Origin of the sequence: Emticicia sp. SJ17W-69 (assembly GCF_051209875.1) — a bacterium.
Lineage (GTDB): Bacteria > Bacteroidota > Bacteroidia > Cytophagales > Spirosomataceae > Emticicia.
Genome location: NZ_JBNTQY010000001.1, coordinates 4,613,715 through 4,671,385 on the forward strand (window position 1 = coordinate 4,613,715; position 57,671 = coordinate 4,671,385).

Below are 57,671 nucleotides of genomic sequence, written 5' to 3' on the forward strand. Positions count from 1 at the left end.
AGAATATGTCATTTTCGAAGGAAGTAAGTATTTTTCAAGCATCTATTTTAAGCCATTTCTGACCAATATGAATAAGCCATTTATTTCTTCCTTCTATACAAAGTTTGCAAAATTCGTATAGAAAGACAGTGGATTAAATACATTATCAATCAAAAATGAACGATTAAATACAGTTGTACCAAACATTTGACACACCAACTCATTTTATAATCGACCAAACATAACCTATATCTACCTATAAAGGGCAAAATAAGTTATTTGAAATATCTTTTATAAAGATTCATAGCAAGCCCAATAAACCATGTAGCATGTAGAATTAGTCCAATTACCATTACAAATCTACCAGTATCTTTAGAAATTCCTTTAGTGATGAAAATCGCAACACCAGTCATATCTTACAAAATAAGCAAGTATAAAAATGATTATTATTGTTTTTGTTTTCATATTATTAATTATTTTTAATAGAATGGATTACAAACAGTACTACTACCACTTGATGATTCAAAAGAAAGAACTTTTGGAGTCACTATTTTAAGCCATTTCTAACCAATATTGGCTATAAATATTCTCACTCAAAAGAAGTTGTTCGTGATTACCTGAATGAGTAATTTCTCCATTTTCTAAAATATAAATACTATCAGCCACATTCTTTAATGTATTCAAACGATGTGAAATAAATAAAATACCAATCTCAGACTTTAGTTTTTTTAACAAATTCATTAAAATTTTTTCGATATTTCTATCTAATGCTGAAGTAGCTTCATCAAGAATCAACAACTGTGGTTTCTTATAAAGCACTCTAAGTAAGGCAATTATCTGTTTTTGACCTCCCGAAAGATTAATACCCTCTTCGCCAACAATTGTCATGATTCCTTGTGGAAGATTATTTATAAAATCTTCAAAACCGTATTCTTTACAAAATGCCATAAACTCACTCAAATCCTTGGGAATTTCACCTATACAAATATTTTCAATAACAGTTCCATTAAATAAATGAATTTCTTGTGGAATAATTCCTAAAATTTTTCGCCATGAATTTGTTTGAATTTTAGACAGTTCACTTTTATTATTTATTAAAATTTGTCCATTTTCTGGCTCATAGAATTTCTCTAAAATTTGAGATAATGTACTTTTTCCACTACCACTTTCACCTATAATGGCAACACATTCACCTTTCCTGATTTCAAAAGAAATATTATTAAACAACTGTTTTCTTCCTGCAAAACGAAACGACAAATTATTGACTATCAATGATTTAAATTCTTTTATTTCAACACCCTCTTCTTTTTCTGATGGGATACTCACAAATTCAAACATTCGGTCAAAAGCAATTTTTGCTTCATTTATTGGAATAGCTAATAAAGCTAAATTTGATATAGAAGGCATTAAGGATGAAGCCATTCCTAATACTGCCATCATTTCACCTATTTTCATTTTTCCGTGTAACACTTCATAGCATAAATAAGCTAAGATACTTACTAAAAATATTACACTTGCTATGGAAGAAATAATACTGATACGTATATCTATTTTTCCAAGACTAAATACTTTATCTTGAAAATTACCGTAAAAAGCACGGTTTAGTTGGCTAAAAAATGGTTGTTTATTGAAGTTTTTAATCGTTCTAATTCCCTGCAAAGTACTGATATAATTACTTTCTCGTAAAGCATAAGCACTCATAAGGTTGCGTTGTGCTTCAATAACGGGTTTATTAAAACGATATATTAAGAGGAAGTAAAAGGGTAAAACGATTAAAGCAAAAAGTCCTATTTGCCATTGATAAGAAAACAAAAATCCCAACGACACAAATACAACTAATACATCAATCATAACATTTCCTACAATTTGACTAATAACACGCTGAATACGTGCTGTATCATTCATACGAGCAACCAAATCGCCAATTTTTCGAGTATCGAAGAATGATTTTGGCAAGAAAAGTAGTGAATCATAAAATGAACCAACAATTCTACTGTTAAAATCTTTGCCCTGTTTAAGCAATATATATTGATGTAAAGCTACAAATCCTACCCTTATTAAGAGTAAAAAGAAAACTAAAGCAACTCCTAAATATAACTTTTTAAAGTTTTTTGTAGGTAATATTTCATCTATCAGTTTTTGAGAGAAAACAGACATTACTAAACCCAAAACTGCAATGGATAAACCAATCGCAATGCTTGCAATTAAGATATTGGCATCATCACGTATTAAATTGAATAACCATTTTTTTTTCGCTCGCCAAATCGACTCATATTGTTGAAACTGCTCAGTAGGTTTGAGTGTAAGGCATTTCTTTGACATCCAAATTTTGTCCAATTCCTCTTGTGAATAATTTTGGATTTTGCCTGATGGGTCACCAATAACAAAACCTCCTTCTTTGAGATAAGAAAAGCAAATAATATAATGCTGCAAATTGTTTTCGAGTTGTACGTGTAATATTGTTGGTTCGTCATGCTCAATAAGAGCATTTATATCTGCTTCGCAACCCTCTGCTACAAAACCAATTTGATTAGCTGCTTGGTATAATCCTAAAAGTGTAGTGCCTTGTTTACTTGTACCACTTAATTCTCGGAGTTTTTCAAGGGAAATTTCACCTCTGTAATAACGAACAAGCCATTGTAAACAAGCTACGCCACAATCCGACTGGTCTTGCTGGCGGACTAATGTTTTTTCGAATACTTTTTGATTCATCTAACAAGGTATTAAAGAATTATTTCTGCTGATTTGCCAAATCTTTTAATAATACTTGGGGCTTGACTACTCCTTTATAGTTTTTTAATAAAACTTGCTCGGAAGAATATACGAAAGAAGTAGGGAAAGAAGATATACCAAAATTTTTAAGTAGTTCATTGTGAGTATCAATTAAAAATTGAATATTTTCTTGATCTGCCAAACCATATTTCAAGGCAAATTTTTTGATGCTATCTGCTTTTGCTGGTGAGACCATTAAAATTTGGAAAGGTTTTAATATAGATAAGTCATTCTTGATATGTTCAGCTTCTGCTTGACAAAAATCACAATCTGGATTAAAAGCTATGAGTAAAATATTTTTATCTTCTAAAACATCCTTCTTGCTAAATATCTTATTATCAAGTGTTTGAAAAGAAAAAATTGGCAAGTTTTTTATCTTTTCAAATACTTCTTTTTTCTTTTGGATGCTCTTCATAATACCAAAAGATAAAATACAGATACCACCTAATAAGATTATAGCTATCAATATTTTTAGGTATTTTCTCATGAATTATTCAGTGTTAAAAATACTATAAATGCGACCCATACAATTAAGCCACTTCCGTAGGATAAGGCAACTATTTTCAAAGATTCTCCAATGTTTTTCTGAATAATTTCCTTTAACCCCCAAGCTAAAACAAACCAATAAGTCATCTCAAAAAGATTAGTAACTTGTAAAGGATAAAGTAACCAAATATCTGATTTCGGAATAGAAATAATATTTTGAAGCGATAATGGTGAAAAATATTGTAAATCAAGAAGCGTATAATCTGTCCTTATATAAAGAAACCAAAGAATTTTAAATAAGCCTGCTACAATGAAAACTAACTCTGCTTTGATAGCTAACTCAAATAATTGTTTGAGCTTATGAGAGGTATTTAAAAAGAACAATCCTAAACTTAGACATAAGGTAACTAAAGAAAACTTAATACCATAGATGATTGGAATAAAGAGATAGCCAAACCATTCCCATTTTTTTCCTTGTTCTATTAATGCTTGAATTTTTTCGTAGCTCAAAATATCTGAGTAGAAATTAAATAATAGTGTATCACTAATAAGCAAACTTTTGGATAAGTAGCTTGTTAACAAACTAACAACTACTAAAATCGAGAATTTACTTAGAATATATTTTTTAATAAGTTTTGATGGATTTTTCATATTTTACATCGTTTATTTCTTGCGAAATTCATAAAACTTCCAACCTAAAGCAATAATCATTAAAACCCACACAATAAATGATATAATAATTGGGCTGTTTTCATCATCAAACCTTTCGGAATAAGTAATAAAATAAATACCCCAAAGAACTATTGCAAATATGTGCCAAATGTATTTTTTTAAGAAGAAAGCCATAGTTATTGCGTTTTAATTGCTCATTTTTCTTTTCAAATTTATTTGATAAATTAGCTGTGAAAAACCCAAAAATTCCATCTTCAACAATCCAAAACAAACTGCTTATACAAAATTGAATATCTTGCCAGAATAATGCCTATTAAATATTGAACTATTTCTTCTCTCTAAAAATATAGACAGTCAATAATCCTATAACAAAGCCACTGCCATTAGTAAGCATACTTTCAATATCCAAAAGGCTATCAACTGGCTTTTTCGGGCTGTTTAAAAAATATATTGATAGAACTACAAATAGAAATATTAATATTCTATATGGTATTTTTCCTATATTTTGCATATTTTTAATGTTGAGAAAAAAAACACATTTATTAAACATGATATTGAATGATTTTTCTGTAAAATAGCCAATGCAAAAGATGCTATTATTGAGACTCGATGTGTGATTCTATTTTTCATGTCTAAGGAAAACTTCTATTTTCTGTCTATTCTTTCATTTCATTAATGAAAAACAGTCTTTTAGTTTGATAACTTCTTATAGCGTAATTTTTCAAACAAAAAATACTTAAAAAAAGCATACGATAAGCAAACGCCAACAACAGAGGCAATTATGTCCATATAATCGAAAGTTTTGTTATTTGAGAGTATGGGATAATACTCTTCAAAAATTAGCCCTATCAGTAATACGACACACACTAAAGGAAAAAACAATTGAGCATTATTTTTTTTGATATTCTTTGGATTCACTAATATAGAATATGGGTATATAAGTCCAACAATAAAATTAGGAAGAACTCCTATTAATAAGTTGTAAGTCTGATGCCTCAAAATATACTTGACAACATAGAAAAATATAAACCCTGTCAGTAGAATGATTAAAGGAATAAAATTATAAAGTAATTTATTTCTCATATATTTTGAGTGTTCAGTTTAGCTATATATCAGAAAGACATTATTACTCCTAAATCAGTGTTTATTCTCTTTTCTTCAATACCATAGATGATAAATAAACTATAAGAAAACCCAAAACACTACATGCAAAACCCTATGATAGACTGACTAAATTATCAAAGTCGGAACATTTTTATATATAAAAATACACTAACAAACATGAAATTATTAAAATTCAATGGATAGTTTTAATTTTAATAATTCTATCAATACGATGGCTTTAATTTTCTCTCTGTTTTTTCTTTTTATATACAAAAAAATAGTATATAAGCAATATAACAATGCCATATATAAAAAAAAAGACCTCTTCATTAGTAGATAAAGCCTCATTATTTGCTTTTCTATATACACGAATAGCAACTGGAATAGCTACTAAAAATGAGAATAGTATATTTATTTTCTTCATCATTTAAGCTTTTTGCATCAAAAGATTTCTATATGCTACATTATTTGTGTAAAAAATAGAAACCTTTTGATAAGTTATTTTCAAAAAAACACTTGGGTTAAGAGAACCATTTTGTACCAAGTCCCCATGCAGAACAAGCTCTATCTGTTATGAGGCCAGCAACCCATTGTCCCGTTATTAACTCCCCAATTACTAACCCATCACAAAAACCATCTACAAAATCAGCCCATTTAATACCTCCATTTATAAGAAGCATTTCATTTTCTTCTATTTTTTTCATTTTCATTAAAGTTTAAAAAATTAAATAAATTTATTGTAAAAGGAAATGTAACTATAATTTAGTGGGATTTTACCTTGTAAAAATAATTTATAATGTTCCATTAAATTACTCATTCCAAGCTGCCCAAATTGATCCTGCACATAAGCTACCCGTGACACTCCCCATGGCTATTACGCCTGCTGGACCCGCTGCTATTGAAACAAATGTCCCAACAAGTGCTAAACCGCAAACAGCTCCAGCTCCATAAGACATTGATCCGCCACTATAATTTCCCATTTCTTTAATTTCTAATTTCTTCATCATTACAAATTTGAAATAACATTTTCCTTACTCTCTCACAGGCTTTTCAGAAACCGCCTTTCATTACCACTATTTGCCGGCGTTTAGTAGTTTTGATGGAACAAATCTATGAGGAAGAATAGAGAGAATCAAAAGTTTTTGGTTGTAAAATACAACTAAATCATTGTTTTTTACACTTTTATTAATAGGTTTGAGCATACGATTTGAATAAATACCGCTTAATTATATTTACTACATCCCAAAAAGTGAAATAAACAAAAATAACACCTATTTATTTTTCACTTCAACTATAAAAAAATGAGTAACCTAGCAAAAAACATTCGCACAATTCGTGAGATGAAAGGAATTAAACAAGCAGAAATCGCACGTTTATTAAACAAAACTCAACTATTTATTAGCAAAATGGAGAATGGCAAAGTAGATATTACTCCAAAAAATATTGAAACAATCGCCAAATATTTTGGTTTAGAAAAAGAAAGTTTAGAGAATTTTGATGACAGCATTTTTTTTAATGTTTCACAAAACCCTAACAGCAATGATAAGCATATATCAAATCAGACTTTAACAGAAAACGAACGAAAACTTTATCAAGAATATATCGATCTACTAAGAAAACAAAATAGCTCACTACAAACCGAAAATCAAAAACTTAAAGATTTAGTTTCATAAAACAAAAGTCTCTTTACAATGATTGTAAAGAGGCTTTTGTTTTTCATTGGTTTATATTTATCCAAGCCAATTACCCTCTCAAATCTTGAAACTTTTAGAAAAAACGCCTATCTTTCGTTCTCTAAAAACATTCAGCCTTAGTATGAAAAGTAATATTTTACGCTTGTTTATTTTTGTGACTTTTATATCATTGATTTCGGCAAAAAACGAAAGCGAAATAACTAATGTAAAGCCTAATATCATCTATATCATGGCCGATGATTTAGGTTATGGTGATTTGGGTTGCTATGGACAAAAGATCATTCCAACGCCAAATCTTGATAAAATGGCAGCGGAAGGCATACGATTTACAGATTTTTACTCAGGAAACACTGTTTGTGCTCCTTCTCGCTATGCTTTGATGACAGGGCTACACATGGGACACGCCTATATCAGAGGTAATGGAGAATTTCCTATTAGAGCAGAAGAAAAAACATTACCAAAAACCTTGAAAGAGAATGGTTACCATACAGGAATGTACGGGAAATGGGGGCTTGGCCAAAGCCACAATACTGGTTCACCAGAAAAACAAGGTTGGGATGAGTTTTTTGGTTATACCACTCAAGGACATGCTCATCGCTACTATACCAATAATTTATGGGAAATAAAATCAGGCAAATGTGTACCATACAAAATGGATTCTTTGCAACATTCTCATCCTGTAATCACCAATGCAGCATTCGATTTCGTGAAAAAAAATCAGAAAAGTCCATTTTTTATGTATTGGGCAATCACGATGCCTCACGCAGAAATGTATGCTCCAGAGGAAACTTTAAAGAAATATCTAAAGCCTGATGGAAGTAGTATTTTTCCTGAAAATAAACCTTTTGTTCAGAAAAATCTTGCGGCACGCTCGTATCGATCACAAGACAAAGCAAATGCCAATACTGCCGCCATGATTGAGCATTTAGATAGTGATATTGGGCGATTGATGGTCTTGCTAAAAGAATTGGGTTTAGACAAAAATACTTACGTTTTCTTTACATCTGATAATGGTCCACACAATGAAGGAGGGCGAGAAATGGAGTTTTTTGATAGTAATGGAAAGTTGCGAGGTTTTAAAAGAGATTTATATGAGGGAGGAATCAGAGTGCCGATGATAGCTTGGGGAGCCAATGTTCCTAAAGGAAAAATTACCAATGAACCTTTAGCCAATTGGGACGTTTTTCCAACTTTGTCGGAATTAACCAAAGCAAAATCACCCAAAAATATTGATGGAATCTCTTTTGTGAATACTTTATTTGGAAAAAAAGCAAACCAAAAACATGATTATCTTTATTGGGAATTTTTTGAGAACGGATTTGACCAAGCAGTAAGAAAAGGTAATTGGAAAGCAGTTAAGCAAAGAGAAAAAGGCAATAGAATTGAGTTGTACGATTTAAGTAAAGATATTTCCGAGACAAGCGATCTCGCCTTAAAACACCCAACTATTGTTGCTGAAATGGAAAAAATTATGAGTGAGGCAAGAACAGAATCTGAGTTATTTAAGGTGAAAAAGTAGTTCTATTTAAACCAACTATTTTTAATTTCTACCAACTATTACATAGTTTTTGGTGCTATTCGTTTTTACTTATAACTTCCCATAAAATTCTTTTTTCTTGAAATATCTCATAAACTTTTTATTATTTTTTGTTTCTTTCAGTGGGTTTGCTCAGCACTACCCTATAATAGAATATACCGTAAAAGAAGGACTTGCTCAAATGCAGGTAACGGGAGTTTTTGAAGATAGCAGGGGCTATATTTGGGCGGCAACAAAATTCGGTTTGAGCAAATTTGATGGTGAAAAATTTGAGAATTTTTATAAGCAAGATAGCCTCAAATTTGTCAATTTTAGTAATCTAACCGAAGATTCAAAAGGAAATATTTGGCTTACTTATGATTATCGTGGATATGCCAAGTTTGACGGAAAATCTTTTACCAATTATACTTTCACCCAAACAAACTCCACAAATATAGTTGAGCATAAAGGCAAAATGATTTTTATGCGAAATGATTCTCTTTTTAGTATTTCTAAAGAAAAATTTATTTTTGAAGGTATCACATTAGATAATAAAGGTGCTATTCCCAATTTTCGTAGCGATAATGGTATTTTATATGCCGTAATTGGTAGTGAACTTTATTGTTTTGATGAAAAGAAAAGGAAATTTGTTAGTATCTTTCAAAGCGAAGATAAGAATGCTGTAATTTATTTAGGTAAAATAAGAGACAATCTACTATTAAAAGTTAATTCCGGAAGCACCACCCACGTTTATCTCTTGAAAAACAAGCAAGTTGTTTTATGCTTTTCTTTGTCTCCTACCAAGACTCAATTTTATTATTATCCAACCTTTAACTTTAATTTCAGCTTTGAAGGAAAAACTTGGATTTATGATAAAATAGAAAAAAACATAGCTAAGATTTCAGATGAATTAAGTGGATATTCCTCTGAATCAAATGCAAAAAAAGAAAGTCAAAAGTTATATATAGGCACTGAAAGAGGTCTTTTTTGCCTATTTTTAAATGGCTTCAAATATTTTACTCGTTCGGAAGTTCCGTATGCTTGGGGTGTGGTAGAAGACCACAAAAAGAATATTTGGATAAGTAATTTTCAGGTAAACCTTCAAAAATATGATGGAAAAAAGCTACAAACCATCACTCAACATGAGCCGATTATGGCAAAAGTATTCAAAAAGAATGGCTATAATTATGATAAGGGAAGCATAAACTCATGGTACTATTCTCCACTGAGAGATAAGTATAATAAGCTGTGGTTTCCAAGATTCGATGGAGCTTTAATGGTAGAAAAGGGCAAGTTTGAGTATTTTTCCCCCAAAAAAGACACGGTCTTTTTTTTCAATATTGCCGAAGACCGTCAACGCAATAAAATCATTGGTTGTGGGGTAGGTGCATTTGCAATAATTGATAATAAACCTCCCTATCACTACAAAATAATTAGCGACACAGCCCAAATGTTTCTGCAGCCAAGGCTCATTTTTTCTGCTGCTGTTGATGCTGATGGTAATTATTGGCTGGGTGGAAGAAATATTGTAAAGTATAATCCAGACAAGGGAAGTTTTAAATACTATACAAATACCAACAAAAAACTCATGAAATTGGTCAATGTCAACCTGACTTTCGATAGTCGTGGTGGGCTTTGGGCAGGTACATTTAATGATGGATTGAGTAAATATAATGCTAAAACCGATAAATTTGATGCTGTTTTTGAAAAGTACTTGAAAGATAAACAAACGGTTTTTTTAGGTCAAATTTCTGAGAAATATTTTGCCATCAGCGACAACCTCAATATTTATATCATTGACCTCGATGCCCTTTATAAATCGAATGAAGAAAAGGTTGTAAAAGTACTGAATTATCACAATGGTTTGGTTGGCATTGAACCTGGTCAAAATGGCTTTTTTAAAGATTCTGAAGGTAAAATTTGGGTTTGCTCGGGGACGGTTCTCTCCTACTTCGACCCAAAACTTCTCAACTTCCAACAAGTTTCATTACAAACCTATATCCGTAAAATAAATGGCCAAAGATTACCATTTCAGTACGAAGATATGGCACCAATTGAGTTAGAAAATAACAAAAATGAAGTGCGACTAGAAGTAGAGTCAGTGGGCGAAGATAAAAGTGCTAATGCCCAATTTAGTTACAGAATCAAGGGTTTTAAAGAAGGCTGGTCAGAATGGCAAACCGACCGTACCATTTATTTGACCAATATGCCTGCTGGCGTATTTACGATTGAAGTGCGGAGTAGGAGAAATATTTGGGAAGGTGATAAACATCCAATTACGCACCTAAAATTTAAGGTAAACATACCATTTTGGAAATCTCCTGACTTTTATCAATATGCTTTTTTTGGGTTTTTGATTCTTTTAGGCGGTTTAGGCTATATTTTTAACAGAAGTTATTCTCAAAACAAAAAAATTAGTCAACAAAAACGCCTTGCAGAAGAACAAGAGCGACAAATGAATATCTTACAGATTCAGACTACTCAAGCACAACTCAATCCACATTTTATATTCAATGTGCTGGTAACGCTTCAAAGCCAAATTAATGAAAATCAATCGCAGGAAGCAAGTGAAAATATTGTAAAACTCTCACATTTGATTAGAAGTTTTTTGAGTGCTTCAGCTTTTGATAACAAAACAATCAGTTCAATAATCAAACTCGAAATTATCTTGGAGAAAGAAATTGCTTTGCTTCGCTCTTATATCGAATTCGAGAAATTACAAAGAGATAACTTTGATTACGAAATCATTGAAATTCCTCCTGTTGATTCTTCAAACTACAAAATTCAAACAATGCTTATTCAGCCTTTTGTAGAAAATGCCATCAAACATGGCTTCAACGAACTGCAAGAAAGGGGCAAACTGACCATTACTTTTTCAGAAATTGACGATTATTTGGTATGCGAAATTGATGACAACGGCATTGGACGAGAGAAATCCAGAGAGTTACAAAAAAAATCAATAGCCAAATATAAGTCACTTGGTACTGAGTTGGTTTTCAATCGGATAGAAGTTTTGAGGAAAATCGGATACTTGATTGATATAAAAATATATGACAAAATACAAGGAACAAAAATAACCATGTCGATAAGATTTGAAGGAAATGAAAACGGGAAAAATTAGGGTAGTACTCATTGAGGATTTAGAAAAAACGGTAAAATCTATCTTAGAGATTTTCGAGAAACATTGTCCGACGGTTGAGGTAGTGGGCGTAGCTGGAGAGGTGAACGCTGGCTACGAGCTTATTCTTGAAAAAAAACCAGATTTGGTTTTGAGTGATATTCAGATTGTCAATGGCACAGGCTTCGATATTATTCAGCAATTATTAGATAATAACATTGATATTACATTTGAGGTAATTTTCATGACGGGCCATCTTGAATATGATTATGCCGCCAAAGCTTTCAAATACTCAGCTATCTATTATTTTTCTAAACCATTTGGATACAATGAATTAATTACTGCGATAAGTAAGGTCGAAAAAATAATGTCGATGAAAGAAGCACGAGAAGTTTTAGATGGATTGATGCTTGTTATCAAAAAAGAAGGTTCAGTCAGTGATTTTATTGCTGTCCATTTGGCAAATAAGAAGATTCGTAGAATTCCAATCGACCAAATTATTTATTTAGAAGCAGATACTGTAATGACCAATTTTTATTTGACTAACGGAGAAAAAATAATTGCTTTTAAGAATTTGGGGCAGTATCGTCAGATTTTAGAACTTGACCACAATTTCTTTTCTATCAAAAATAGTATCTGTGTAAACCTCGACCAAAAAGCCGATTACAATCATTCGACATTTGAAATGACCATGAAAAATGGTAAAGTTTTGCAAGGATCAAGAGATTTTTGTAAAAAATACTATGCTTTTATGAAAGAAATGGGCGAAGAAACTAGAATAGAAAAGAAAACATTACTTGAGAAAATAAAAAAGGTTTTTGGCCTTTGAAACCAATTATTTGAAAAAAACACAAGCTATTTGAAAATCTTTGCATGACGGTGGCATAGCAGATAATTTTGAGGTATAAAAACACCCAAAACACTTTTGCTATGCGACCACCTAACTTATTGAAAGAGGCTTATCTACTTGAAGCTCAAATCAATTATACCAATATTTATTTTGCTGATGGCAGTAAAGAAATATCTCCTTATACGCTAAAGAAATTTGAGCAACAACTTGCTTCAAATCCTTCATTCATTCGCATACATCGATCATTTTTGGTTAATAAAAATTTCATTCGGGAAATCAAACACTTGAATGTAGTTTTAATTTCTGGAGCGATTTTGCCTTTGGCTAGAAGAAGGCGTAAGATTTGATAATTTTGATAACACCTTCTCTTAAATAACATTTGTGATGAGAAAACAACTACTGATTATTTTACTTTTAGCTTTCATACAGCATTCCATGAAGGCTCAAAAAGCTGTCGATTGTGGAATTCAGAGAAAAGTTAACATCGAAAACCAAAGTAAATTTAAAATTAATAGTGTCAATTCAATCCCAGATTCTAATCTCATTATTAGAATCCCTGTAGTTTTTCATGTTTATCATCATGGTGAAGCACAAGGTTATGGGTATAATTACCATGAAGACACATTAAAGAAAGCACTCTTTAATTTGAATTTAGCTTATAGTGCTAAAGGAGGTTTTAAAGAATCCGTAAATACAAAAATCGAATTTTATTTACTTACTGACAGTATTTCTTGTCAGCCATTTGGTATTTCAAATGGGATAAAAAGAGCAAGTATGTATGATTTGCCTCCTTATTTAGCTCAATCATATTTTCAACAAGGCCTAAGTACAGGAATTTACCAATATTTTGAAAAAGATATTTTACAACTTAGCCCGAATCCTACAATTAAATGTTTAAACATAAGATTAATTCCTGTAATAACCGATAAACAAGGATTTGTTTCAATTGGTGATTTAGAGGATGTTGTCCTAAGGTCAAATACAATTACAGACAAGGAAGGTTCTTCTGTATTCGCTCATGAAATAGGTCATGCCTGTGGGCTCCTCCATACATTCTTCTCTAACGATATTATTAATTGTAATGATGGAGATGGGTTAAGTGATACAGACCCACATCAAATAAATGACATTTTCTATCCCGATGATATTAATGTTTGTACAGGAAGGAGAAAAGGTAAAGTAATTTACAATTTTATGAGCTATGGCTCTTATCAAAATAACTTCACTATCATGCAACGTGATAAAATGAGAGAAACCATAAACTTCCATTATCCAGAGTTTGTACAAGGTTTGCTACCCGTTTTTAGCTCCCCTGCAACAAAAGGAATTCCTATAAATGCATGCACTTTTTCAGGAGCTCAACCATCCACAGACTTTGTTTACAGCGTAGATTTTAATTTAGGAAGTATTTCGTACAAAAATTATTATGAAAAATCCTTAAACTATATTGATTACTCATGTGCCTTAAAAACAGAATTAACTGCCGGTAACAATTATAATTTTTACTTTAACGACTATAATACAGGCACAATTTATTACAAATTATTGATTGACTTTAACAATGACGGTGATTTTAATGATAATGGGGAAGAGATTTTATCAGGTCAAAAAACTACTACCATAACAATTCAACCAATCTCAGGCAATTTTATAGTACCCCTTAATTCTATTCAGAATTCATGGTTAAGAATGAGATTAATCAGAACAAATGATGGCTCATACACCAATTGTAATACCAACGGATTGGGAAATGCAATGGATTTTTCAATAAAAGTATTACCTAATTGTATTAAACCAACCTCTCCAACTGTATCTAATCAAATAATAAACTTTGGGCAATCAGCTACCTTGACATCAACAAATTGTTTTGGACAAACAAAATGGTATAGCAAAGGAGAATCATTGAGTACTGGGGGCAACTATACAACACCAACCTTGAATAAAGACACTTACTATCAAGCAACATGTGTTGTTAATGGGTGTGAGAGTTTAGCAAAAAACATCAAAATTGAAGTCATTCAAACACTTAGCATAGGAGCTTTAAGTAGTAATAATCTTTGTGTTAACAATACAATTAATATTCCTATTACAACAACTTTGACAAATAATACGATACTTATAAACTTTAGGAAAGGCAATAATATAATAAGCTCTAAGGTCATTCAAAAAACTAACTCTCTTTCGTTTAAAATTCCTTTTCAATTTACTAATTACATAGGTGGTCCGTATGAGTTTCTTACTTATGGAAATGATTATAATATTCAATTAGAAACAATTGATATCTACACAAACAAAAAGTTACTTAGTAATGTTGTAAGTTTGAATATAGGTGCCATTGAAAACGGTCATAGAATTATTGACAATCCTAATGAAATATATGATATAAATAAATACTCTTATAGTGATTACTTATGTACAGGAAAAAGTAAAACGTATTATGCACAGGTAGTAAGTTTTGGAGGAAAATCACTTACTACTGATGGGTTGACATTTAATTGGAAAAGAAATGGAACATCCATTGGTACAACCACTACAAATCAAATTACTGTAAATCAAGCAGGAACATATACTTTTGATGTCAATCAAGCAGGCTGTATAGGGAGTTCTTCTTCACTATATTTATCTACAAATAGCTACATTAATAACTCTCCAAAAATTATTGGGCCTGAATATTCATGTGAAGGCACAAACAAGGAATTATTCTCCGATTATATAAGTACCACCGCAACTTATCAATGGCAAAAAGACGGCACAAATATATCAAATGCAAATCAAAGTAACTTTATTGCGACACAATCAGGCAACTATAATGTAATTGTACAAGATGCAGGTTGTACAATTAATAAAAATAAAGACGTAAATATTGTTTTTTTAAAAGCTCTGCCAGTAAGTATTTTTTCAAATAACAATGACACCACCATCTGTATTACTAATGTAATATTTGGTTTAAAATATGGCAATGATATTCGTTTAGAAGATTCATTTGGCAATGGACTGGCAATCTTGAATGACTACCAATATCAATGGCAAAAAAATGGAGTAGATATACCTAATGAGACCAAAAACTATCTGGATTTTGGTTATCATGATTACTTAAATAATGGTTTAGGCACATATAGATTACTTAAAAAACAAGCATCTTGTACATCTTACAGCAAACCAATTACTATTTCAGAAAGCACAATTAGACCCAAACCAATCATAGATTATAAATCTACTTTGGCGGTATGCTCAGGAAGTGTTGGTTTATATGCAGGTTTTCTAACACCTGGTGATTGGTATAAAGACAATTCTAAAGTATCCAGTGGCAGTTTTTATACAGCGTATAATAGTGGAGTTTACAAATATGTTGTTGATGCAAATGAAACCTGTCAGAATGAGTCAGACCCTATTAATATCTCAATAGGTAGTAATTTTAGCCCTAAAATTACTTATTCTGATATTCGTAAGCAGAATCTATGTGGCACAAATGATTATTTATTCCTCAATTTTGATTTTGCAAATTCCTACACAGGCTTTACTTATCAATGGTTAAAAAATGGTATTGAAATTACAAATGGTACTGGAAGTCAACTTTACATTAATACTTCTGGCACATATTCATTGAGAGTTACAAATGGCTCTTGTACTGCAACATCTAACGCAATAATTGTTGGAAATAATAACAACGATATAAAGCTAAAATCTTTAGATTTTGATTTAGCTTGTACTAATAGAAGTGCTAAAATTGAAATATCAGGAATATCAAACAATAATAATCTTGATAATTTTATCTGGAAGCTGAACGGAAATATATTAACCAATGAAAAATTAGGGTGGCTTTATACCGATAAAGCGGGTACATACTCCGTAGAATATAATAACAACGCTGGGTGTAGTATTTCTTCTAATTCAGTCATTATAAACAAAGGTGGTGGTAGTATAACTATTCAACCTATAACAGCTGCACAAGGACAGTCCGCATTATTATCTGCTATTGGATGTTCAAATGGCCTTATCAAGTGGTATAATTCAAATTCATTAAATACAGTAATTTTAACAGGTAATACTTTGATTACTCCAGCTTTAGACATATCTCGTAGCTATTTTGCGACATGCTTTTATAATGGTTGTGAAAATTTAGTGCCAACTGAAGGGCAAATTATCGTATCTGGCTGTCTTCAAAATCAAACTTTTGGGCATATCAATCAAACAAATGGAACTTTTAGAGCTACAAATAAAATTAGTTCATCAGCACTAATTTCAAATGGCACTATATATTCAGGAGGCAAATCTGTTGAATTATTGCCCGGCTTTCAGGTTACTAACAATAGAGTTTTCAAAGCCGAAATTGGAGGATGTAATTAATTTACATCCTCACATAAAATTAACCCGAACATTCAAGCCAACATTATAAGGTCTAATTTGTAGGTAATTATAGGCATCAAGCGATTGTGAAAGGCTGTATCTGAAAGTTGGTTCTATCCAAATTGATTTACCACCTTTGGTTGGGTACGAAACGCCTACAGAAGCATTGAGATAATAAGCATATTCTTTGTCATTAATCACTCTAACGGCTTCTCCCCCACCCGAAACATAGACTTCATTTTTCTTTTTAGAAATTAAAAATGAGTTATCAATTTTTAAACCAACTGTTTGCAAAAACTTACTTTGATTGATACTTTCATTTACACCAACCAATGTATAACTCTGACTATCAGTAGTTTGTATTTCATATTCGCCATTATTTACTTCATAACTTACCCTCTGCTGAATTCCCGAATACGTAAGCGAAGCACCCGTCGAGAAACGATTTGAAAGCGGTTTCATTGCACCGATCCTAAATTGAATACCCAAACGTTGTGCATCAAGTGCATTCAATGTACCAACTTGTTGAATATAAGTATTGGTTTGCGGTAAAATCGTTAGAGCTTGATAAGCCTGTAAAGGCATCAAACTGGTACTGAAAATCAATTTTCTTTTAATGACTCCTTCTTCTTCCATCATCGGAGCTTCATTATTATAAGCTATAGCACCAAATGGTTTTCTGATAAGTTTTTCTTTGAATGATTTACTACTTAAAATATTGAAAGTCAAAGTTTTATCATCCGATTCAGTTTGAGGTATTATTACTTTTTTATTCTCTGCAATGGTATTTGTTTCGTTAGGTTTATTATCTTCTTCTATAATTGGTAAATTGTTCTTCTCTTTATGCTGTCTAATTTTAACTTTATTTTGGGCGAAAGTTTCTTTTTTCAGAATCTCATCAATGTTTTTATTTCGACCTTTGACTTGAATCGGAATAGGTTTTCGTTTTCCAGCCAAATCATTATTGATAGGGTTTTCAAGAACATTATTATTTGACAAGCTTTCATCCAAATGGTTATTTACTGGCAATTTTTCTTGAGGTTGATTAGTAGGTCTATAAGTCTTATTTATTGAAGTATTAGCTTGATTTTGTATGTTTTTATTCAATGAAACTCCATTCAGGTCTCCTTGTTTACTTTTAATCAAAAACCAACCAAAGCCCAAAAGCAAGGCAATACTTGCCGCAATACCTGCACGATAAAAAATTGGAAGAATAACCAAGCGACGCTTTTTCTCAGGCTGAATTGCTGCTTTAATTATTTTCCAAGATTCATCTTGCGGTTCTGCTTCATAGTGACGGAACTTCTCTGCAAGTTGAGTAGCCAACTGAATTTTTGCCCAAGATTCACCTTGTGGCTCAACTTCATAATTTCGGAATTTTTCAGAAAGTTGGGTTGCTAATTGAATCTTCGACCAAGTATCATCTTCTGGCTCGGCCTCATAAGCACTAAATTTTTCTTTGAGGTCAAGGCCAAAACGAATCTTAGCCCAAGTGTCCTCTTGGGGTTCAGCTTCGTAATCCTTAAACTTCTCCGAAAGTTGCTGTCTTATGTGATCTTTTGATTTCATTATCCCCAACAGGGTATATTCCTATTAAATTATTATCTCTTTTATTTTCTTAAAGAAAAAGAAAGTGTATTCGCTCATTCACTCACTCAATCATTCACTCATTAATAAACCCCCATTTCTTGTAAAGTTTTTCTTAAATGTACTTTTGCTCTTGATAATTGAGATTTCGATGTTCCTTCCGAGATACCTAAAATTTTGGCAATTTCGTTATGCTCATAACCATCTATTAAATACATATTAACAACCATACGATAACCATCAGGTAGTTGATTAATTACACCAACTATTTCCTCATGGCTAAGCTGCGAAATAATACCTATATCAGGCTCACTAAGATTCTCAATTGCCTGATAATCAACAAATTGCCTTTCGTTTGAATTTTGTCGATAGTGGTCGATAGCAGTACGAACCACCAAAGATTTCACCCAGTACTCAACCGATTCTGGTTTTTGTAAATCGTTGATTTTATTGAAAATCTTGATAAATGCTTCTTGGAAAATATCTTCGGCTTCCATTACCGTTCGGGCATAGCGACGACAGACACCCAAAAGGCGACCTTTATATAAGTTATAAAAGGCGGCTTGGGCTCTCGGGTCATTACGCTGACAGCCAAGAACTAATTCAATTTCATTCCGCATCCGAAAAGGGTTGCTGTGTTAGTATTAACGTATAAAAGTTTAGTATTTTCGTGTGGAACGACGCAAAAACTATCCTCTTCTTGCTAATAAGAAGTTAGAATCTGCATCAAAATTAATGTAATAGTCATTGTTTCCGACTTTAATAGCTATCAAATAGCCGAAAATTTTATTGTCTTTATAAGCTATTATGCCTTTCTGAAAAACCCATCCCGCATAGTTTTTATTAAGGAACTCCTTTGCTTTTATCGGAATATCCTTAGCTTCAAGCGGAGCTTCAATTACTTTATTATCGGGCAATTTTATCATAATTTCTGTTACTTGTAATACTTTCCCTTTCTCGTCAAAGGTATAATTATACGTAACATTATCTTTCAAAATCGTTACCCAATAAGATTTTACATTTTTATCTGTAATAATGGAAACTTGAACATACCTAAATTCCTTGTGTTTTTCGTTTAAAAAATCAACAATTACTTTAGGTAAATCTTTTGGTTGGATTGGTTGTATTTGATATTTATTAGAATTGCCACTCACCCCTCCTACTTGTTCTTTACGTATCAGTGTACCAGTTGCATCAAACTGCAATGAAAATTGTTTTTTATCGAATGTAATTAAGATATTATAGCCCAATAAAGCCCCATTTTGAGAAATAGTAATTCCCTTTTCATAAGTCCATCCTTTAAACTCCTTATCTAAATATGCTTTAATAACAGCGGGTAAATCAGTACTTATCAATGGTTTATCTTCCATTCGATTAGGGGGAGCATTCACCCCAAAAGAACTTGATTTGAGTACATTCCCTTTTTCATCAAATAAATATTCAAACGAAGTCAAGTCTTTACTTACAACTACCGAATATGTTTTTGTTTCACCATCTACAATTACAGCTGCTTTGATACAGTTGTAACCTGGATGTTTGTTATTGAGATAAGTATTAATTGCATCAGGCAATTGATTTTTCTCAATAAAATAAATTTTTGGCGGATTTAGAGCGGGCGTGTTTCCATTTCTATCATCGGTAATGAGCAAAGTCAATGTACCAGTGGCATCAAAAACCAATATATTATCTTTACCTTCTTTGGTTTTAATAAAAACTTTATACCCTTCTACCTTTCCATCTTTTCCAATTTGTTGAGAAGCATTCTTGATGGTTGCTCCTGCATAATTTGTAGAGATGTAGCTCTTTATATTATCTGGCAATGTTACTTCACCTGTTACTTTATAAGTTTCAGTAATAACCCCCAAATTATTTACAATCGCAGACATGGGTTCAACTTTCACTTCAAAATCCGACTGCCAAATTTTATTTTTCTCAATGGTCGAAAATCTTATTTTAGTTGCTTCTGGAAATGCTTGTCTGATAGCATTAACCGTTGCTTGTGGTACTGCTTCATTCATATTTTGCTGAGGCTGTAAATCTTTTACGCTATCACATGCGGAAAAAATCCATCCCAAAGCCAACAAGAGAATGTATATATTTTTCATCTCTATTTATTTTTACTTCGCTATATGTTTTAAAGACGAGACCAAATAAAATTTGGTTGCATCTCAGGAATTGTCAATTATTAACATATAAAAACATACACATAATACACTGATAATCAGTCCATTAAAAAGATAAATTTATAAAAATTTCTTCATTAAATATATTATAAGATTTAGTAAAAGACTGATGATGAGCATCGTTACTATAGGAAAATAAAATCGAGTATTTTTCGTTTCATAATGAATGTCTCCTGGCAAACGACCCAACCATTGAAATTTATCAGCAAAGAAGTATATAATAATACCTATTAAAACAAGGCCAATACCTATAAAAATGACATATTTACCTGTGTTTGGGTTCATTGTATTTTATAAATTTTATTAAAAAGCTATTTTCATAAAGTTTTATGACAAATATAAGCTACAAATGGGCCTTTATAAAAGAATAAGCAAAAATATCACCATTAAATATAAGGTTAAAAATACGATTCGACACTGTACAAAATTTATTTCTTGGAACTGAATAATATTGAATATCGTTTTATTCATTGATTCGTCCACTCACGCTAAAAAGGTGGTTTATAAAATTAAAAAACACAAAAGCTATGATTTTTGTTATTAGTATTGTCTTTATGCTACTCGGACTGTTTGTTTCGAGACGTTTGAAAAGTAAATTTGAAGAATATTCCCAAATACGTTTAAGAAATGGTATGACTGGAGCGGAAGTTGCTCAAAAAATGCTCCATGACAATGGCATTTATGACGTAAGAATCATTCAAGTTGATGGGCAATTGACTGACCATTATGACCCAATGAGCAAAACGGTTAATTTAAGTTACGATGTTTACACTGGAAATAGTGCCGCTTCAGCAGCAGTTGCTGCCCATGAATGTGGACACGCTGTACAACATGCAATGGCTTATGCACCATTAAAAATGCGTTCTTCATTAGTGCCAATCGTTAATATCGCTACCAAAGGCATGAATCTTTTCTATATGTTTGGATTTATGTTTATGGGTTATATTTTTTCAAGAAATACGCCAATGGCCCAAACAGTGCTATTAGCTTTAGTACTGGCTAATGCCGTTATCGCTTTGTTTTCACTTATTACATTGCCAGTAGAATATGATGCCAGCAATCGTGCCTTGAAATGGATGGAAGCGAAAGCTGTAGTTACCACTGGTGAACACGATATGGCAAAAGATGCTCTCAAATGGGCCGCATTGACATACGTAGTGGCCGCCGCAGGTGCAGTCGCCAATTTGCTTTATTATTTGAGTATGTATTTAGGTAGAAGAGATTAATTGTAGGGCAACAGCACAAGCGATTGTTCTACAAAGCCACGAATTTAACAATAAGATTTTGTTGAGTTCGTGGTTTTTGTTGTATATTCGTCACCATCATTTAACAAACACATTCAACGTGATTTCTCAATTCAATTTTCCTACAAAAATCCGATTCGGAGCAGGTGTAGTTGCTGAACTTCCTGCTTATTTAAAAGATAATAGTCTGTCAAAACCATTGGTTGTTACCGACCCCAATGTAGCCAATTTGCCCTTTTTTAAGCAAATTTTACAGGATTTACAAGCAAAAGGTATTAGCACTGAAGTTTTCAGTAATATTCATAAAAACCCAGTAAAATCAGATGTTTATAAAGGTGATGAAGCTTATTATGCAACAGACCGAGATTGTATCATTGGTATTGGTGGAGGTGCCGCAATTGATGTGGCAAGAGCTATTTTATTGAGAATCAATCATAGAGAAGATTTATTCAAATATGATGATTTGATAGGTGGTGATGTTTTTGTTACCAATGACGTTCCGCATTTTATTACCATCCCAACTACCGCAGGAACAGGTAGTGAAGTGGGTAGAAGTGCCATCATTGCCGACGATGAAACACATCAAAAAAAGATCCTTTTCTCACCCAAACTTTTAGCAAAAATTATCTTTGCCGACCCATTACTTACGATGGATTTGCCCGCATTTATCACTGCAGCTACAGGCATGGATGCACTTACACATAATATGGAGGCTTATGTAGCAAAAAACTGGCACCCCATGTGCGAAGGAATTGCTCTCGAAGGCATTTCATTGATACACAAATCTTTAGAAAAAGCAGTAAATAAGCCAGATTTAGAATCTCGTAGCAATATGTTGATTGCTTCATTAATGGGAGCAGTAGCTTTTCAGAAAGGATTAGGGGTTGTACACTCATTAGCTCACCCACTCTCTTCTTTACTTGATACTCATCATGGCTTGGCCAATGCTGTCAATATTCCTTATGGTATGAAATTCAATATCGCAGGATTTGAAGATAAATTTAGGAGAATTGCCCGTACATTAGACTTAAAAGATGAATCAGGTGAAGCAGTAGTTCAATATTTATTTGATTTGAATTCGCAAATTAATATTCCGCATCGTTTGCGAGATATTGGTGTAAAATCAGAACATATCGAAACTTTGGCCGATTTAGCCATTGCAGATTTTGCTCATCCAAATAATCCAAAGCCTGTTTCAAGAGAAGACTTTAAAAATTTATACTTAGAAGCTTTGTAATTTGGAAAAATGTTTATATTTGTTTAGCAATAAACCTATAAAACTATGAAAACTTACTTAGCTCTACTCTCTGTCTTGCTTTTTTCGTGCGAAATTTTCGGACAAATTTCAAACAATAAATATGATTATTTTCTAAGAAAATTACAAATTCCTGGCAGTAGTGACACAAAAATTGTTGTTAATAAAAATGGAGATACTACTTTACAAGCCTATTATAATTCGAGGGATGTTGTAAATAATACACATCAAGACTTTATGAAGATTTATAAAGGAACACCTTTCTTTAAGAATGGTTGGTATAAAGGCACGATAAGCACAGAAAGTAGTAGAGATATGGAGTTTTTAATGGCATTTAATGTTCAAAAAAATGAACTTTATGTGGTAGAAGACCCACAAAAAGATGCCATTACCATTAAACCTGAAGCATTTACAATCGAGGGACATCATTTTAGTCAATTCAATAAAGCCTATTATGAGGTAATTTATATCAGTAAAAATACCATTTTGAAGGAACATTCTTGTACATTGACAGGCAATGGAACGACTGAAAAAACAGGTTATGAAGCTTCGGGTGGTGTAGGCGAATTTGAAGGTGAATTTATAAAATCTTCTAAACTAATGATGCTCAAGCAGGATGAAGTAGTTCAACTACCAAAAGGTAAGCAACTTTTTAATCTTTTTGGAGATAAAAAACCTTTGGTTGAAGACTATGCGAAAGTCAACAAAATCAATTTAAAATCAGAAAATGGAATTGTGAATATCTTCAAATATTACAATTCTTTGGAAAATCCTCAATGAAAATAGGTATAACCGACTGCGGAGAAAAATATCCGATTTATGAACAATGGGTTTTATCACAGAATGTAGGTAAAATAGAAACGATTAAACTTGGATATAAACACAATAATTTAGACCAAATCAATCAATGCGATGGCATTGTTTTGACTGGTGGCGAAGACATTCATCCTCAGTTTTATAACAAACCTGAGTATTTAAGTCTTTGTAATCCAAATTTCATGGATGCACGCCGAGATGAATTTGAATGGAAAGTTTGTGAATATACCTTCAAAAATCAAATTCCTGTATTGGGTATTTGTCGAGGTTTACAATTGGTCAATGTATTCTTGGGAGGTACACTCATACCTGATATTCCAACTGCAGGAAAGAACAATCACTCTAAATTTCACGAAGGAAAAGACCGCTACCATACTGTTGATATTTTGACTGATTCAACCTTAGCGAAGATTATCAATACACCCATTGGTGAGATAAACTCTGCTCATCATCAATCAGCAGATATAATAGCTAATTCACTGCAAATCAATGCTTTATCAGAGGATGGAATTGTAGAAGGATTGGAATGGGCTTCGCTCAGCCACCAAAACCAATATTTAATGCTTGTGCAGTGGCATCCTGAACGTATCACTAATACCGAGCAAAATAATTTTTCATATAAAATTCGACAAAACTTTGTCGAAAATATTCAATCAAAAATTCAATAATGACACTCGATTCATTTCTTACAAAACTCAACGAAACACCCAATCAAATCGAATTTAATGATACTATCGCTACCATAGATGCCTTGTACGATTTTACACCAACGGCTTTTCAAAATGGCGATTTACGTAACGAGGCAGGACAAAATTCTGGTTCTTGCAAATTGTTTTCATTTGCCAAACTTCAAAACTTTACGGTCGAACAAACATTGAGTTGTTTTGGTGCATTTTACAGAATTGATGTACTTGAAAATCCTGAAGCAAACAATCACCAGAATATCAGAAACTTTATGAAAACTGGCTGGGACGGAATTGCGTTTGAAGGTAATGCTTTAATTAGCAAATAATTATCTTCATATTTTACCCATTGAAATAGGTGTCTAAAGGAACAAAGGATAATTAAATTTTCACTTTTGAATCACAAAACACAAACATATTAGTATCCTTTGTTCCCTTAGAATTTCTCTCCAATTGGCAAGCCAATTGATTTTAGCAAAAGTGAAGCATTAAAACTCCTACAAACACCTTCTTTTATCAAGTAATCGAATAATAATTCGCCATTTTCTGTGGCATATTCAAAATAATAATTTTTGACTGAATCAGGATATTTCTCTGATATTTCGGTCATGCGGAGGTCGTGGGTAGCTACCATTGCATAAGCTTTTGAATTGACGATTTTCTCTAACAATGCCATCGAACCTGCCAATTTATCTTCCGAATTTGTCCCTCTGAGCATTTCATCAATCAAAAAAAGTGAATTTTCATGCTTATTAATGGCCGCCAAAACCAACTTAATTCGCTCAATTTCAGCTTTAAAAGTCGAGGCATTTTGCTGAATTGAATCTTTGATTCGCATATAACAAATCAATTTTATACCCAAACTCACACTCATTTTCTTGGCAAAAACTGGACAACCTGCATACGCCAAAACGATATTTAAACCAACTGTTCGTAGAAAAGTACTTTTACCTGACATATTTGAGCCAGTAATGAGTGTTAGTCGATTTTTTTCATCAAAATTAAAATCATTGCTTACTATATTTTGGGTATTAATAAGCGGATGTCCTAATCCTATTCCATGCAAACTAAAGTTTTCTTGCGTATTTATGACAGGAAAACTCCAAGTTGGTTGATTAAAATGCAAAGTCGCAAAGCTAGCATAACATTCAAAAACACCGATAGTATCAAATATTTTTTCAAAAAACTCAGGATTTTCGTGTAGCCAACGTCTTAATTTAATTAACTGAACTGGCTCAAAAGGAGAAGCAATTGTGAGAAAGAGCGAAGCAAGCATATTTTTCCGCATATCCAATTTTTTCAAAATCACCACAAAATCATCAATCGGATTTTTGGTATTGAGCTTTGAAATTGGCAAACGTTCGTGGGCATTTTTTAAGATTTTTGATTCCCAGTTTTCTTGGGCAATAAGTCCAGTTGCCACGCCAAATTTCTCCATCAATCGCCCAGCACCTGCAACAGTGTTGAAGTATTCTTCCGTATGATTTCGATTCATCCCTGTTAATCGAAAATTGACTATTGCCAAACCAGCCACACAATAGCCTGCAAATGAGGGCGAAACGAAATAGGCAGAAAACAAAACTCCCAACCATAACAAAGGTAGAATTTTACTATAAATAGCAATAAATGCTTCAAATTTAAGATGCGGAGGATGTTCAATTTGGTTTAAAACTTCGCTAACACCTCGCTCTTCGTTAGAAATTTTAAACATTGATGCAAAAAATTTCAATCGCCAATCAGTTTTATCGGCAATTTCTTTGCCTGCTTCTTGCTTTTCAATGACTGAAAAAGTAGCATCTTCACCCAACAATTGAGCTGCTAAAGCATCATTCCCCGATTTACTTTTAGCACGATTAATCAAATGGAATAATGATCCACCACCAAAAATATCCAAATCATCACTAAAGGCATGTGTTGGCTTGGCATATTCTTGACCATTATAGTAGGCATTTAGAAGTCCATCCAAACATGCCAACTCATTTTTAATTACTGCAAGCGTGGTTTCTTTCAGATCAATTTCAGCATCAATTTTTTCGTGTTTTTTTACTAAATAATAAAAAGAAAGTATGCCTACTACAATGGAGATCGAACCCACAATTGCATGAATTTTGAAAAGTTGATAAACCACTATCAATAGTCCGATGATCAAAAATAATCGCAGCATCGAAATCTGGTCACTTTTCTTTTTTAATTGGATAGTTTCTGTCAGTAATGTGGCTATTTTATCTTGATATGTCTTTTTCATTTGTGGGTTTTCGATATGAGCAACAAAATTAACGAACATTGCTTGAGTTTTAGGAAAATTTGTAAAGTTTATCGGTTTGAATGTTTATTTTTGTAGCCCACCCCCTGCCCCTCCCAATTGGGAGGGGAGTAAAAAATTCAGTATATGCAAATCATCAATCCAGCTACCGAAGAAATTATTACAACATTACAAGAAGATTCGGCTGAAAGTCTTCAAAAAAAGTTAAAAACGCTACAAAAAGGACAAAAATCTTGGGCGAAAACTGCACTGAAAAAACGTATTGCCATCATCGAAAAATTTTCAGAATTATTGGCTGAAAATATTGAAGAATTGGCGGCAACGCTTACATCCGAAATGGGGAAACCACTTCAACAGGCTCGCAATGAAATAAATGGAGCAAAAGGACGAATCAAATACTTTGTTGAAAATTCGCAAAAATACCTCAAAGATGAAATAATGACTCGCCAAGAAGGCTTGACAGAACGAATTTCTTATGAACCTTTAGGCGTTGTTTGCAATATTTCGGCGTGGAATTATCCTTTTTTGGTCGGTGTCAATGTTTTTATTCCTGCTCTGATTGGTGGAAATGCTGTTTTATACAAACCTTCCGAATTTTCAACTTTGACAGGCCTAAAAATTGAAAAATATTTGAAAGAAGCAGGCATTCCAGACGATATTTTTGCAGTTGCAGTTGGAGCGAAAGAAGTCGGCGAGCAATTATTAAAAATGCCTTTAGATGGCTATTTCTTCACAGGTTCTTATCGAACTGGCTTGTATATTTATGAGAAAGTTGCTCCAAAAATGGTTCCTTGTCAACTCGAATTGGGTGGAAAAGACCCGCTTTATGTAGCTGAGGATGTTGCTGATATTCAAGCAGTTGCGGCAGGAACGGCCGATGGAGCTTTCTATAATAACGGACAAAGTTGCTGTGCAGTAGAACGAATTTATGTACATGAAAAAGTTTATGACCGATACGTAGAGGAATTTGTAAAAGAAGTAAAATCTTATAAAATTGGTCAACCAACTGCCGATGGCATTTACATTGGTGCTTTGAGCCGAAAATCGCAATTAGATTTCCTTGAAAAACAAGTGCAGGATGCTGTCAAAAAAGGAGCGACTTTGCTAAGTGGAGGAAAAGCGATTGAGGGCGATGGCTATTTCTTCGAGCCAACAGTTTTGACAAACGTTACGCATAAAATGGATGTGATGCGTGAAGAATCTTTCGGACCAATTATTGGCATTATGAAAGTAAAAGACGACAAAGAAGCAACCAAATTGATGCAAGACACTGAATATGGCTTAACGGCTGCTGTTTATACTACCGACAAAAAACGAGCAGAAAAAATATTAAAACAAGTTGATGCTGGAAGTGGTTATTGGAATTGTTGCGACCGTGTTTCTGCTCCTTTGCCTTGGAGTGGACGCAAAAATTCGGGTTTTGGGGCTACGCTTTCGCATGCTGGTATTCGGGCATTTGTGAAACCTAAAGCTTGGCATTTGAGGGGGTGATTTTGAGGTGCGAATAACGAGGTACGATTTACGATTATTGAATTCTTTTCAACCACTAAGGCACTAAGAAACACAAAAATACACGCTGTTTCTTAGTGTTTTATCAAACCGCCGATGCGGTGGTAAACTAATTTCTCAACAAACAATTATACCCTAAACATGAAAAAAACGCTCTTATTATGCTTACTGGCATCAACAACAAGCCTTTTTGCTCAAACTCCTGCAAAAAGATCATTAAAACCATCTGACGTTTACCGTTTACAAAGTTTGAGCGATCCTCAAATTTCGCCCGAAGGCAATTGGGTTTCTTATACCCTTTCAAGTGTTGATTCGGTAAAAAACAAACGAAATGCTGATATTTGGATGAATTCTTGGGATGGAAAAGAGTCCATTCAATTAACTCATAGCCCAGATGGCGAATCGCAAGCTCGTTGGAGTCCAGATGGAAAATATTTATCATTTACTTCTTCAAGAGGAGGGTTAACAGGAAGTCAAATTTGGCTCATGGACAGACGTGGTGGAGAAGCAAAGCAATTGACAGATTTAAAAAAAGGAGATTTGACCGGATACGCATGGTCGCCCGATGGCAAAAAAATAGCTTTGGTCATTAAAACTCCAGCCGATACCTCAAAAGTTAAAACACCAAAACCTATTGTTCTTGACCGTTATCAATTTAAGCAAGATGTAGAGGGCTATTTGACCAAAGCTCCGATACATTTGTATTTATTCGATATTGCTACAAAAAAAATAGATACCTTGACCAAAGGAATTTATGACGAAACTTCTCCAAAATGGTCACCTGATGGTACACAAATTGCCTTTGAAAGCAATCGTACTGAAGACCCAGACCGTAATTCAAATACTGACATTTGGGTAATTGATGCCAAGCCAAATGCTACTATGAAACAAATAACTACCTGGACAGGTCGAGATTATTCGCCAGAATGGAGTCCTGATGGCAAGCAAATCGCTTATCTCCGTACCACTTCTTCTGAAAATTATATCATGTACGACCAGTCGATTTTATGTGTAGTGTCGAAAGATGGAGGCGAGCCAAAACTCCTAACAAAATCATTAGATAGACCCGTTAGTACACCTCGTTGGACAAAAGATGGTCTTGCAATCAATGCTTTAGTGACAGACGACCGTACTCGATATATTGCTCAATTTGCGGTTGTTGATGGAAAAATGACGAAAGTTTTGGGAGGAAATAGGAGTTTTACAACCATTGAGAAACATCCGTCGGGCAATTTATTAGCCACCATGACTGACCCACAAACTCCTGCCGAAATTTATGCCATCGAAGGAGGCAATACCCGAAAATTGACCAAACATCAAGATAATTTCCTTGGTCCTTTAGCTTTGGCAACCGTTGAAGGATTTACTTCAAAAAGTAAAGATGGAGCGAGTGTTTCTAATATTTTATACCGTCCAGCCAGTGCTACAAAAGGAGAAAAATTGCCAACTATTATGTTTATTCATGGTGGGCCAGTTGCTCAGGATGAATTTAGTTTTGATATGTCTCGCCAAATGTTGGCGGCAGCAGGCTATGCCGTAGCAGCAGTCAATTATCGTGGTTCAAATGGTCGTGGTTTAGATTTTTGTAAAATCATTTCTGCTGATTGGGGTAATAAGGAGGTATTAGATATTTTAGGAGCAACAGACTATCTCGTTCAAAATGGCATTGCAGATTCTGAAAAATTAGGTATTGGAGGCTGGAGTTATGGCGGAATCTTAACGGATTATACAATCGCTTCAGATACTCGTTTTAAAGCTGCTTCGAGTGGTGCGGGAGTGGCCTTGATTTCTTCACTCTATGGTGTTGACCAATATATTTTGCAATATGATAATGAACTAGGTTCACCTTGGAAAAACTTCGATAAATATATTGCACTTTCTTACCCATTCCTAAAAGCTGACCGTATCAAAACACCTACACAATTTATGGTGGGTGAAAGTGATTTCAATGTTCCATCACCAGGAAGTGAGCAAATGTATCAAGCACTTCGCTCATTAGGAACGCCAACAGAATTGATTATTTACCCTGGTCAATTTCATGGAATTACGAATCCAAGTTTCCAAAAAGACCGTTTTGAACGTTATATTGCTTGGTTCAATAAATATTTGAAGAAATAGACTTAATACTACAAGTTAATTTGAAGATTTGGAAATGTGGCAATTTGAAAATTATTTTTTTAATTAATTCGCTATCCTCTTTACATTTCCAAATCTTCAAATTACCAAATTATCAAATTACATTACACTCAATTCCCCTATATCTATCCATTTTATCAATGAAAAAACTCATTTTCTGCTTCTTAGCACTTGTGATTTTACAGAGCAGTAGCCCTAAAAAAGAACAATTGCCCAATATCATTATAATTTTTATGGATGATATGGGTTATGGTGATTTGAGTTGTTTTGGTGCGGTGAATTATCGAACACCCAACATTGATAAAATGGCAGCAGAAGGCATCAGATTTACTAATTTTTTGGCTGCACAAGCCGTTTGTAGTGCTTCAAGAGCAGCTTTATTGACAGGTTGTTACCCTAATCGCATTGGTATTTCAGGAGCATTGATGCCTTACAGCAAAAATGGTATCAACAGCAGTGAAACCACCATTGCCGAAATGCTTAAAGCGAAAGGCTATGCAACAGGTATTTTTGGCAAATGGCACTTAGGACATCAAAAAGCATTTTTACCCTTGCAACATGGTTTCGATGAATATGTGGGTTTGCCTTATTCTAACGATATGTGGCCTGTATATTATGATGGAAAACCTGCTACCTCCAATCAAAATGCAAGTACCTACCCAGTTTTGCCATTGATTCAAAACAATGATAAAAAAGAAGAAATAAAAACGCTCGATGACCAAGCAAAACTTACAACGCTTTACACCGAAAAAGCAGTAGATTTTATCAAAAGAAACAAAAGAAGTCCATTTTTCTTGTATTTGCCTCACTCAATGCCTCATGTCCCGATTGCAGTTTCATCTAAATTTAAAGGAAAAAGTAAACAAGGCCTTTACGCCGATTTGATGATGGAAATTGATTGGTCGGTGGGTGAAATAATGAAAACTTTAAAAGAAAATGGCTTAGATAAAAACACTTTAGTAATTTTCACCAGCGATAATGGCCCTTGGTTGAATTTTGGTAATCACGCAGGTTCATCTGGAGGATTTCGAGAAGGGAAAGGCACAAGCTTTGAAGGAGGACAACGAGTTCCTTGCATTGTGCGTTGGAAAGGCACCACGCCCGAAGGTTTGGTTTGCAACCAACTCACCTCAACTATTGATATTTTTCCGACAATTGCTCGTATTTCTGGTGCTGAACTTCCAAAAAATAAGATTGATGGTGTGGATATTCTTTCTTTAATCAAAGGAAATGTAAGCGAAAGTCCACGAAAGACCTTCTATTATTATTATAGAAAAAATGCTTTAGAGGCCGTACGAATGGAAAATTGGAAATTAGTTTTTGAACATAAAGGGCGTTCATATATGAATCAATTACCTGGTAATGACGGTTTTGCTGGCAAAGCTCCTGAAGATATACTTACGCCAATGGCACTTTATGACCTTCGCCGTGACCCCTCAGAACAGTATGATGTCCAAAAACTTTACCCCGAAATTGTAGCTCAACTTCAAAAAATAGCTGAAGAAGCTCGTGAAGACCTTGGTGATGATTTAACTGATAGAAAAGGTAAAAATGTAAGAGCAAGTGGCTTGGTAGAATAAGTTTAGATATTTTATTAAACCATGTTTATAATTTCCAATCCAACAGCTTAAAATCACAATTTTTAGTATGAAAAAGCCTTTGAAATTTTCCTTTATTCTTTCAATTTCATTACTTTTTTTTTGTTGTCAATTTCGAGATAAATTGGGTACTCAGCCTATTTTTAGATATGAAAAAACAATAAGTGTCGATGGTCTTAATCGAACTTTTACACTCAATTTACCGCCAAATTACTACGAAAACAGTAATTTACCCTTAGTAATTGCCTTACATGGCGGCGGTGGAAGTGGAGAGCAATGCGAAAAAGATTATAATCTCACAGAAAAAGCAAATGCTGAAAACTTTGCGATCGTTTACCCCGATGGCGTACAAAGCGATGGACTTCTAAGATTACGAACATGGAATGCAGGAACTTGCTGCGATTACGCTCTTGAAAAAAACATCGACGATGTACATTTCATTAGTGTAATGATTGATGAAATCTTAAAAAATTATAAGATAAATCCCAAAAAAGTTTATGCAACAGGTATGTCGAATGGTGCGATTCTCTCTTACAAATTGGCTTGTGAAATTCCGAATAAAATTACTGCTATTGCAGCCGTAAGTGGGCCAATGTCTTTAAAAGACGAATGTAAATCAACAAAACCTATTCCAATTTTACACCTTCATTCAGTGCTTGATCAAAAAGTACCAGTCAATGGTGGAACAGGTATTGCAGGCAATACTTTTCCTGCTGTTACTGCTGGTTTAAATACTTGGAGCAAACTCAATGAATGTAAAACCCTCGCCAAAGTCATCAAAGATGATTCAAAATACAAACTCACCCAATGGCTTGATTGTAAAAACAATGCCATCATTACTTATTATTTGACCAAAGATGGCGGTCATTCGTGGCCTGGAGCAGTGAAAGTTCGTGCTGCTGCCGATGAACCCTCGACTGTTATCAAGGCTAATGATTTAATTTTTGATTTTTTTAAGCAGTTTTAAATATAGAACGCAGATTTTTATGATTAATTATGATGTAAACAAATCATAATTAATCATAAAAATCCGCCAAATCTGCGTTCTATATTTGTCTTATTTTCCCCCAGGTGGGCAATTTTGTTTGAGATAATTTGTAAAAAGTGTATTCAAGTGCTTTCTTGTCCCTTCTCCTTCATAAATACCATGACTGCGATTAGGGTAAGGCATAAACTGAAATTGGCGATTATGCTTAATCAATTCGTTGAGCAACATTTCAGCATTCTGGTAATGCACATTATCATCACCTGTCCCATGAATGTAAAGTAAATTTCCAACTAAATTTTTGGCATACGTAATGGGTGAACCATTCACAAAATCTTCACGGTTTTCTTGCGGAAGTCCCATATAGCGTTCTTGATAAATATTATCATAACAAAGTTGATTGCCAACGGCTGCTACGGCAATACCTGTTTGGTAAAACTGCGGATATTGGAAAAGTAAGTTTAATGTAGATGACCCTCCCCCACTCCATCCATGTACCGCCACACGAGTAGTATCAATAAACTTCCATTTTCTAATTTCCTTTACGGCCATCGCTTGGTCACGGATATTCACAATGCCAATTTTACGATAAATTGCTTTTCGCCAAGCACGTCCACGAGGTAGTGGAGTTCCACGATTATCAACCGAAGCGTAGATATAACCATCTTTTGACATATCACCATTATAAAGTCCATTAAAACCAGTGCCGTAAGCATCCAAAACTGTAGCGGCTGCAGGTTCGCCATAAACATTAAATACAATCGGATAGCGTTTATTTTCGTCAAAATTAGCAGGTTTTACCATCCAACCTTCAATGTCAATGCCGTCCTCGGTTTTTACTTTGAAAAACTCTACTTTTTTATTGATTTCTGCTGTTGAAAGTTTTCTTTGAATACTTTCTTTTTCGGTCAGTGGAGAATGATCAGCTAAATTTATCCACTCCATCATGGTTGGAACATTGGCACTCGAATAAGTATGGCGAGCAAATTTTCCATTAGGCGAAAGAGTATAAGTATTAGTGCCTTTAGGAGCACTTTCGCTTACAGCTTGCATACCCGACGAGCCATCTAATTTGATGCGATACAAATAGCTTTGTAAGGCATTTTGAGGCGAACCAGTAAAATAAACGTAACCATTAGCCTCGTCAATTAACGGAATGTGGACTATGTCATAATCACCTTTAGTCAAAAGCGTTTCTTTGCCGTTCAAATCCATTTTGTAGATATGCCTCCAGCCGTCTTTTTCACTTACCCATAAAAACTCTTTGCCGCCATTCAACCATTCCCAGCCTTCAGGACTGTCAGCCCAACGTTCTTTGGTGTCAATCCAAGCTTCGTCTGTTTCGGTCTGAATCGTTTTTGTTTTTCCTGTAAGTGCTTGGCAGACAATAATTTTACTCTGATTTTGCTTGCGGTTGAGTTGCTGCAAAATTATTTCATTGGTATTGGGGATCCACTCCATACGTGGCACATAGGTTTGTTGTGGGTCGCCTTCGATATTCATTTGTAAGGTTTTGCCAGTAGCTACATTTGCCACCAAAATTTTATACGGCGAAGGACTTTCACCCACTTTAGGGTACTCAACTGGCACATTGTACGAATAAATAGAATCCGTATTATTTATCATCAAAAAGTCTCTTATTTTGGTTGCATCAATTTGCCAAAAAGCAATACTTTTTCCATCAGGACTCCAACGAAAACCATCTCGACAAGCAAATTCTTCTTCGTAAACCCAATCGAAAGTACCATTGATCATTCGACGAGTGCCGTTAGTAGTTAAAGCTTTGATTTTGTGTGTTGTCAAATCCTCTACAAACAAATTATGTTCGCTTACATAAGCCACTTTCGATCCATCGGGTGAAAACTTGGCAAACATCAAAGACGACATCGGTTTCCCTAAGCCCAATTGAGACAAAACATTAGTTTTGAGATCCAAAAGCCAATAATCGCCACGAGTTTCGTATCGCCAAACTCTTTTTGAATTGGTATAAATCAACATCTTTGCACCATCTTCGCTGAGCGTATAACTGCGTACAGCCAATGATTTTTCGGCACCTTTGGGTGTTAATTGAGTTTTTGTTATTAAAACTGATTTTTGTTGAGATGGTAGAGCATAAGACACTATTTCACCACCCTCTACACGTGTGTAAGCATTGCCATCTTTGCTCCACTTAATTTGTTGAGCTTTTACAAAATTGACAAAAAGCGAGAAAGTGAGCAGGAAAAGTATTTTGTTTTTCATGTTTTAGATTGGAGTTTGCTGATAGTACCCTCAAAAATAACAATTTTTAGTGAAATAGGAAACTTCTTTAGAAAGTAGAACTTTGCAATTAAAATATCGAATCAAGACATTCGTTAGCTATTAAAAGCCTTGCTATGAAACGAATCCCAACTTTAATTCTTACAATATTGACGAGCATCACAATGTGGGGCTGCTGGCTTGACGAAAAACATCAAGAGGGCAAATTTATGAACGATGTTGTAAACCTCGCCGAATTCAACTCCCAATTCGATGATTATAACTCTAATTTACCTCAAAACAAGTATGGTGAGTCTTTTTTGATTTTTTCTTCTAAACGAGACAACCGAGATTTTTTTAATTTGGTAGGTTTCCCTACTAAAATAGATTATGATAGCAAGAAGAATATTCCTGTACTTTCAAAATCGAATTATGGTTTAGACTCTTATTCATCGACTACATTTGTAAGTACATTTATGAGTAAAATCAATGGAAATTTTAATGTGTTGGGTCCTTATGTTTTGAGTCAAAATAATTTAATTTCTTATGGTACTTCACCTAAATATCAATTTCTATTTTTTGCCGATGATCAAGACAAAAACCTTGATATTAAAGTGATTTATAATGATAAGGATGGAAAAGAAATTGGCCCAATTCCCATCAATTATCTCAACTCCAAAGCCGATGATGCTTATCCATATATTACATATTTTGGTGATAAAATTTTCTATTGCTCAAATAAAGATGGCAATTTTGATATTTACCAAGCTACAATTGGAGATAAAAATGCCCCCTATACTACTTCAATGATTGATCAGATTATTAGTCCAAAAGAAGTTTTTAATGAAAAGATTATACCTCTTTCTTCTAACAATGCCGACGATAAATGTCCTTATCTTTGGGGAGAAAATTTGATGGTTTTTACTTCAAATAGGGCAGGAGGTTTTGGAGGATATGATATTTATTATTCAGTATTAGAAAATGGGACTTGGAGTTCGCCTATCAATGCTGGTCCACGCATCAATACCCAATATGACGAATATCGACCAATTCTGCCTAATTTAGTCCATTTCAGTTATCCATTAATGATTTTTTCTTCTAATCGACCTCAAGGAAAGGGAGGATTTGATTTATATATGACGGGGCTTGTGGAAATGGATAATATGATGAAGGTCAAGAAGTAGATTAAATCCTATTCTTAGAATCAATAATAATCGTTACGGGGCCATCATTTAGCAATGAAACCTTCATGTCTGCTCCAAAAACACCTGTTTCGATAGGTTTTCCTAAATCAAATTCTAATTGTGCAATCATTTTTTCGTAGAGTGGAATCGCTATTTCGGGACGAGCTGCTTCAATAAACGAAGGTCGATTACCTTTTTTTGTACTGGCATGAAGTGTAAATTGGCTTATCAATAGAATATTTCCATCAACTGATTTTAAGTCGAGATTCATCTTTCCATCTTCATCGCCAAAAACTCGCAAACCTACAATTTTCTTAGAAAGCCATTCCAAGTCTTCTTGCGTATCGGTGTGAGTAATTCCCAGAAGTATCATAAAACCCAGTCCAATCTGCCCATTAATTTTTTCATCAATCGTCACAGATGCTTGACTTACTCGTTGTATTACTGCAATCATGATTTTTTTTAGTCCACTGTCCACCGACGATAGTCGATAGTTTATCAATTAAATTTTTCGTATCTCAAATCTTGTATCTCGAATCTCCTCTACAAATGCAACAGCAAATTGGCAATCATCAGATAAGTACCGATGCCAATAATATCATTGGCTGTTGTGATAAATGGTCCTGAAGCAATTGCAGGATTAATACCTAATCTATCAAGTAAAAGTGGTGTAACAGTTCCTGTAAATGAAGCCAAAACTACCACCGAAATCAACGAACAGCACACCACAAAAAATAGTTGTGTTTCGCCACTGATATAAATGTAAAGTCCTGCTAATGAGCCTATTATCAAACCATTTACAAGAGCAACCAAAATAATTTTAAATAAACGTTGCCCCAAACTGGTGGTAATTCCAGATTTTTCGGCCAAACTTTGAACAATCAAAGACGAAGTTTGAATACCCACATTTCCCCCTGTCGAACCCATGATGGGAATAAAGGCAGCCAATGCCGACACTTTTTGAAATTCACCTTCAAAATGTCCGATTACAGTTGCAGCTAACAAACTACCAATTACCCCCACAATCAACCACGGTAAACGAGCTTTGGCCAACTGCCAAACGCTATCATCTTCCTCTGCCTCTCCCGTGATACCCGCCATTACTTGAATGTCTTCTTCGGCTTTGTCGGTAATAAAATCGACCACATCATCAATCGTAATTCGGCCGAGCAATCGCCCCAAAGTATTCACAACAGGAATGGCATCTAAGTCATATCGCTGCATGATTTCAGCAACTTCTTCCGCAGGGCGGGTGGTTTCTACATAAACAATTTCCTCATCTACAATATTTTCAATTTTGGTGTTTTTTCGAGCCAAAATAATGCGTTTCAAAGAAACAATCCCCATGAGTTTTTGCTCATCATCAACTACATATACGGCATAAACTTTCTCAACATCTTCGGCCTGCCTACGAATTTCCTCGACGCACTCGCTTACTGTCCAACTGGCATTTACTTTGATTAATTCTTTTTGCATCAAACCGCCCGCCACATCTTCAGGATAATGTAACATATCCAAAATAAAACGTGCTTGCTCTCGGTCTTCAATAAGAGCAATAACTTTTTCTCGCACCTCAATTGTTTGCTCATTGAGCAAATCGACCGCATCATCAGAGTCGAAAAGATTGACATATTTGGCAATTTCTTCGACTGTAAAACGCTCTTTTATAAAACGTTTTCGGTCGTCTGGCTCTATATGCGACAAGATTTCGGCACCTGTTTCTGTATCTACAAGTGTCAGTAGATAATGAGCAGGTTCACCATCAAGTTCGAGCAGGATACTGGCAATATCAGCAGGATACAACTCTTCCATCTCGGCCTTGAGCAAAGTTTCGTCTTTTTGCTCAATAGCTGTTTCTAATTTCTCTAAATACTCTTTGGTTAGCTCGAAAGTTGTCATTTTTATAGGAATTAGGACGGGGTCGCCCGTGCGATTAGGTATTAGGACTTAGGTATTAAGAGTTAAGAGTTTTTAGGCATTAGATAAGTTTGATATTTTCACTTAACCTCTAAAACCTAAATCCTATCTCCTAATACCTAAACCCTAACCCCTGCCTCTTCAAACAAATTTGTCAATAATACAAACTCTGCTACACCCAATTGTTCGGCTCTTTTGTTGAGTAAATCATGCTCAAAATTCAAACCAACAGGCTTTAAAGCATTACGTAATGTTTTGCGTCTTTGGTTAAACCCTGCTTTTACCACTTGGAAAAATTTCTTTTCGTTGCAGTCGAGTTTCTCCACATTATTTCTCTTCAAGCGAATTACACCCGAATCAACTTTGGGTGGTGGAATAAAAGCATCAGGATAAACCGTAAAGCTATATTCAATGTCATAATAAGCCTGTAAAAATACACTTAAAATACCATAATCTTTCTTCCCAGGTGGTGAGGCAATGCGTTGAGCTACTTCTTTTTGAAGCATACACACAATTTCCATCACCAAATCTTTATGCTCCAAAACCTTAAAAAATATCTGTGATGAAATATTATAAGGCAAGTTTCCTATGATGCCAAAAGGCTCATTTTCACTTTGAAAAAGAGTTGCGAGATTCATTTGCAAAAAATCCTGCGAGAAAATTCGGTCTTCTAAAGCAGGAAAATGCTCTTTCAAATAAGCCACTGATTCACGGTCGATTTCCACTACAAAAGTCTCACAATCAGTTCTTTTCAATAAATATTGTGTCAATACACCCATACCAGGGCCAATTTCCAAGACTTTGTGATAGCCTCGGTGAAGCGATTGTAAATTGACAATTTGTTGGGCGGCGTCCAAATCTCGTAAGAAATGTTGCCCAAGATGTTTTTTTGGTCTGACTTTTTGCATAATGCCCAAAATTACGTCTTTTTCTTGGTAGAATTGGCAAAAAGACAAGAGAATTGAGACAAAAGACAAGAGAGTCTAAATAGTTATTTTTTTTTCTTATGTCTCACGTCTTTTTTCTCATGTCTAATTAATAGTCGAGTAAATCTACTGATTTATAGTATTTTGAGTATCGGATGTATATTTATTAGTGAAATATCGCCTTTGATCATTAGATTTGTATTAAGTAAAAGAACTAATTTATTTAAAATATTACAATTTGTAAATGATTGATAATAAGATTTTTACATTCGTTATTCGTCAATCTAAATTCGTCAATCTACTTACCATCTCTATTCAAAACATACTTTTAATGAAATCATTTTTACTCTTTTTAAGCATTACTTTTTTCTGTCAAAATCTTCTTTTTGCCCAAACTGGCGGCAAAGCCCAAGTAAAAGGAAAAATCATTGATGCCATCACTAACGAGCCGCTGAGTTTTGCCAGTATCCGAATCTCCAATAGTGTTGACAATAAGCTCATTACTGGAAATATTACAAATGAAAAAGGTGAATTTTCAATTCCTGCTCCTTTCGGAAATTTTGTTGCAGAAATAGAATACATGGGCTATAAAAACTTAAAAATAGCAGCCTTTTCTCTCTCAAAAGACAATTCAAGTTATGATTTTGGTACGATAAAATTAGAATCTTCGGCCAATGCACTGAAAGAAGTAGTAGTACAAGCTGAAAAAAGCACGATGGAAATGAAGCTCGACAAACGGGTTTTTAATGTTGGAAAAGACCTTGCCAATGCAGGTGGTTCGGCCTCTGATATTCTGACAAATATTCCATCAGTTTCTGTTGACCCCGAAGGTGGAATCAAACTTCGAGGTAGTGATAATGTAAAGATTTTGATTGATGGAAAACCGTCTGGTTTGGTGAGTTTCAAAGGTGGTGCTGGTTTGCAATCACTACAAGCAAGCATGATTGAGCGAGTTGAAATCATCACGAATCCTTCTGCACGCTATGAAGCCGAAGGTATGGCTGGAATCATCAATATTATCTTAAAAAAAGACCAAAAACAAGGATTTAATGGCTCTTTTGATATTATTACAGGGCAGCCAGTCAACTATGGTGGAGCAGCCAATATCAATTATCGCCATAAAAAAGTTAACTTTTTTGTCAATTATAGCATCGCTTATAATATTCGCCCTGGGCGTGGTTCGATTTACCAAGAACGCCAAAGTGGTGATTCTACATTTTTCTTGAAACAAAATAATAATGGTACGCTTACAGGTTTTAACACTAATATTAGAGGCGGACTTGATTATTTTTTCAATGATAAAAATACCCTTACTGCATCATATTTGTACCGCAGAAGCAAGGCAAGAAGGATCACGAATTTAAGATACGAAGATTATCTTTTTACAAGCAATAACTTGACAGGAATCAGCAAACGCCAACAAGATGAAAAAGAAACTGAACCAAATTCGGAGTATGTATTGAGTTATAAAAAAACTTATGCAAAAAAAGGGCAAGAATTCAATGCTGAAGTGCGTTTTTTAGACAATTGGGAAAGTTCTGACCAACTTTTCACGCAAGAATATTTTACACCAAGCGAAACTCCAATTACAACAAAGTCTTTACTACAAAACTCGCTCAATGACGAGTTCGAGAAACAATATTTATTGCAAATTGACTATGTACATCCGATTGGAAAAGAAGGTAAATTTGAGACTGGTGCAAGAAGCAGCTTCAGAGATATGGTCAATGATTATGTGGTAAATCAGAAAAATGAGTCGGGGCAATTTGTGGTTGTGCCAGGTTTGAAAAATTATTTCATTTACAACGAAGATATTCATGCAGCTTATGCCATTTTAGGTAATAAAACCAAGAAGATTTCATACCAAGCAGGCCTTCGTGCTGAGTGGACTAACGTAAAAACGACACTACGAGAAACCAACGAAGTCAATCCTCGAAAATATGCAAATTTGTTCCCAAGTGTACATTTTAGCTATGAATTGCCTAAAGAAAATGCTTTACAATTGAGTTTTAGTCGCCGAGTAAGAAGGCCTTTTTATAATGATTTAAGCCCATTTTCTACTTTTTCTGACAACAGAAATTTCAATAGTGGCAATCCAAATCTTAATCCTGAGTTTAGTAATGTTTATGAACTCGGTCATATCAAATATTTCAATAAAGGCTCAATTGGTTCTTCAATATATTACCGTGACACCGATAATAAAATCGAACGTATTCGCCAAGTGAATGCTTTAGGATTTGCTACTACTCGCCCCGAAAACTTATTGTCAGAGCAGGCTTATGGAGTAGAATTTATGAGCCAATATTCTCCTGTTAAATGGTGGAAATTAGATTTCAACTTCAACCTTTTTCATGCCAATATCGACGGTAGTAATATCGACAAAACATATATTCGTGAAACAAACAGTTGGTTTGTTCGACAAACTTCTAAATTTTCCTTGCCAAAAGGCTTAGATGTGCAGTTAAGGGCCAATTATGAAGCCAAACAAAAAACCGTTCAAGGAAGTCGTTTGCCACTCTATTATTTCGATTTGTCGGCAAGCAAAGATATTTTGAAAGGCAATGGAACACTCAATTTTAGTGTATTAGATATTTTTAATACTCGCCGCTTCCGTTCAATTACAGAAGGAGCAAATTTCCACAATGAAAGTAATTTCCAAGCCAGAAAAAGACAATTTAACTTGACACTCAATTATCGAATTAAGCAATCAAAAGGTGCTGGGAAGGGTAAAAAATTGGAGTTGGAGAGTTGACACTTATTAATATTGAGACCTTTAAGCAAAATTCATTTTATAGAACTACCTGTCGAAATCGGTGGTTCTATAAAATTATTAGAAAATCAAACTTTTTCTTCCAAAAAAGTACAAACAGCCTAACTTATTTTAGAATCCTCAAGGTGTATTAAAATTCACTTAAGATATAGTTTTTCTGCTTTTATAGATTGACCTTTATATAAAATTCAACCTATAACAATAAGACTCATGAAAAACTTTTTTTTTCTTCTCATTTCCTTTTTTTTATTCCAAAGTTCTCATGCACAAAATACACAAAATAGTAGTGCAGGTTCTTTGGCAGCTGCCAAAGCATTTCTTGCCACATTAGATAAAGACCAACTTACCAAAGTCAGTTTTCCTTATGAATCGGAAGAGCGAAGCAATTGGTATTTTATCCCGAAAGAACGAGCTGGTTTATGGCTAAAATCTATGAGTGATGCTCAAAGAGTTGCGGCCATGAATTTATTAAAATCAACTTTGAGTGAACAAGGACAAGATAAAGCCATTGCCATTATGCAATTAGAAATTATCTTGAAAGAATTAGAAAATGTGCCTAATAGCGAACGCCGTGACCCTTTGAAATTTTATTTTACTATTTTTGGTACACCTGATGCAAAGAAATTTTGGGGATGGCGAGTAGAAGGGCATCATTTATCACTCAATTTTACTTCTGAAAATAATAAAATTGTTTCGGCAACGCCACTTTTTTTGGGAAATAACCCTGCCATTGTACCAAGTGGTGATAAAAAAGGCTATCAAATATTGAAAGATGAAGCAAATTTTGCTTTTGAACTATTGAACTCATTTGATGAAAAACAACTGAGAAGAGCCATTCTTTCGCCCATTGCTCCACCAGATATGATTACTTTCAATAGTAGAAAATTTGGTATGTTGCCTGCTGATGGCATCGCTTACAATGATATGACCAAAGACCAACAAGTACAATTGATGCGATTGATAAGCCTTTATGTAAAAAACTATCCTTTTGGTTTTGCCAATGAATTTATGCAAAAAATCGAAAAAGCAGGGCTTGATAAATTACATTTTGTATGGATGGGAGAAAAACAATGGGGTGGCAAAGGACATTATTATAGAATTCAAAATGATGTGCTTTTGATTGAATATGACAATACTCAAAACAATGCTAATCATGTCCATACAGTCGTACGTGATTTTACCAATGACTTCGGCGAAGATATGCTTAGAAGGCATTACGAACTGGAACACGCTAAGAAATAAGAGAAAATATCAATTTTTAATAGCTAAAAATAGGCTCTAATTATATCTATTTTTAGCTATTTTTTATTTTCTGAATAATGGCACTTGTAGAATACCCTTTCACCAATGAAATGGTTTTTACTTCACCTCCATTTGCCATTACAAAATCAGCTCCAACGATATTTTCAACAGAATAATCATCGCCTTTCACCAAAATATTGGGGCAAAGCGTCTCGATTAATTCTTTAGGAGTTTCTTCATCAAATAAGGTAACAGCATCAATAAAGCTCATGGCCGACATCATTCTGGCACGAGCATATTCATTCACCACAGGACGGGTTTCTCCTTTTAGGCGTTGGACAGAAGCATCAGTATTTAAGCCAAGCACGAGTTTATCACCTAAAGCCTGTGCTTTTTCTAAATAATCAATATGCCCAAGATGTACAATATCGAAACAGCCATTGGTAAAAACTATTTTCTTGCCTTCCGATTGCCATTGTTCAACTTGTTTTTTTGCTGCTTCTCGGCTAAGTATTTTTGATTCAGTCATTTTTTAGGTTTTAGGACATAGGAATTAGAAAATTAGGATAGGTTTGTGGAATTAGAGATTAGAATTGCTTTTGGTATGAGAATAAGGTAAATAGCTAAAACCTAATTCCTCATTCCTAAATCCTAATACCTATTTCCTAAGTCCTAAAACCTAATTCCTAACACCTCTTTTCGGTAAAACAAGTGTCAATAAAAAGGCAATTACGCCAAAAATAGCTACAAAAACCATTCCTTGCATGGCATGCAAGAATGTAGCTAATGTAATGCCGTCTTGTTGCGAAAGGCCGTAGAGAACAACAATACTTCCTACCAAGAAATGATAGCTTCCGATGCCTCCTTGCGTAGGAGCAGCCATACCTATCGAACCCATCACAAATATTGAAAGTGCGGCCAAAGGCGAGAGATTGGCTGTTTCGGGAAGTGCAAAGCAAAGAACATAAGTCATCACAAAATACATACTCCAAATGAGTATGGTATGAAAAATAAATGCCGTAGGATTTTTGAGATTTCGGACACTCATAAAACCACTCGCAAAACCACCGATAATTTTGCTAATCTTTTGATAAAAAGGCAGTTCAATAATTCTTTGCTGATATTTCTTGAATAAGAAATAAGCAATTGCCAGCAATACTAATCCTGCAAATGCGTAACTTCCAAGTAAGAGTGGATTCTTGAATTTTTCACCAAAAAAATTAAAAAAAACTTCTTTTAATCGGTCAAATTCTAAAACAAAATTCAAAAATATCAATAATAAAAGTACAATAACATCTATTAATCGCTCAGCGATTACTGCACCAAATGACTTTTCAAAGGGAATATCTTCAAGTTTGTTGAGCGTGCCACAGCGGGCAACTTCGCCAGCTCTGGGAAAAATCAAATTGGCTCCATAACCAACCAAAACTGCCAATGTTGTACGAAAAACAGAAGGTTTATATCCCATTGGCTCAAGCATCAAAACCCATCGGTAAGCACGACTCCAATGAGCCACCAATGCCAACACTGCTGATAGTGCAACCCAACGATAATCTGCTTGTTTGATTTTTTCCCAAAGCGTGTTGAGGTCAATGTCTTTGAATGTAAACCAAATCAAAACGGCGGCAACTGTAAGCGAAATGAGGTACTGGAGTATTTTTTTCATTAGTTGGAGTTAGTTCTTTTCTCACAATTTGGAAAATTGTGTTACAATTTATTTTACAACAAGATTATTTTCGTCTGGAAAAACAACCAATGGTTTGTGCGTTTTTGCCTCTTCTTGTGTCATCCAACCATAAGAAATAATAATTACAATATCACCAACTTCGGCTTTACGAGCAGCCGCTCCGTTGAGACATATAATTCCTGACCCACGCTTACCTTTGATTGCGTAAGTTTCTAATCGTTCACCATTATTATTATTGACTACTTGTACTCGTTCATTTTCAATGATTCCAGCTGCATCAAGCAAGTCTTCGTCGATTGTAATACTTCCTACGTAATTGAGTTCGGCTTGAGTAACCTTCACTCGGTGGATTTTTGATTTGAAAATATTGATTAACATTTGATAGAATTTACGATTTTAGAATTACGATTTACGAATGATTTGAAATGGGATAATTTTAAATCATCTAAAAGAGTTGCAAAATTATAAAATTGCTTGTGAAAGAAACATTTAGTCAGACAATAAAATTCATATTAAAATTTTTTAATTAGTTTTGTACTGAAAAAGCTCATCGACAAAATGATAAAAAAACTACTATTACTTTTAGTTACCACTACTTCTATATCCTTCGCCCAAGATGCCGATATTTTTAAACCCGATTCTATCAAAAAAGTCATTGAAGCTACTCAAATTAACTCTTCGCTTCGAATTGATGGGGCGATGAATGATGTAGAATGGAAAAAAATCAAACCTACATCAGGATTTATACAAATTGAGCCATTTCAAGGAAAAAATGCTACCCAAAATACAGAAGTCAGGGTACTTTATAATAAACAATATCTTTATTTTGGCATTTTTGCACATGATTCTCTTGGCAAAAAAGCCATTAGAGCTACCGATTTCAAAAGAGATTTTAATGTAAGACAACACGATATGGTAGCGTTATCATTCGATGGTTTCAATGATAAACGTAACTCAATGGTTTTGGTAACCAATCCGTATGGCGTGCAACGAGATTTGCTATCATTTGATGACCTATATTATGATACCGATTGGGACGGACTTTGGCGAGTACGCACCACACGAACCGATTCTGGCTGGGTAGCTGAAATAGCGATTCCGTGGCAAACCCTACGTTATCCAAAAACTACCGAAGCCATTCAAAATTGGGGTTTAAATGTTTTTCGTAGTCGCCGAATGACCAACGAGCAAACAGCTTTTTCGCCTTATCCTCGATCGTTTTCTAATTTAAGAATGACTTATGCAGGTGTTTTGAAAAACTTGCAGCCTCCACCACCCTCTCCTAATGTCAGAATTCAACCTTATTTTTTGACATCTTATGATAATTATAATGGTGGAATTTCACCTAAGCCCACTCAAACTAATTTTAAATTGGGTGGTGAATTAAAATGGGCAATCAACCCAAATGCTGTTTTAGACTTAACTACCAATACGGATTTTGCCCAAGCGGATGCCGACCGTCAAGTAAATAATGTCACTCGTTTTTCGGTGTTTTTCCCTGAAAGACGGCAATTTTTTCTTGAAAATGCCTCGCTTTTTGGTGTAGGTGTTGGGCCAAATCAAGATTTATCGGGCGGTACAATGAGGGTACAGCCTTTTTTTAGTAGAAGAATCGGTCTCGATGATGCAGGTAATCCAATTCCGATTGATGCGGGAGGGCGATTTGTATATCGCTCATTGAAGAGAAATTATGGAGCAATTGTAATGCGTCAACGAGGCGTGGGTGATACGCCAGCAACCAACTTTTTTGTAGGAAGATTTTCTGAAAACTTTGGCAAACAAAATCGTATTGGTGGGCTTTTGACAGTAAAAAATCGTCCTGACGGTTCAAATATTGTTGGTACAATTGATGGCTTTTTCCGTTTGAGTCAATCACACTCGCTCAATACGATGGCGGTTTATTCGACTTCTACTCATGGTGGAAAGCAAGGTTTTTCGGGCTTTGCTCAATATTATTATACCAATAATCAATTCAAAATTTGGTGGACAGAATCCGTCGTAACAAAAAACTTTAATCCTGAAATGGGTTTTGTTTCTCGAAGCGATGTAGTCGGTACTACACCTGGGATTTTTTGGTATAATCGAGGTAGATGGTTACCATTTAAAAAATATATTCGTGCTTTTGAACCAGGCATCATGACTGAATTTTACCACCAGGCCTCAACTGGGAAATTGATAGAAAGGCAGTTAAACATCAATCCAGTTTGGTTCAATTTTCAAAATGGTGGTTTTTTGGGTTATTTAGTTAATCCAACTTTCCAACGTTTAACCGAGCCTTTCGAGCCACTCGGTGTTAGCATTCCTTTAGGAGATTATAACTATGTCAGACACCAAATTTACGCCAGTACCGACCCTTCAAAAATTATTAATATATCACTTGATTACAACTGGGGAAGCTATTTTGATGGAAAATTGGTTGGTAATAATTTTAAATTACAATTTGCACCTATCCCGCATGTTTCAATCGTTGGAACGTATAATCGTAATAATTTTAAAGGCGTTGGTGATGTCATAGGCAATAAAGCTGTCGATTTATATGCCATCGAAGGACGTTTTGCTTTGAATCCTCGTGTGCAATTGATTAGTTTTTATCAAAAAAACTCGGAAAATAGTTCCCAAAATTATAACATCCGTCTTTCGTGGGAATATCAACCTTTATCGTATATTTACTTTGTTTATAATCGCCGAGGCTTTGATAATGTTTTGCAACCAAATATGCAACGAGCTACTCAAACCGAAAATCATGTCATTGCCAAAATTAGCTATTTGAAGCAGTTTTAACAGACCTTTTAAAAACCTGCAAGGTCTGAAAAGACCTTACAGGTTTAAGCATCAGTATTTATTCAACCTTAAAAACAACAAAACTATGAAAAGACGCTCCGCACTGAAAAACCTGTCCATAGCTTTTGGTAGCTTAATGACTCTTCCTGCTTGGGCTTCAAGTTGGACACCAGACTCTATTGGCACTACTACAACATTATCAGTTAGTGATGAATCTCTGTTAGCAGAAATCGTAGAAACGATTATTCCTGAAACAAATACGCCAGGAGCAAAATCGCTCAAAGTACATCAGTTTGCCCTAAGAATGATAAACGATTGTTATGGTGAAGCAGCACAAAAAAGTTTGAAACAAGGACTTGTGAAAATAGAAGATTTGGCCAAGCAAAGCAATAATAAATCATTTATGGAATGTGATGCCAAACAACGCACCGATATTATTTTACAATTGAGCAAAGCTGATGATGCCAGCAAAAAGTTTGTAGATATGATTAAAAATCTAACCATTCGGGGCTATACAAATTCTGAATATTACATGGTCAATATTCAAAAATATACCATGGCTCCAGGTTTTTATCATGGTTGTGTTCCTGTAAAAAGTTAAAATTTTTACATTGAGAATTCAAAATTCTATCATTCAAAACTCACTAAGAAAATGTCATATTTTAATATAGATTCAATAAAAGACCGCACTTTTGATGCCATTGTTGTTGGCTCAGGAATCAGTGGCGGTTGGTCAGCTAAAGAGTTGACAGGCAAAGGGTTACGCACTTTATTGTTGGAACGTGGTCGAGATGTAAAGCACATTGTTGATTATCCAACAACGCTAAAAAACCCTTGGGAATTTGACCATGCAGGGCAAATCACCAAAGAGTTAAGAGATGCCAATCCAATTGCAAGTAGATGTTATGCTTTTGGCGAAGATGCCTCACATTTTTTTGTAAAAGATGCCGAACATCCTTATGTTCAAGAAAAACCATTTGACTGGATTCGTGGCTACCAAGTTGGTGGTAAATCTTTGATGTGGGCAAGAGGAACACAGCGTTGGTCACAGTATGATTTTGATGGCCCCGCTCGTGATGGTTTTGCCGTTGAATGGCCAATTGGCTATGCCGATATTGCTCCGTGGTATAGTTATGTAGAGAAATTTGCGGGAATTTCTGGCAATAAAGATGGTTTACCACAATTGCCCGATGGTGAGTTTTTACCTCCACATGAGCAATCATGCGTTGAAAAGCATTTTACGCAACAAATGGCAAAGCATTATAATGGGAGTCGCCCAATTATTATTGGTCGTTGTGCCCACTTAACAAAACCCAAGGAAATTCACTTTCAACAAGGACGTGGACAATGCCAAAACCGTGATTTATGCCAGCGTGGTTGTCCTTATGGTGGATATTTTAGCAGTAATTCATCAACAATTCCTTGGGCACAGCGTACAGGAAAGCTAACTTTAAAGCCTGATTCGGTTGTTCATTCAATTATTTATGATGAGAAAAAGGGCAAAGCTACGGGCGTACGAGTGATTGATGCTCACACCAAAGAAATGACCGAATACTATGCAAGAGTCATTTTTGTAAATGCGTCAACGCTCAATACCAACTTAATTTTATTAAATTCAACCTCCAATCGTTTTCAGAATGGCTTAGGAAATGACAATGGTTTATTAGGAAAATACATTGCATTTCATAATTTCCGAACAACAATTTCGGGAGAATACGAAGGATTTTTGGATAGTACTACCGAAGGCATTCGTCCAAATGGTAGTTATATTCCTCGTTTTCGTAATGTATTCAAACAAGAGACCGACTTTTTGCGGGGTTATGCAGCAGGTTTTGGTACAAGCCGTATGACTTATAATGATACTTCGGGTATTGGCGAAGATTTGAAAAATAGTTTAGCCAACAAAAAATACGGTAATTGGCGAGTTGGCTCTCACATGATGGGCGAAACGATTCCAAAAGAGAGTAATTACGCCACTTTAGATAAAACTTTGACTGACCAATGGGGAATTCCTCAATTGAAAGTTTCGGTAGCTTATGATGATAATGATGAGAAAATGATTAAAGATTTTCATGAGCAATTGACCGAAATGTACACCAAAGCAGGTTTTACCAATATCAAAACACATGATAACCCTAAAAAAGCTCCTGGTCTTGATATTCACGAAATGGGTGGTGTAAGAATGGGTAAAGATCCAAAAACTTCTATGCTTAATAAGTGGAATCAATTGCACAATTGTAAAAATGTATTTGTCACTGATGGAGCTTGTATGACTTCCAATTCTACACAAAACCCTTCGTTGACATTTATGGCAATTACCGCTCGTGCAGCAGACTATGCTGTAAAAGAGTTCAAGAAAGGAAATTTGTAATAAAAATAATGTAGAACAATTTTCTAAATTGTTAACAATTCGGAGAATTGTTCTACATTTCAATTCATCAAGTTATTATAAAAAACACCCAAAACTATTTTCTCATGCGTACAGTTGCAATTTTTATTTTTGATGATGTAGAAGTTTTAGACTTCACTGGGCCATTCGAGATTTTTGGTGTAACTGGAAAGCAAGGTGGTGGCGAAGGGCTTTTTGATGTTTTTACGGTAGCCGAAAAATCAAGCATTGCCGCTCGCAATAATTTAGTGGTAACACCAACTTATACTTTTGAAAACTGCCCTACGCCAGATATTTTACTCATTCCAGGTGGTGGAGGTTTTAAGGCTGATGGCACACCTTTTGGCACTCGACGAGAAATGAATAATGAAAAAGTATTGAATTGGGTACGGGAAATGAATGAAAAAGTAGAATTATTACTATCGGTTTGTACGGGTTCATTAATTTTGGCAAAAGCAGGTTTACTCGAAGGACTTTCGGCAACTACGCATTTCAAAGCAGTTGAACAAATGAGACAAGCGGCTCCAAATACAACACTTTTTCCTGAAAAACGATGGGTTGATAATGGTAGAATTATTTTATCTGCAGGAGTTTCAGCAGGAATAGATATGTCTTTGTATGTTGTTTCAAAACTACATGGGAAAGTTGTTGCTGATGATACAGCTACATATATTCAGTATGATTATTGGAAGTAAAAACTTAGACAAAGAACGAGAATTATGCTTTTTCTCGTTCTTTGAATTTTTTAAAACTCAGTATAAGTTTTCTACAATTTGACTCTTTGGGTTTCGAGTAAAATGCCATCTGCATAAAGTCCAATTACAGCACCATTAGGTAGGTCTTTAGTAGAAATCTGTACTGCACCTTGCCTTTGCATCAAACTAATTTTCTTTAGTTCTTGATCAATTTTGGGATGGAAAACTATTATCTCACCAGTAGTTTTTCCCTCTGGCAACGAAAATTTCATTGTAAACATCGAGGCAGATTTAACAGTAGGATCTTCTTGAAGATAAACAGCAGGCGTCGAAATTATTGTTGAAACGGCCTTTTGTTGAGCGGGTGTTCGGCCATTTTCGTCAATTTCTTGACAAAATGCTGAAAAATAAAACATTGATAAAGCTATAAATATACAAGTTGTTTTCATTTTCTATAATGTTTATTAAATTCATAACTAACTGATTAAAAGCTATTTACCAAAGCCTTAATTTATTTCTTCTCAGCTTTTCTTTCTTTTTCTTCTTTATTTAGCAGGGCTTCTATACGTTCCATTCGTGCGTTTAGTTCTTCGTAGTGCGATATTTTTGCTTTTAATGTTTCTATCTCGCTTTGTTGCTCTTGTATGGCTTTTATTAAGATAGGAATCAAGCCTGTATAATTCAAACCTTTATACTTTGTTTTGTCTTTTGCCTCTGATATTTCTGACACCAGTTCAGGCAAAACCTTTTCAACTTCTTGAGCTATTAACCCGATTTGGCGTTCTTTTGGCAAACCCATTTCTTTCAATTCATCATATCGAAAATCATATTTCAAAGGGTTTAATTTTTTGATGACCCCTAAAGCATCATTAATTTGTTCAAAATTATGTTTGAGGCGAATATCAGAAGCGGGAACAATGGCATTTTTCACCCAAATTCTTCCATCAGCTTGAATATCAATACTACTTGTAGGAGCCCCTGGTCTGATACGAAATGGTAACCTACTTCCACTTGTTATATCTCTAACAAAAAAATTAGCCTCATTTCCAGCCACATCCCAAGTTTGAGCAGCAAATCCTAAATTTGAATTTTGCTCAAGTCTCATAGCTGGCGTATCTCCAGTAGTCACGTGAATGTCTAAAATTGGGTTATTATTTCCTAAACCTAAATTACCAACAGAACTTAAAAAAAATGAATTAGTTGGGGCTCCTGCAATAATTTTAAAGGGAGTTTTTGAACCGTCAACATCAAGAATTGAAAATGAATTTGTACCACCACTGGCACTTTCGTTGGCTTCTATTTGCCAATCATTGGTCGGAAAACCTACCCCTGTACTTGTATCTTCAAATTTTATTCGAGTATTATTTTCTTTATACCTTTGGGTATCAAAGCCAAAAGATTCGTTATTGACACAGTCTATACCAACACATTCGCTACCTTGTACAATCTGGTCATCAGGTACTACCACATCTGCGATACTTTTTTGCAATTGAGTGTTCTTTTGTTGATCTAACAAAAATTGTTGAGGTGATTGCTTTTGGGTATATGCCTTTGTTTTGTAAGTAGAAGTTGCTGGTTTGGGCAGAGCTTTTGTTTCTTTTATATTCTGAGCAAATACGCTATTAACAAATAATAAACAATAGAAAATAGCCATTCTGGTTAGAATAGTCTCATTATTTTTCATAAGAAAAAATGGTTAGTTGACATACAGAAAAACTTTAGGAGAATCTTATTCAAAGATAATAATAAAGCAATGGCAATGATAAATATGCCAGACAATCCATTTAATATTTTATTAAATGGCAAAATTAGTAAGAGAAAAACTAAGTAATAGAAATAAAGTTGCGTTATATTATATTTAATACTTCTTAACCGAATAAATATCCATCACCAAATAACTGCCATCAATATTCGTAAAATTGAGTTTTACGAAACCATATTCTTCATTGAAATAGGCAACCAAGCGGGTTTCTCCAATAACACTTTGAGCGTTTGCTTCAACAACAAAGCATTTTAAATAACCAATATTGGTTTTGATTATCTGTATATCTCTAATGCGATAATTTGAATTTACTTCTACACTTCCTTGCCAAGTTTTCCATTTCTGACTTCCACCAATATCGCTCGTAGTGGTCATACTTTGCCAAAAATTACCCTTCACAAAAGGCTCTTTTATTTCAGGAAATGGATTGAGTTCGGTTATCAAAAAATGATTTTCTCGTGGCAAATGAATCGTCACATCTTTACAAACTTCTACCAAACCCGTCTGCTCATGTTTAATTCCACGACGCTCTTTGTTCAAATAATCGTATTGTAGCAATGACTCTTTACCAAAATAATCGCCTACTTTTACGGTCAAAGCCAATTGATGAACGGCCGTATAATCTTGCTCAAAAGTTAATCTTGATTTCGATTCGAGTTTCCAACTTTCTTCATAAGGTACAATATGCTCGGGTTTTGTATAAAGTTTCACCAACAAAGTATCTTTATTTTGAAGGAAGTAATATTTATAAAAAAACTGTCGATATTGCTTATAAATAGTGTTATCTTCTGTCAAATACCTCATTTCTTCAAACGTTTGTCCGAAGGAACTTTGTAGAAAAACAAAGAAAAAAAGTATGAAAACACTACATTTCATTTCAAATTTGAAAAAATATATGTTTTTATTCCATCAAAATCATTGCTATGAAACCATTGAAATGCATCTTGATTTTTAAACCAAGTCATTTGTCGTTTGGCATATCTTCTTGAATTACGTTTCAGTAAATCTACCATCGTGGTATAGTCATAACTTCCATTCAAATAATCAAAAACCTCTTTATAACCTACTGTTTGCAAAGCATTATGGTGTCGGTAATCGAGTAAACTTTTTACCTCTTCCAACAAACCATTTTTCAACATCAAGTCCATTCGCTGATTGATTCGCTCATACAATTCTTCTCGTGGTCGTTCGATTCCTATTTTTATGATATTAAAACTTCGCTTAACTGGCTCTTTTTTATGAAATGAGGAAAAAGGCTTGCCCGTACTTAAACAAACCTCCAATGCCCGTACTACTCGTTGTGAATTTTGTAAATCGGCAGTTTGACAATATTCTGGATCTAATTCTCTTAACTCTTGAGCTAAAACATCAAGTTCTCCATTATTTAATCTTTGCATCAATGCTTCACGCAATGCTAAAGGTGCTTCTGGCATTTCGTCGAGTCCATCGGTAATAGCTTTGATGAAAAGCCCCGAGCCGCCTGTCATAATTGCCACTTGCTTTCTTTGAAAAATATCATTTTCTAATAACTTAATGGCATCTCTTTCAAAATCTCCTGCACTATAATACTCATTGATATGGTGTGAGTCAACGAAATGATGCACCACTCCAGCCATTTCTTGTGAAGTAGGTTTAGCCGTACCAATGCTCAATTCTGTGTAAAATTGTCGAGAATCTGACGAAATAATTTCGGTATTTAATAGTTTAGCCAGCTTTACACACAGTTCGGTTTTGCCAACAGCAGTTGGCCCAGCAATAATAATTAAGTTACTTTTTATAGGGTTTGAAGTCAAATTTTCAGAAACGAGCATTTTACTTAGTCTAATGAATATACTACAATTTTATTGATTTGAAGATTTGAAAATTTGAAAATGGTAGTTAATTCACTAATAATCAGCTAATTATAAAAATAACTTCCAAATTTTCAAATCAACAAATCTCCAAATTACTGTATTTACAAAATAATGAATTTGCCTAAAATTAAGACTTTTTCAAGAAATTTGTTCTAAATTTATTCATTCTCTCATTCAACTATAAAAAAACATGGATATTTTGCTTTTTCTCGTATCAATCGCCATCGGCGGAATTGCCGCTTGGCAGATTTTCAATTGGATGTACGGCAAAAAACTCCGTGATAACAAAGACCAACTTCGCCAAGAATCAACACTCCTACTCGAACGCATCGAAAAAGTCTTTAAAGTGGTCGTAGCAGAAGGTTATTTCACCGAAATCTATGATCATAATAGCCGAAAAGAATTTTTAGGCTTTTTCAATGTCAATAAAAAAGCCTTGGTTATTTCAAGAGCTAAAGTTTCAGTAGGATTTGATTTTGGTAGAATGAAAGTCAAACGAGATGAAACTTCTCGTAAATTGATAATTGAAGAATTTCCAGAAGCCGAAGTACTTTCGATTGATACTGATTATAAATTTTATGACATCAACCAAGGTTGGCTCAATAAATTCAACCATGAAGATTATACGAATATCTTGAATGAAGCTAAAAAAGTAATGCAAGACAAAGCACTCACAAGCGATTTACCTAAAGTTGCCAACCGCCAAGTAGGATTGATGATGACACAACTGGCAGCTTCGATGAATTGGGAAGTTGAGTTTAAACAATTGCCCCAATCAAAACCTAAAGAATTAAGTGAATTTGTGGAGTTTCAAGAGGTGCAAGAGTAAATGAATAATGGTTTGTGTGATAAAAAAAAGTTTACGACTTTTGCAAAAACTATGACCCGATGGCTATGAAAGATTCCCGTGACAATAAAAATACATTCAGAACAAAAAACACTAAACCTTCTGCTGCTGCTCAAAAGAAATCAGAGGCCTTGAAAAGTAAAATCAAACGTTGGTTAATCAAAATCACTTTGTATTTTTTGGCTATTTCTATTGGCTTGGTTGTTTTATATAAGTTTGTGCCTGTTCCGATTACTTCTACCATGATTTCTCGTAAAATGTCAGCTATCATCAATGGCGAAGATAGCGAGATTTATTACGATTGGACATCCTACGAAAATATTTCAAAAGAAGCTCCTTTAGCAGTTGTTGCTGCCGAAGACCAACTTTTCCCCGAACATTTTGGATTCGATTTTGAAGCAATGGCCAATGCTTTTAACCGTAACCAAAAAGGTAAAAAATTACGTGGAGCAAGTACACTTTCACAACAAGTTGCCAAAAATGTATTCCTTTGGCAATCAAGGAGTTATATCAGAAAAATCTTTGAAGTTTACTTTACTTTTTTGATAGAAGTGATTTGGGGAAAAGAACGCATTTTGGAAGTTTATCTCAATGTTGCCGAAATGGGAAAAATGACTTTTGGTGTAGAAGAAGCATCTAAAAGATACTACGGAAAATCTGCTCAAAATATCAGCCGTGAACAAGCGGCTCGCATAGCGGCTGTTTTGCCAAGCCCTATCAAATGGTCGGTTGCTAAGCCTGGCCCTTATGTCAATCGCCGTACGGCACAAATCGTTCGTCAAATGCGAGCTTTGGGTGGCGTGGCTTATATTAAGGATTTGAGGAGTTTTTGATGAAAAAGCTATGAAATTTCAACAAATCATTAACTTCGTAAAAATATTTTAAAGAAATGTCTATTTCAGAATTAATGCACGCCCCTGATTTACGGGCAATATTAGATGAATTAGAAACTGCTTGGAATGAAGAGCAGAAGAAAAGACATGAGTTTTGGGCAGATGTTGATGAAAACCAAAAAGCAGAATTCATCATGGGCGAAATAATTTACCATTCGCCTGTGTATGGTCGTCATTGGATGGCTTCAAGTAACCTTTCGAGACATCTTCTACCATACGTTTATAATAATGATTTAGGTAAAATCGCCTACGAAAAAGTAATGGTTCGACTAACTCGCAACGACTACGAACCCGATATTTGTTTTTGGACAAAAGAGCGTGCTAAAGATTTTCAGCAAAAACAGTCGGCATTTCCGCCACCCGATTTTATTATAGAAATCCTTTCTGATAGTACAAAAGAGCGTGATTATGGTATAAAAATGACAGACTACGCTCTTCATGAGGTAAAAGAGTATTGGATTATAGACACTGATAATCACACAGTTGAGCAATATCTATTGAAAAACAAAACTTTTGAATTAGCTCAAAAGCTAAAAGATGGCATGATAGATTCAGAAGTTATAACGGGTTTTAAAATAGCTGTAAAAGAAATATTTGAGTAGCGTTTCTTTTCCTACTCTATTCTCAGCAACAGAGTTTTTGGGTGGCGTGGCTTATATTAAGGATTTGAGAAGTTTTTAATAATAGTCACTCGCTATGAAGTGAGCGACTGCTGAGTTCAGCTCATATCGATTCTATAATTTACTCCTTATCAGACTCTTACAACAAGCGGCTGGGTAATTTTAGCTTTGGCATTTTTTCTTTTTGCTAAAAAATCACTAAATGCTTTTTGGTCTTCTATGCTTGGCTTGTGTGTATCAAACTCAATATCGACATAGTCCAAGATCTTGAAATCAATCTTTGTTTTCATCTTTAAAATACCTTTTAATTAATTTTATTGCTTCGGGAGTATCAATAAACATTTGATTTCCTCTAAATTGTTTAGCTCCTAAAGTCTTTTCATAATGGTCTATTAATTTAGTTTTTGAAACAAATGATACGATACCATCGTAACCCAATTCCAAAGATTTTTTACATGCAAAAGCAATTAAATTCCCAGCCACACCTGCGTATAATTTTTCAGGTCCTTTATTAAAAAATGAACTTTCTATTAGGTGCATGTAAATATGGTCATTCTTATCTTCTATAGAAAGTAATCCCTGAATGACTTTTGTATTTTCTTCAGTAACTAATTAATAAACGTTTCTTTCTGAATAACTCAATTCTTTTATCCAATTAAAGACCCATTTATTTGATGAGAAACCCTTTTCTCCTTTTTTAAATGGCAAAATAAGTGTACTAAATGTTTCTCCAGAAATAATATTCTCAATTGAATTTGTTAGTTTATCTATCTCAATATCTATTTCTTTCATTATAGTTTTGTGTGTATTTGATTATAAATTTACAAAAAACTGTTGAATAAACATACTTTTTTCACTAAATGCTCATTATTCTCCTCGAAGCAACAAACTTCGCAAAACAGAAGTAAGTTTTACATTACCTTCACTCATCCAAAATTTCATCACCATTCCATCCTTGGCAAAGGACTCACTTCTTGGCTTGAAAAATCGCCTTTTAAATATTTAAAATGTGCAGCCATAGCAATCATGCCAGCATTGTCGGTACAATATTGAAATGCGGGAATATAAAC

52 protein-coding genes (1 of these 52 only partly in view) are annotated in these 57,671 nt (G+C 34.3%); 25 read left to right on the forward strand and 27 right to left on the reverse strand.

The features are described from left to right. Positions 1-531: 531 nt before the first annotated feature. The 7 genes from ACQUQZ_RS18855 to ACQUQZ_RS18885 form a co-directional block, all read right to left on the reverse strand. The gene (locus tag ACQUQZ_RS18855) at positions 532-2,691 is read right to left on the reverse strand and encodes a peptidase domain-containing ABC transporter (RefSeq protein WP_435356639.1); all 2,160 of its coding nucleotides are present in this window, start codon (positions 2,689-2,691) and stop codon (positions 532-534) included. Between the two features lie 19 nt (positions 2,692-2,710). Continuing rightward, positions 2,711-3,238: a peroxiredoxin family protein gene (locus ACQUQZ_RS18860; RefSeq protein ID WP_435356640.1), complete on the reverse strand. Its 528-nt coding sequence runs from the start codon at positions 3,236-3,238 to the stop codon at positions 2,711-2,713. Then, positions 3,235-3,888: a hypothetical protein gene (locus tag ACQUQZ_RS18865; RefSeq protein WP_435356641.1), complete on the reverse strand. Its 654-nt coding sequence runs from the start codon at positions 3,886-3,888 to the stop codon at positions 3,235-3,237. Before ACQUQZ_RS18865 ends, ACQUQZ_RS18860 begins: the two co-directional genes overlap by 4 nt. A 12-nt stretch (positions 3,889-3,900) precedes the next feature. Then, positions 3,901-4,083 (reverse strand): hypothetical protein, encoded by a 183-nt coding sequence (locus ACQUQZ_RS18870; protein ID WP_435356642.1) that lies wholly within the window; start codon positions 4,081-4,083, stop codon positions 3,901-3,903. Positions 4,084-4,234: 151 nt separating this feature from the next. Beyond that, the gene (locus ACQUQZ_RS18875; protein WP_435356643.1) at positions 4,235-4,420 is read right to left on the reverse strand and encodes a hypothetical protein; all 186 of its coding nucleotides are present in this window, start codon (positions 4,418-4,420) and stop codon (positions 4,235-4,237) included. Between the two features lie 1,114 nt (positions 4,421-5,534). Next, complete coding sequence (locus ACQUQZ_RS18880; protein ID WP_435356644.1) at positions 5,535-5,717, reverse strand: hypothetical protein; 183 nt, start codon at positions 5,715-5,717, stop codon at positions 5,535-5,537. Positions 5,718-5,822: 105 nt separating this feature from the next. After that, positions 5,823-6,017 (reverse strand): hypothetical protein, encoded by a 195-nt coding sequence (locus ACQUQZ_RS18885; RefSeq protein WP_435356645.1) that lies wholly within the window; start codon positions 6,015-6,017, stop codon positions 5,823-5,825. Between the two features lie 297 nt (positions 6,018-6,314). On the opposite strand from ACQUQZ_RS18885, the gene ACQUQZ_RS18890 reads away from it, so the two are divergent. The 6 genes from ACQUQZ_RS18890 to ACQUQZ_RS18915 all read left to right on the forward strand — a co-directional run bounded on the left by ACQUQZ_RS18890 (position 6,315) and on the right by ACQUQZ_RS18915 (position 16,538). After that, entirely contained in the window at positions 6,315-6,686 is a 372-nt protein-coding gene (locus tag ACQUQZ_RS18890; RefSeq protein WP_435356646.1) for a helix-turn-helix domain-containing protein, read from the forward strand. Between the two features lie 142 nt (positions 6,687-6,828). Continuing rightward, entirely contained in the window at positions 6,829-8,226 is a 1,398-nt protein-coding gene (locus tag ACQUQZ_RS18895; RefSeq protein ID WP_435356647.1) for an arylsulfatase, read from the forward strand. 97 nt (positions 8,227-8,323) lie between these two features. Next, positions 8,324-11,344, forward strand: coding sequence for a histidine kinase (locus ACQUQZ_RS18900; RefSeq protein WP_435356648.1), 3,021 nt, complete (start codon positions 8,324-8,326; stop codon positions 11,342-11,344). Further along, entirely contained in the window at positions 11,325-12,170 is an 846-nt protein-coding gene (locus ACQUQZ_RS18905) for a LytR/AlgR family response regulator transcription factor (RefSeq protein WP_435356649.1), read from the forward strand. Before ACQUQZ_RS18900 ends, ACQUQZ_RS18905 begins: the two co-directional genes overlap by 20 nt. Positions 12,171-12,271: 101 nt before the next feature. Next, positions 12,272-12,538, forward strand: coding sequence for a LytR/AlgR family response regulator transcription factor (locus ACQUQZ_RS18910; RefSeq protein ID WP_435356650.1), 267 nt, complete (start codon positions 12,272-12,274; stop codon positions 12,536-12,538). Positions 12,539-12,575: 37 nt separating this feature from the next. Beyond that, on the forward strand, positions 12,576-16,538 hold the full coding sequence (locus ACQUQZ_RS18915; protein ID WP_435356651.1) for a 3-coathanger stack domain-containing protein: 3,963 nt from the start codon (positions 12,576-12,578) through the stop codon (positions 16,536-16,538). A 9-nt stretch (positions 16,539-16,547) separates the two neighbouring features. On the opposite strand, the gene ACQUQZ_RS18920 is transcribed toward ACQUQZ_RS18915, so the two are convergent. From ACQUQZ_RS18920 to ACQUQZ_RS18935, 4 genes are all read right to left on the reverse strand, one after another. Further along, positions 16,548-18,107 carry a hypothetical protein gene (locus tag ACQUQZ_RS18920; protein ID WP_435356652.1) on the reverse strand — a complete coding sequence of 520 codons (1,560 nt, stop codon included), beginning with the start codon at positions 18,105-18,107 and terminating at the stop codon, positions 16,548-16,550. A 101-nt stretch (positions 18,108-18,208) separates the two neighbouring features. Beyond that, positions 18,209-18,745, reverse strand: a complete 537-nt coding sequence (locus ACQUQZ_RS18925) for an RNA polymerase sigma factor (protein WP_435356653.1) — start codon at positions 18,743-18,745, stop codon at positions 18,209-18,211. Positions 18,746-18,814: 69 nt separating this feature from the next. Then, a complete protein-coding gene (locus ACQUQZ_RS18930) occupies positions 18,815-20,230 on the reverse strand; it encodes a PepSY-like domain-containing protein (RefSeq protein ID WP_435356654.1) in 1,416 nt (471 codons plus the stop codon). Between the two features lie 138 nt (positions 20,231-20,368). Beyond that, on the reverse strand, positions 20,369-20,593 hold the full coding sequence (locus ACQUQZ_RS18935; RefSeq protein ID WP_435356655.1) for a DUF2905 domain-containing protein: 225 nt from the start codon (positions 20,591-20,593) through the stop codon (positions 20,369-20,371). 242 nt (positions 20,594-20,835) lie between these two features. On the opposite strand from ACQUQZ_RS18935, the gene ACQUQZ_RS18940 reads away from it, so the two are divergent. The 5 genes from ACQUQZ_RS18940 (at position 20,836) to ACQUQZ_RS18960 (ending at position 24,635) form a co-directional block, all read left to right on the forward strand. After that, complete coding sequence (locus ACQUQZ_RS18940) at positions 20,836-21,534, forward strand: zinc metallopeptidase (RefSeq protein ID WP_435356656.1); 699 nt, start codon at positions 20,836-20,838, stop codon at positions 21,532-21,534. Between the two features lie 118 nt (positions 21,535-21,652). Then, a complete protein-coding gene (locus tag ACQUQZ_RS18945) occupies positions 21,653-22,789 on the forward strand; it encodes an iron-containing alcohol dehydrogenase (protein WP_435356657.1) in 1,137 nt (378 codons plus the stop codon). A gap of 45 nt (positions 22,790-22,834) precedes the next feature. Further along, positions 22,835-23,587 (forward strand): hypothetical protein, encoded by a 753-nt coding sequence (locus tag ACQUQZ_RS18950; protein ID WP_435356658.1) that lies wholly within the window; start codon positions 22,835-22,837, stop codon positions 23,585-23,587. Next, complete coding sequence (locus ACQUQZ_RS18955; protein WP_435356659.1) at positions 23,584-24,291, forward strand: gamma-glutamyl-gamma-aminobutyrate hydrolase family protein; 708 nt, start codon at positions 23,584-23,586, stop codon at positions 24,289-24,291. The genes ACQUQZ_RS18950 and ACQUQZ_RS18955 overlap by 4 nt, the downstream gene beginning before the upstream one ends. Further along, positions 24,291-24,635, forward strand: a complete 345-nt coding sequence (locus tag ACQUQZ_RS18960) for a HopJ type III effector protein (RefSeq protein ID WP_435356660.1) — start codon at positions 24,291-24,293, stop codon at positions 24,633-24,635. Before ACQUQZ_RS18955 ends, ACQUQZ_RS18960 begins: the two co-directional genes overlap by 1 nt. 107 nt (positions 24,636-24,742) lie before the next feature. On the opposite strand, the gene ACQUQZ_RS18965 is transcribed toward ACQUQZ_RS18960, so the two are convergent. Further along, entirely contained in the window at positions 24,743-26,551 is a 1,809-nt protein-coding gene (locus tag ACQUQZ_RS18965; protein ID WP_435356661.1) for a MutS-related protein, read from the reverse strand. A gap of 144 nt (positions 26,552-26,695) precedes the next feature. Between ACQUQZ_RS18965 and ACQUQZ_RS18970 the strand changes: the two genes are divergently transcribed. The 4 genes from ACQUQZ_RS18970 to ACQUQZ_RS18985 all read left to right on the forward strand — a co-directional run bounded on the left by ACQUQZ_RS18970 (position 26,696) and on the right by ACQUQZ_RS18985 (position 32,779). Beyond that, the gene (locus ACQUQZ_RS18970) at positions 26,696-28,060 is read left to right on the forward strand and encodes an aldehyde dehydrogenase family protein (protein ID WP_435356662.1); all 1,365 of its coding nucleotides are present in this window, start codon (positions 26,696-26,698) and stop codon (positions 28,058-28,060) included. 159 nt (positions 28,061-28,219) lie between these two features. Further along, on the forward strand, positions 28,220-30,196 hold the full coding sequence (locus ACQUQZ_RS18975) for a S9 family peptidase (RefSeq protein ID WP_435356663.1): 1,977 nt from the start codon (positions 28,220-28,222) through the stop codon (positions 30,194-30,196). A 158-nt stretch (positions 30,197-30,354) separates the two neighbouring features. Next, positions 30,355-31,794: a sulfatase family protein gene (locus tag ACQUQZ_RS18980; RefSeq protein WP_435356664.1), complete on the forward strand. Its 1,440-nt coding sequence runs from the start codon at positions 30,355-30,357 to the stop codon at positions 31,792-31,794. A gap of 67 nt (positions 31,795-31,861) precedes the next feature. Next, positions 31,862-32,779: an alpha/beta hydrolase family esterase gene (locus ACQUQZ_RS18985; RefSeq protein WP_435356665.1), complete on the forward strand. Its 918-nt coding sequence runs from the start codon at positions 31,862-31,864 to the stop codon at positions 32,777-32,779. Positions 32,780-32,869: 90 nt separating this feature from the next. Here ACQUQZ_RS18985 and ACQUQZ_RS18990 read toward each other — a convergent pair whose 3' ends face one another. Then, positions 32,870-35,038, reverse strand: a complete 2,169-nt coding sequence (locus ACQUQZ_RS18990) for a DPP IV N-terminal domain-containing protein (RefSeq protein ID WP_435356666.1) — start codon at positions 35,036-35,038, stop codon at positions 32,870-32,872. A gap of 134 nt (positions 35,039-35,172) precedes the next feature. Between ACQUQZ_RS18990 and ACQUQZ_RS18995 the strand changes: the two genes are divergently transcribed. Beyond that, on the forward strand, positions 35,173-36,219 hold the full coding sequence (locus tag ACQUQZ_RS18995; RefSeq protein ID WP_435356667.1) for a hypothetical protein: 1,047 nt from the start codon (positions 35,173-35,175) through the stop codon (positions 36,217-36,219). A 1-nt stretch (position 36,220) separates the two neighbouring features. Here the strand turns inward: ACQUQZ_RS18995 and dtd are convergent, their stop codons facing one another. The 3 genes from dtd to rsmA all read right to left on the reverse strand — a co-directional run bounded on the left by dtd (position 36,221) and on the right by rsmA (position 39,044). Next, the gene (gene dtd, locus ACQUQZ_RS19000; protein ID WP_435356668.1) at positions 36,221-36,673 is read right to left on the reverse strand and encodes a D-aminoacyl-tRNA deacylase; all 453 of its coding nucleotides are present in this window, start codon (positions 36,671-36,673) and stop codon (positions 36,221-36,223) included. An 89-nt stretch (positions 36,674-36,762) separates the two neighbouring features. Beyond that, positions 36,763-38,118 (reverse strand): magnesium transporter, encoded by a 1,356-nt coding sequence (mgtE, locus tag ACQUQZ_RS19005; protein WP_435356669.1) that lies wholly within the window; start codon positions 38,116-38,118, stop codon positions 36,763-36,765. Between the two features lie 137 nt (positions 38,119-38,255). After that, positions 38,256-39,044: a 16S rRNA (adenine(1518)-N(6)/adenine(1519)-N(6))-dimethyltransferase RsmA gene (rsmA, locus tag ACQUQZ_RS19010; protein ID WP_435356670.1), complete on the reverse strand. Its 789-nt coding sequence runs from the start codon at positions 39,042-39,044 to the stop codon at positions 38,256-38,258. 349 nt (positions 39,045-39,393) lie between these two features. Here rsmA and ACQUQZ_RS19015 point away from each other — a divergent pair, with 349 nt between their 5' ends. After that, positions 39,394-41,814: a TonB-dependent receptor domain-containing protein gene (locus tag ACQUQZ_RS19015; RefSeq protein WP_435356671.1), complete on the forward strand. Its 2,421-nt coding sequence runs from the start codon at positions 39,394-39,396 to the stop codon at positions 41,812-41,814. 228 nt (positions 41,815-42,042) lie between these two features. After that, the gene (locus ACQUQZ_RS19020; RefSeq protein ID WP_435356672.1) at positions 42,043-43,074 is read left to right on the forward strand and encodes a DUF3500 domain-containing protein; all 1,032 of its coding nucleotides are present in this window, start codon (positions 42,043-42,045) and stop codon (positions 43,072-43,074) included. A gap of 52 nt (positions 43,075-43,126) precedes the next feature. Here the strand turns inward: ACQUQZ_RS19020 and rfaE2 are convergent, their stop codons facing one another. From rfaE2 to panD, 3 genes are all read right to left on the reverse strand, one after another. Further along, positions 43,127-43,603, reverse strand: coding sequence for a D-glycero-beta-D-manno-heptose 1-phosphate adenylyltransferase (gene rfaE2 / locus ACQUQZ_RS19025; RefSeq protein ID WP_435356673.1), 477 nt, complete (start codon positions 43,601-43,603; stop codon positions 43,127-43,129). 150 nt (positions 43,604-43,753) lie between these two features. After that, a complete protein-coding gene (locus ACQUQZ_RS19030; RefSeq protein WP_435356674.1) occupies positions 43,754-44,740 on the reverse strand; it encodes a lysylphosphatidylglycerol synthase transmembrane domain-containing protein in 987 nt (328 codons plus the stop codon). Between the two features lie 48 nt (positions 44,741-44,788). Continuing rightward, positions 44,789-45,139, reverse strand: coding sequence for an aspartate 1-decarboxylase (panD, locus tag ACQUQZ_RS19035; RefSeq protein WP_435356675.1), 351 nt, complete (start codon positions 45,137-45,139; stop codon positions 44,789-44,791). A gap of 180 nt (positions 45,140-45,319) precedes the next feature. Here panD and ACQUQZ_RS19040 point away from each other — a divergent pair, with 180 nt between their 5' ends. The 4 genes from ACQUQZ_RS19040 (at position 45,320) to ACQUQZ_RS19055 (ending at position 50,626) form a co-directional block, all read left to right on the forward strand. Next, complete coding sequence (locus ACQUQZ_RS19040; RefSeq protein ID WP_435356676.1) at positions 45,320-47,542, forward strand: DUF5916 domain-containing protein; 2,223 nt, start codon at positions 45,320-45,322, stop codon at positions 47,540-47,542. 85 nt (positions 47,543-47,627) lie between these two features. Then, positions 47,628-48,143 carry a gluconate 2-dehydrogenase subunit 3 family protein gene (locus ACQUQZ_RS19045; RefSeq protein ID WP_435356677.1) on the forward strand — a complete coding sequence of 172 codons (516 nt, stop codon included), beginning with the start codon at positions 47,628-47,630 and terminating at the stop codon, positions 48,141-48,143. A 51-nt stretch (positions 48,144-48,194) separates the two neighbouring features. Beyond that, complete coding sequence (locus ACQUQZ_RS19050) at positions 48,195-49,913, forward strand: GMC oxidoreductase (protein ID WP_435356678.1); 1,719 nt, start codon at positions 48,195-48,197, stop codon at positions 49,911-49,913. Between the two features lie 104 nt (positions 49,914-50,017). Continuing rightward, positions 50,018-50,626, forward strand: coding sequence for a DJ-1/PfpI family protein (locus tag ACQUQZ_RS19055; RefSeq protein WP_435356679.1), 609 nt, complete (start codon positions 50,018-50,020; stop codon positions 50,624-50,626). Positions 50,627-50,697: 71 nt separating this feature from the next. Here ACQUQZ_RS19055 and ACQUQZ_RS19060 read toward each other — a convergent pair whose 3' ends face one another. The 4 genes from ACQUQZ_RS19060 to miaA form a co-directional block, all read right to left on the reverse strand. After that, complete coding sequence (locus ACQUQZ_RS19060) at positions 50,698-51,075, reverse strand: hypothetical protein (RefSeq protein WP_435356680.1); 378 nt, start codon at positions 51,073-51,075, stop codon at positions 50,698-50,700. A 62-nt stretch (positions 51,076-51,137) separates the two neighbouring features. Continuing rightward, on the reverse strand, positions 51,138-52,310 hold the full coding sequence (locus ACQUQZ_RS19065; RefSeq protein WP_435356681.1) for a tail fiber domain-containing protein: 1,173 nt from the start codon (positions 52,308-52,310) through the stop codon (positions 51,138-51,140). 174 nt (positions 52,311-52,484) lie between these two features. Further along, entirely contained in the window at positions 52,485-53,192 is a 708-nt protein-coding gene (locus tag ACQUQZ_RS19070) for a hypothetical protein (protein WP_435356682.1), read from the reverse strand. A 68-nt stretch (positions 53,193-53,260) separates the two neighbouring features. Further along, complete coding sequence (gene miaA, locus ACQUQZ_RS19075; protein WP_435356683.1) at positions 53,261-54,199, reverse strand: tRNA (adenosine(37)-N6)-dimethylallyltransferase MiaA; 939 nt, start codon at positions 54,197-54,199, stop codon at positions 53,261-53,263. A gap of 232 nt (positions 54,200-54,431) precedes the next feature. Between miaA and ACQUQZ_RS19080 the strand changes: the two genes are divergently transcribed. From ACQUQZ_RS19080 to ACQUQZ_RS19090, 3 genes are read left to right on the forward strand one after another with little or no spacing between them, the layout of a single operon-like run. Further along, positions 54,432-55,070: a DUF4230 domain-containing protein gene (locus tag ACQUQZ_RS19080; protein WP_435356684.1), complete on the forward strand. Its 639-nt coding sequence runs from the start codon at positions 54,432-54,434 to the stop codon at positions 55,068-55,070. 59 nt (positions 55,071-55,129) lie between these two features. Next, positions 55,130-55,921: a monofunctional biosynthetic peptidoglycan transglycosylase gene (mtgA, locus tag ACQUQZ_RS19085; RefSeq protein WP_435356685.1), complete on the forward strand. Its 792-nt coding sequence runs from the start codon at positions 55,130-55,132 to the stop codon at positions 55,919-55,921. Between the two features lie 56 nt (positions 55,922-55,977). Next, entirely contained in the window at positions 55,978-56,583 is a 606-nt protein-coding gene (locus ACQUQZ_RS19090; RefSeq protein WP_435356686.1) for a Uma2 family endonuclease, read from the forward strand. 149 nt (positions 56,584-56,732) lie between these two features. Here the strand turns inward: ACQUQZ_RS19090 and ACQUQZ_RS19095 are convergent, their stop codons facing one another. The 4 genes from ACQUQZ_RS19095 to tsaD all read right to left on the reverse strand — a co-directional run. Further along, positions 56,733-56,891: a hypothetical protein gene (locus ACQUQZ_RS19095; protein WP_435356687.1), complete on the reverse strand. Its 159-nt coding sequence runs from the start codon at positions 56,889-56,891 to the stop codon at positions 56,733-56,735. Next, positions 56,875-57,141 (reverse strand): hypothetical protein, encoded by a 267-nt coding sequence (locus tag ACQUQZ_RS19100; RefSeq protein WP_435356688.1) that lies wholly within the window; start codon positions 57,139-57,141, stop codon positions 56,875-56,877. The genes ACQUQZ_RS19095 and ACQUQZ_RS19100 overlap by 17 nt, the downstream gene beginning before the upstream one ends. 72 nt (positions 57,142-57,213) lie before the next feature. Continuing rightward, complete coding sequence (locus ACQUQZ_RS19105) at positions 57,214-57,393, reverse strand: hypothetical protein (RefSeq protein ID WP_435356689.1); 180 nt, start codon at positions 57,391-57,393, stop codon at positions 57,214-57,216. A gap of 149 nt (positions 57,394-57,542) precedes the next feature. Beyond that, on the reverse strand, positions 57,543-57,671 hold the 3' end of the coding sequence (gene tsaD / locus ACQUQZ_RS19110; protein WP_435356690.1) for a tRNA (adenosine(37)-N6)-threonylcarbamoyltransferase complex transferase subunit TsaD. The gene runs 870 nt beyond the window's last position; the window shows 129 of its 999 coding nt (coding positions 871-999); its start codon lies beyond the right edge, outside the window; the stop codon is at positions 57,543-57,545.

What these genes read in the sequence shown, in the direction of transcription:
- ACQUQZ_RS18855 (WP_435356639.1), bottom strand. Translation starts at nt 2,691, where the DNA reads ATGAATCAAAAAGTATTCGAAAAAACATTAGTCCGCCAGCAAGACCAG.
- ACQUQZ_RS18860 (WP_435356640.1), bottom strand. Translation starts at nt 3,238, where the DNA reads ATGAGAAAATACCTAAAAATATTGATAGCTATAATCTTATTAGGTGGT.
- ACQUQZ_RS18865 (WP_435356641.1), bottom strand. Translation starts at nt 3,888, where the DNA reads ATGAAAAATCCATCAAAACTTATTAAAAAATATATTCTAAGTAAATTC.
- ACQUQZ_RS18870 (WP_435356642.1), bottom strand. Translation starts at nt 4,083, where the DNA reads ATGGCTTTCTTCTTAAAAAAATACATTTGGCACATATTTGCAATAGTT.
- ACQUQZ_RS18875 (WP_435356643.1), bottom strand. Translation starts at nt 4,420, where the DNA reads ATGCAAAATATAGGAAAAATACCATATAGAATATTAATATTTCTATTT.
- ACQUQZ_RS18880 (WP_435356644.1), bottom strand. Translation starts at nt 5,717, where the DNA reads ATGAAAAAAATAGAAGAAAATGAAATGCTTCTTATAAATGGAGGTATT.
- ACQUQZ_RS18885 (WP_435356645.1), bottom strand. Translation starts at nt 6,017, where the DNA reads ATGAAGAAATTAGAAATTAAAGAAATGGGAAATTATAGTGGCGGATCA.
- ACQUQZ_RS18890 (WP_435356646.1), top strand. Translation starts at nt 6,315, where the DNA reads ATGAGTAACCTAGCAAAAAACATTCGCACAATTCGTGAGATGAAAGGA.
- ACQUQZ_RS18895 (WP_435356647.1), top strand. Translation starts at nt 6,829, where the DNA reads ATGAAAAGTAATATTTTACGCTTGTTTATTTTTGTGACTTTTATATCA.
- ACQUQZ_RS18905 (WP_435356649.1), top strand. Translation starts at nt 11,325, where the DNA reads ATGAAAACGGGAAAAATTAGGGTAGTACTCATTGAGGATTTAGAAAAA.
- ACQUQZ_RS18910 (WP_435356650.1), top strand. Translation starts at nt 12,272, where the DNA reads ATGCGACCACCTAACTTATTGAAAGAGGCTTATCTACTTGAAGCTCAA.
- ACQUQZ_RS18915 (WP_435356651.1), top strand. Translation starts at nt 12,576, where the DNA reads ATGAGAAAACAACTACTGATTATTTTACTTTTAGCTTTCATACAGCAT.
- ACQUQZ_RS18920 (WP_435356652.1), bottom strand. Translation starts at nt 18,107, where the DNA reads ATGAAATCAAAAGATCACATAAGACAGCAACTTTCGGAGAAGTTTAAG.
- ACQUQZ_RS18925 (WP_435356653.1), bottom strand. Translation starts at nt 18,745, where the DNA reads ATGCGGAATGAAATTGAATTAGTTCTTGGCTGTCAGCGTAATGACCCG.
- ACQUQZ_RS18930 (WP_435356654.1), bottom strand. Translation starts at nt 20,230, where the DNA reads ATGAAAAATATATACATTCTCTTGTTGGCTTTGGGATGGATTTTTTCC.
- ACQUQZ_RS18935 (WP_435356655.1), bottom strand. Translation starts at nt 20,593, where the DNA reads ATGAACCCAAACACAGGTAAATATGTCATTTTTATAGGTATTGGCCTT.
- ACQUQZ_RS18940 (WP_435356656.1), top strand. Translation starts at nt 20,836, where the DNA reads ATGATTTTTGTTATTAGTATTGTCTTTATGCTACTCGGACTGTTTGTT.
- ACQUQZ_RS18950 (WP_435356658.1), top strand. Translation starts at nt 22,835, where the DNA reads ATGAAAACTTACTTAGCTCTACTCTCTGTCTTGCTTTTTTCGTGCGAA.
- ACQUQZ_RS18955 (WP_435356659.1), top strand. Translation starts at nt 23,584, where the DNA reads ATGAAAATAGGTATAACCGACTGCGGAGAAAAATATCCGATTTATGAA.
- ACQUQZ_RS18960 (WP_435356660.1), top strand. Translation starts at nt 24,291, where the DNA reads ATGACACTCGATTCATTTCTTACAAAACTCAACGAAACACCCAATCAA.
- ACQUQZ_RS18965 (WP_435356661.1), bottom strand. Translation starts at nt 26,551, where the DNA reads ATGAAAAAGACATATCAAGATAAAATAGCCACATTACTGACAGAAACT.
- ACQUQZ_RS18970 (WP_435356662.1), top strand. Translation starts at nt 26,696, where the DNA reads ATGCAAATCATCAATCCAGCTACCGAAGAAATTATTACAACATTACAA.
- ACQUQZ_RS18975 (WP_435356663.1), top strand. Translation starts at nt 28,220, where the DNA reads ATGAAAAAAACGCTCTTATTATGCTTACTGGCATCAACAACAAGCCTT.
- ACQUQZ_RS18980 (WP_435356664.1), top strand. Translation starts at nt 30,355, where the DNA reads ATGAAAAAACTCATTTTCTGCTTCTTAGCACTTGTGATTTTACAGAGC.
- ACQUQZ_RS18985 (WP_435356665.1), top strand. Translation starts at nt 31,862, where the DNA reads ATGAAAAAGCCTTTGAAATTTTCCTTTATTCTTTCAATTTCATTACTT.
- ACQUQZ_RS18990 (WP_435356666.1), bottom strand. Translation starts at nt 35,038, where the DNA reads ATGAAAAACAAAATACTTTTCCTGCTCACTTTCTCGCTTTTTGTCAAT.
- ACQUQZ_RS18995 (WP_435356667.1), top strand. Translation starts at nt 35,173, where the DNA reads ATGAAACGAATCCCAACTTTAATTCTTACAATATTGACGAGCATCACA.
- dtd (WP_435356668.1), bottom strand. Translation starts at nt 36,673, where the DNA reads ATGATTGCAGTAATACAACGAGTAAGTCAAGCATCTGTGACGATTGAT.
- mgtE (WP_435356669.1), bottom strand. Translation starts at nt 38,118, where the DNA reads ATGACAACTTTCGAGCTAACCAAAGAGTATTTAGAGAAATTAGAAACA.
- rsmA (WP_435356670.1), bottom strand. Translation starts at nt 39,044, where the DNA reads ATGCAAAAAGTCAGACCAAAAAAACATCTTGGGCAACATTTCTTACGA.
- ACQUQZ_RS19015 (WP_435356671.1), top strand. Translation starts at nt 39,394, where the DNA reads ATGAAATCATTTTTACTCTTTTTAAGCATTACTTTTTTCTGTCAAAAT.
- ACQUQZ_RS19020 (WP_435356672.1), top strand. Translation starts at nt 42,043, where the DNA reads ATGAAAAACTTTTTTTTTCTTCTCATTTCCTTTTTTTTATTCCAAAGT.
- rfaE2 (WP_435356673.1), bottom strand. Translation starts at nt 43,603, where the DNA reads ATGACTGAATCAAAAATACTTAGCCGAGAAGCAGCAAAAAAACAAGTT.
- ACQUQZ_RS19030 (WP_435356674.1), bottom strand. Translation starts at nt 44,740, where the DNA reads ATGAAAAAAATACTCCAGTACCTCATTTCGCTTACAGTTGCCGCCGTT.
- panD (WP_435356675.1), bottom strand. Translation starts at nt 45,139, where the DNA reads ATGTTAATCAATATTTTCAAATCAAAAATCCACCGAGTGAAGGTTACT.
- ACQUQZ_RS19040 (WP_435356676.1), top strand. Translation starts at nt 45,320, where the DNA reads ATGATAAAAAAACTACTATTACTTTTAGTTACCACTACTTCTATATCC.
- ACQUQZ_RS19045 (WP_435356677.1), top strand. Translation starts at nt 47,628, where the DNA reads ATGAAAAGACGCTCCGCACTGAAAAACCTGTCCATAGCTTTTGGTAGC.
- ACQUQZ_RS19050 (WP_435356678.1), top strand. Translation starts at nt 48,195, where the DNA reads ATGTCATATTTTAATATAGATTCAATAAAAGACCGCACTTTTGATGCC.
- ACQUQZ_RS19055 (WP_435356679.1), top strand. Translation starts at nt 50,018, where the DNA reads ATGCGTACAGTTGCAATTTTTATTTTTGATGATGTAGAAGTTTTAGAC.
- ACQUQZ_RS19060 (WP_435356680.1), bottom strand. Translation starts at nt 51,075, where the DNA reads ATGAAAACAACTTGTATATTTATAGCTTTATCAATGTTTTATTTTTCA.
- ACQUQZ_RS19065 (WP_435356681.1), bottom strand. Translation starts at nt 52,310, where the DNA reads ATGAAAAATAATGAGACTATTCTAACCAGAATGGCTATTTTCTATTGT.
- ACQUQZ_RS19070 (WP_435356682.1), bottom strand. Translation starts at nt 53,192, where the DNA reads ATGAGGTATTTGACAGAAGATAACACTATTTATAAGCAATATCGACAG.
- miaA (WP_435356683.1), bottom strand. Translation starts at nt 54,199, where the DNA reads ATGCTCGTTTCTGAAAATTTGACTTCAAACCCTATAAAAAGTAACTTA.
- ACQUQZ_RS19080 (WP_435356684.1), top strand. Translation starts at nt 54,432, where the DNA reads ATGGATATTTTGCTTTTTCTCGTATCAATCGCCATCGGCGGAATTGCC.
- mtgA (WP_435356685.1), top strand. Translation starts at nt 55,130, where the DNA reads ATGGCTATGAAAGATTCCCGTGACAATAAAAATACATTCAGAACAAAA.
- ACQUQZ_RS19090 (WP_435356686.1), top strand. Translation starts at nt 55,978, where the DNA reads ATGTCTATTTCAGAATTAATGCACGCCCCTGATTTACGGGCAATATTA.
- ACQUQZ_RS19095 (WP_435356687.1), bottom strand. Translation starts at nt 56,891, where the DNA reads ATGAAAACAAAGATTGATTTCAAGATCTTGGACTATGTCGATATTGAG.
- ACQUQZ_RS19100 (WP_435356688.1), bottom strand. Translation starts at nt 57,141, where the DNA reads ATGCACCTAATAGAAAGTTCATTTTTTAATAAAGGACCTGAAAAATTA.
- ACQUQZ_RS19105 (WP_435356689.1), bottom strand. Translation starts at nt 57,393, where the DNA reads ATGAAAGAAATAGATATTGAGATAGATAAACTAACAAATTCAATTGAG.